At 66.2% G+C, this 56424-nt stretch carries 54 protein-coding genes and 1 pseudogene (2 of these 55 cut by a window edge); 32 read left to right on the plus strand and 23 right to left on the minus strand.

Annotated elements, in window-relative coordinates; genetic code table 11:
- From BAMB_RS28735 to BAMB_RS28755, 5 genes are all read left to right on the plus strand, one after another.
- Positions 1–1079: the 3' portion of a 3-oxoacyl-ACP synthase III family protein gene (locus BAMB_RS28735; RefSeq protein WP_011660663.1), read on the plus strand. 37 nt of this gene lie to the left of the window's left edge; 1079 of the gene's 1116 nt are visible here — the last part of the coding sequence; the start codon falls outside the window, past its left edge; the stop codon is at positions 1077–1079.
- Positions 1076–2074: a ketoacyl-ACP synthase III gene (locus BAMB_RS28740; protein WP_011660664.1), complete on the plus strand. Its 999-nt coding sequence runs from the start codon at positions 1076–1078 to the stop codon at positions 2072–2074. The genes BAMB_RS28735 and BAMB_RS28740 overlap by 4 nt, the downstream gene beginning before the upstream one ends.
- Positions 2075–2079: 5 nt before the next feature.
- Complete coding sequence (locus BAMB_RS28745) at positions 2080–2976, plus strand: MBL fold metallo-hydrolase (RefSeq protein ID WP_011660665.1); 897 nt, start codon at positions 2080–2082, stop codon at positions 2974–2976.
- Between the two features lie 89 nt (positions 2977–3065).
- The gene (locus BAMB_RS28750) at positions 3066–6884 is read left to right on the plus strand and encodes an AMP-binding protein (protein ID WP_041491757.1); all 3819 of its coding nucleotides are present in this window, start codon (positions 3066–3068) and stop codon (positions 6882–6884) included.
- 11 nt (positions 6885–6895) lie between these two features.
- Positions 6896–9034 (plus strand): class I SAM-dependent methyltransferase, encoded by a 2139-nt coding sequence (locus tag BAMB_RS28755; RefSeq protein ID WP_011660667.1) that lies wholly within the window; start codon positions 6896–6898, stop codon positions 9032–9034.
- Positions 9035–9213: 179 nt separating this feature from the next.
- Here BAMB_RS28755 and BAMB_RS28760 read toward each other — a convergent pair whose 3' ends face one another.
- The 5 genes from BAMB_RS28760 to BAMB_RS28780 all read right to left on the minus strand — a co-directional run bounded on the left by BAMB_RS28760 (position 9214) and on the right by BAMB_RS28780 (position 16250).
- Entirely contained in the window at positions 9214–10068 is an 855-nt protein-coding gene (locus BAMB_RS28760) for a 3-hydroxybutyryl-CoA dehydrogenase (protein WP_011660668.1), read from the minus strand.
- A gap of 38 nt (positions 10069–10106) precedes the next feature.
- Positions 10107–11300, minus strand: a complete 1194-nt coding sequence (gene bktB, locus BAMB_RS28765) for a beta-ketothiolase BktB (RefSeq protein WP_011660669.1) — start codon at positions 11298–11300, stop codon at positions 10107–10109.
- Between the two features lie 48 nt (positions 11301–11348).
- A complete protein-coding gene (locus tag BAMB_RS28770) occupies positions 11349–12977 on the minus strand; it encodes an electron transfer flavoprotein-ubiquinone oxidoreductase (protein ID WP_408580299.1) in 1629 nt (542 codons plus the stop codon).
- Positions 12978–13056: 79 nt separating this feature from the next.
- Positions 13057–14847 carry an acyl-CoA dehydrogenase gene (locus tag BAMB_RS28775; protein WP_011660671.1) on the minus strand — a complete coding sequence of 597 codons (1791 nt, stop codon included), beginning with the start codon at positions 14845–14847 and terminating at the stop codon, positions 13057–13059.
- Positions 14848–15332: 485 nt separating this feature from the next.
- The gene (locus tag BAMB_RS28780; protein WP_011660672.1) at positions 15333–16250 is read right to left on the minus strand and encodes a LysR family transcriptional regulator; all 918 of its coding nucleotides are present in this window, start codon (positions 16248–16250) and stop codon (positions 15333–15335) included.
- A gap of 138 nt (positions 16251–16388) precedes the next feature.
- Here BAMB_RS28780 and BAMB_RS28785 point away from each other — a divergent pair, with 138 nt between their 5' ends.
- From BAMB_RS28785 to BAMB_RS28810, 6 genes are all read left to right on the plus strand, one after another.
- The gene (locus BAMB_RS28785) at positions 16389–17153 is read left to right on the plus strand and encodes an SDR family NAD(P)-dependent oxidoreductase (RefSeq protein WP_011660673.1); all 765 of its coding nucleotides are present in this window, start codon (positions 16389–16391) and stop codon (positions 17151–17153) included.
- A 74-nt stretch (positions 17154–17227) separates the two neighbouring features.
- Entirely contained in the window at positions 17228–17935 is a 708-nt protein-coding gene (locus BAMB_RS28790) for a pirin family protein (protein ID WP_011660674.1), read from the plus strand.
- Between the two features lie 239 nt (positions 17936–18174).
- On the plus strand, positions 18175–18765 hold the full coding sequence (locus BAMB_RS28795) for a dimethylsulfoniopropionate lyase (protein ID WP_011660675.1): 591 nt from the start codon (positions 18175–18177) through the stop codon (positions 18763–18765).
- Positions 18766–19314: 549 nt separating this feature from the next.
- Positions 19315–20916 carry a Re/Si-specific NAD(P)(+) transhydrogenase subunit alpha gene (locus tag BAMB_RS28800; RefSeq protein ID WP_085963181.1) on the plus strand — a complete coding sequence of 534 codons (1602 nt, stop codon included), beginning with the start codon at positions 19315–19317 and terminating at the stop codon, positions 20914–20916.
- Positions 20917–20929: 13 nt separating this feature from the next.
- Positions 20930–22342, plus strand: coding sequence for a Re/Si-specific NAD(P)(+) transhydrogenase subunit beta (gene pntB, locus BAMB_RS28805; RefSeq protein WP_011660677.1), 1413 nt, complete (start codon positions 20930–20932; stop codon positions 22340–22342).
- 109 nt (positions 22343–22451) lie between these two features.
- Positions 22452–23525 (plus strand): NAD-dependent epimerase/dehydratase family protein, encoded by a 1074-nt coding sequence (locus BAMB_RS28810; protein ID WP_011660678.1) that lies wholly within the window; start codon positions 22452–22454, stop codon positions 23523–23525.
- Positions 23526–23682: 157 nt separating this feature from the next.
- Here the strand turns inward: BAMB_RS28810 and BAMB_RS28815 are convergent, their stop codons facing one another.
- From BAMB_RS28815 to BAMB_RS35635, 3 genes are all read right to left on the minus strand, one after another.
- Complete coding sequence (locus BAMB_RS28815; RefSeq protein WP_041491758.1) at positions 23683–24849, minus strand: AraC family transcriptional regulator; 1167 nt, start codon at positions 24847–24849, stop codon at positions 23683–23685.
- Positions 24849–26483: an AMP-binding protein gene (locus BAMB_RS28820; RefSeq protein ID WP_011660680.1), complete on the minus strand. Its 1635-nt coding sequence runs from the start codon at positions 26481–26483 to the stop codon at positions 24849–24851. The genes BAMB_RS28815 and BAMB_RS28820 overlap by 1 nt, the downstream gene beginning before the upstream one ends.
- Positions 26484–26547: 64 nt before the next feature.
- Positions 26548–26688, minus strand: a complete 141-nt coding sequence (locus BAMB_RS35635; RefSeq protein WP_158380560.1) for a hypothetical protein — start codon at positions 26686–26688, stop codon at positions 26548–26550.
- Positions 26689–26801: 113 nt separating this feature from the next.
- Here BAMB_RS35635 and BAMB_RS28825 point away from each other — a divergent pair, with 113 nt between their 5' ends.
- Positions 26802–27902, plus strand: coding sequence for an AraC family transcriptional regulator (locus BAMB_RS28825; RefSeq protein WP_011660681.1), 1101 nt, complete (start codon positions 26802–26804; stop codon positions 27900–27902).
- Between the two features lie 26 nt (positions 27903–27928).
- Here BAMB_RS28825 and BAMB_RS28830 read toward each other — a convergent pair whose 3' ends face one another.
- From BAMB_RS28830 to BAMB_RS28845, 4 genes are all read right to left on the minus strand, one after another.
- Positions 27929–29422: a sensor histidine kinase gene (locus tag BAMB_RS28830; protein WP_011660682.1), complete on the minus strand. Its 1494-nt coding sequence runs from the start codon at positions 29420–29422 to the stop codon at positions 27929–27931.
- Positions 29422–30141 (minus strand): response regulator transcription factor, encoded by a 720-nt coding sequence (locus BAMB_RS28835; protein WP_011660683.1) that lies wholly within the window; start codon positions 30139–30141, stop codon positions 29422–29424. The genes BAMB_RS28830 and BAMB_RS28835 overlap by 1 nt, the downstream gene beginning before the upstream one ends.
- A 296-nt stretch (positions 30142–30437) precedes the next feature.
- Positions 30438–31475: a LysR family transcriptional regulator gene (locus tag BAMB_RS28840; protein WP_011660684.1), complete on the minus strand. Its 1038-nt coding sequence runs from the start codon at positions 31473–31475 to the stop codon at positions 30438–30440.
- A gap of 84 nt (positions 31476–31559) precedes the next feature.
- Positions 31560–32303, minus strand: coding sequence for an SDR family oxidoreductase (locus tag BAMB_RS28845; RefSeq protein WP_011660685.1), 744 nt, complete (start codon positions 32301–32303; stop codon positions 31560–31562).
- 205 nt (positions 32304–32508) lie between these two features.
- Here BAMB_RS28845 and pdxR point away from each other — a divergent pair, with 205 nt between their 5' ends.
- From pdxR to BAMB_RS28860, 3 genes are all read left to right on the plus strand, one after another.
- The gene (gene pdxR, locus BAMB_RS28850; protein WP_011660686.1) at positions 32509–33999 is read left to right on the plus strand and encodes a MocR-like pyridoxine biosynthesis transcription factor PdxR; all 1491 of its coding nucleotides are present in this window, start codon (positions 32509–32511) and stop codon (positions 33997–33999) included.
- 289 nt (positions 34000–34288) lie between these two features.
- Positions 34289–34789 carry an Ohr family peroxiredoxin gene (locus tag BAMB_RS28855; RefSeq protein WP_011660687.1) on the plus strand — a complete coding sequence of 167 codons (501 nt, stop codon included), beginning with the start codon at positions 34289–34291 and terminating at the stop codon, positions 34787–34789.
- Positions 34790–34909: 120 nt separating this feature from the next.
- Positions 34910–35911 carry a bestrophin family protein gene (locus tag BAMB_RS28860; protein ID WP_011660688.1) on the plus strand — a complete coding sequence of 334 codons (1002 nt, stop codon included), beginning with the start codon at positions 34910–34912 and terminating at the stop codon, positions 35909–35911.
- A gap of 85 nt (positions 35912–35996) precedes the next feature.
- On the opposite strand, the gene BAMB_RS28865 is transcribed toward BAMB_RS28860, so the two are convergent.
- Positions 35997–37550, minus strand: coding sequence for a DHA2 family efflux MFS transporter permease subunit (locus BAMB_RS28865; RefSeq protein WP_011660689.1), 1554 nt, complete (start codon positions 37548–37550; stop codon positions 35997–35999).
- A gap of 102 nt (positions 37551–37652) precedes the next feature.
- Positions 37653–37967, minus strand: coding sequence for a hypothetical protein (locus BAMB_RS35640; protein WP_011660690.1), 315 nt, complete (start codon positions 37965–37967; stop codon positions 37653–37655).
- Between the two features lie 120 nt (positions 37968–38087).
- Here BAMB_RS35640 and BAMB_RS28870 point away from each other — a divergent pair, with 120 nt between their 5' ends.
- The 5 genes and pseudogenes from BAMB_RS28870 to gfa all read left to right on the plus strand — a co-directional run bounded on the left by BAMB_RS28870 (position 38088) and on the right by gfa (position 40814).
- Entirely contained in the window at positions 38088–38588 is a 501-nt protein-coding gene (locus BAMB_RS28870; protein WP_011660691.1) for an Ohr family peroxiredoxin, read from the plus strand.
- Positions 38589–38767: 179 nt separating this feature from the next.
- Positions 38768–39247 (plus strand): carboxymuconolactone decarboxylase family protein, encoded by a 480-nt coding sequence (locus BAMB_RS28875; RefSeq protein WP_011660692.1) that lies wholly within the window; start codon positions 38768–38770, stop codon positions 39245–39247.
- Positions 39248–39251: 4 nt separating this feature from the next.
- Entirely contained in the window at positions 39252–39659 is a 408-nt protein-coding gene (locus tag BAMB_RS28880; RefSeq protein WP_011660693.1) for a cupin domain-containing protein, read from the plus strand.
- A gap of 398 nt (positions 39660–40057) precedes the next feature.
- Positions 40058–40216 (plus strand): annotated as a pseudogene (locus tag BAMB_RS34955) (S-(hydroxymethyl)glutathione dehydrogenase); the annotation flags it as partial.
- A gap of 22 nt (positions 40217–40238) precedes the next feature.
- Positions 40239–40814: an S-(hydroxymethyl)glutathione synthase gene (gene gfa / locus BAMB_RS28885; protein ID WP_011660695.1), complete on the plus strand. Its 576-nt coding sequence runs from the start codon at positions 40239–40241 to the stop codon at positions 40812–40814.
- Positions 40815–41008: 194 nt separating this feature from the next.
- On the opposite strand, the gene BAMB_RS28890 is transcribed toward gfa, so the two are convergent.
- Positions 41009–41344: a hypothetical protein gene (locus BAMB_RS28890; RefSeq protein ID WP_041491759.1), complete on the minus strand. Its 336-nt coding sequence runs from the start codon at positions 41342–41344 to the stop codon at positions 41009–41011.
- Between the two features lie 374 nt (positions 41345–41718).
- Here BAMB_RS28890 and BAMB_RS28895 point away from each other — a divergent pair, with 374 nt between their 5' ends.
- The 8 genes from BAMB_RS28895 (at position 41719) to BAMB_RS28925 (ending at position 44736) form a co-directional block, all read left to right on the plus strand.
- The gene (locus tag BAMB_RS28895) at positions 41719–41922 is read left to right on the plus strand and encodes a cold-shock protein (RefSeq protein ID WP_011660696.1); all 204 of its coding nucleotides are present in this window, start codon (positions 41719–41721) and stop codon (positions 41920–41922) included.
- A gap of 239 nt (positions 41923–42161) precedes the next feature.
- The gene (locus BAMB_RS35645; protein ID WP_012371974.1) at positions 42162–42317 is read left to right on the plus strand and encodes a hypothetical protein; all 156 of its coding nucleotides are present in this window, start codon (positions 42162–42164) and stop codon (positions 42315–42317) included.
- Positions 42318–42654: 337 nt separating this feature from the next.
- Positions 42655–42939 carry a hypothetical protein gene (locus tag BAMB_RS28900; RefSeq protein ID WP_011660698.1) on the plus strand — a complete coding sequence of 95 codons (285 nt, stop codon included), beginning with the start codon at positions 42655–42657 and terminating at the stop codon, positions 42937–42939.
- Between the two features lie 46 nt (positions 42940–42985).
- Entirely contained in the window at positions 42986–43195 is a 210-nt protein-coding gene (locus BAMB_RS28905) for a hypothetical protein (protein ID WP_041491858.1), read from the plus strand.
- A 33-nt stretch (positions 43196–43228) separates the two neighbouring features.
- The gene (rpsU, locus tag BAMB_RS28910; protein ID WP_006754722.1) at positions 43229–43441 is read left to right on the plus strand and encodes a 30S ribosomal protein S21; all 213 of its coding nucleotides are present in this window, start codon (positions 43229–43231) and stop codon (positions 43439–43441) included.
- 9 nt (positions 43442–43450) lie between these two features.
- Positions 43451–43657, plus strand: coding sequence for a hypothetical protein (locus BAMB_RS28915; RefSeq protein WP_041491760.1), 207 nt, complete (start codon positions 43451–43453; stop codon positions 43655–43657).
- Between the two features lie 444 nt (positions 43658–44101).
- The gene (locus BAMB_RS34615) at positions 44102–44317 is read left to right on the plus strand and encodes a hypothetical protein (RefSeq protein ID WP_011660700.1); all 216 of its coding nucleotides are present in this window, start codon (positions 44102–44104) and stop codon (positions 44315–44317) included.
- 134 nt (positions 44318–44451) lie between these two features.
- Complete coding sequence (locus BAMB_RS28925; RefSeq protein WP_006759566.1) at positions 44452–44736, plus strand: hypothetical protein; 285 nt, start codon at positions 44452–44454, stop codon at positions 44734–44736.
- Positions 44737–45053: 317 nt separating this feature from the next.
- Here the strand turns inward: BAMB_RS28925 and BAMB_RS28930 are convergent, their stop codons facing one another.
- The 5 genes from BAMB_RS28930 to BAMB_RS28950 all read right to left on the minus strand — a co-directional run bounded on the left by BAMB_RS28930 (position 45054) and on the right by BAMB_RS28950 (position 49214).
- Positions 45054–45746 (minus strand): YoaK family protein, encoded by a 693-nt coding sequence (locus BAMB_RS28930; RefSeq protein WP_011660701.1) that lies wholly within the window; start codon positions 45744–45746, stop codon positions 45054–45056.
- Positions 45747–45835: 89 nt separating this feature from the next.
- Complete coding sequence (locus BAMB_RS28935; protein ID WP_011660702.1) at positions 45836–46282, minus strand: DoxX family protein; 447 nt, start codon at positions 46280–46282, stop codon at positions 45836–45838.
- A 1-nt stretch (position 46283) separates the two neighbouring features.
- Positions 46284–48176 carry an amidohydrolase gene (locus BAMB_RS28940; RefSeq protein ID WP_011660703.1) on the minus strand — a complete coding sequence of 631 codons (1893 nt, stop codon included), beginning with the start codon at positions 48174–48176 and terminating at the stop codon, positions 46284–46286.
- Between the two features lie 18 nt (positions 48177–48194).
- Positions 48195–48362: a DUF1427 family protein gene (locus BAMB_RS28945; RefSeq protein WP_011660704.1), complete on the minus strand. Its 168-nt coding sequence runs from the start codon at positions 48360–48362 to the stop codon at positions 48195–48197.
- 165 nt (positions 48363–48527) lie between these two features.
- Complete coding sequence (locus tag BAMB_RS28950) at positions 48528–49214, minus strand: hydrolase (RefSeq protein ID WP_011656592.1); 687 nt, start codon at positions 49212–49214, stop codon at positions 48528–48530.
- A gap of 306 nt (positions 49215–49520) precedes the next feature.
- On the opposite strand from BAMB_RS28950, the gene BAMB_RS28955 reads away from it, so the two are divergent.
- Together BAMB_RS28955 and BAMB_RS28960 are read left to right on the plus strand one after the other, a co-directional pair.
- A complete protein-coding gene (locus BAMB_RS28955) occupies positions 49521–49802 on the plus strand; it encodes a XapX domain-containing protein (protein WP_011660705.1) in 282 nt (93 codons plus the stop codon).
- Positions 49803–49877: 75 nt separating this feature from the next.
- Positions 49878–50786, plus strand: a complete 909-nt coding sequence (locus BAMB_RS28960; RefSeq protein WP_011660706.1) for a LysR family transcriptional regulator — start codon at positions 49878–49880, stop codon at positions 50784–50786.
- A gap of 94 nt (positions 50787–50880) precedes the next feature.
- Here the strand turns inward: BAMB_RS28960 and BAMB_RS28965 are convergent, their stop codons facing one another.
- The 3 genes from BAMB_RS28965 to BAMB_RS28975 form a co-directional block, all read right to left on the minus strand.
- Complete coding sequence (locus BAMB_RS28965; RefSeq protein ID WP_011660707.1) at positions 50881–52656, minus strand: ATP-binding protein; 1776 nt, start codon at positions 52654–52656, stop codon at positions 50881–50883.
- Between the two features lie 365 nt (positions 52657–53021).
- On the minus strand, positions 53022–53843 hold the full coding sequence (locus BAMB_RS28970) for an alpha/beta fold hydrolase (RefSeq protein ID WP_011660708.1): 822 nt from the start codon (positions 53841–53843) through the stop codon (positions 53022–53024).
- 68 nt (positions 53844–53911) lie between these two features.
- Positions 53912–54337, minus strand: coding sequence for a DUF3331 domain-containing protein (locus tag BAMB_RS28975; protein ID WP_041491761.1), 426 nt, complete (start codon positions 54335–54337; stop codon positions 53912–53914).
- Between the two features lie 556 nt (positions 54338–54893).
- On the opposite strand from BAMB_RS28975, the gene BAMB_RS28980 reads away from it, so the two are divergent.
- Positions 54894–55715: an alpha/beta fold hydrolase gene (locus tag BAMB_RS28980; protein WP_041491859.1), complete on the plus strand. Its 822-nt coding sequence runs from the start codon at positions 54894–54896 to the stop codon at positions 55713–55715.
- Positions 55716–56049: 334 nt separating this feature from the next.
- Positions 56050–56424: the 5' end (the start) of a cytochrome c gene (locus tag BAMB_RS28985; protein ID WP_011660712.1), read on the plus strand. Its footprint extends 906 nt past the window's final position; only the first 375 of its 1281 coding nucleotides appear in the window; it begins with the start codon at positions 56050–56052; its stop codon lies off the right edge, out of view.

Here is a 56424-nt window from a genome sequence, read left to right on the forward strand (position 1 = left end):
GCCTGCCGGCACGCCAGGTACCCAACGACGATCCCGTCTTCGCGGGCGTCGAGCCCATTCCGTCGGAATGGTGGCAATTCTGGGGCATCGAATCGCGCTACATGATCGATCCCGATGCCGGCGAATCCGAGCTTGCGCTGGCCGAGCGCACGGCCCGCGACGCACTCGCCCGTGCCGGCGTGGAAGCCGCCGAACTCGATCTGGTGCTGTTCAACATGACGTCGCCGTTCGTCTCGCTCGCCGACGGCCGGCGCCGTTTCGCGCCGCGGCTGGCGCGTGCGCTGCGCGACAGGCTCGGCGCCACGCGCGCGCTCGATGCCGATGTCGAGATGGAATGCGCGAGTTTCGTGCTGCAACTGCAGATCGCCACCAACCTCATCAAGCAGGGACGGGTGAAGCGGGCGCTGGTGTGCTCGTCGGAGCGCATGTCGGCCGTGGTCGACTACACCAGTAAATCGTCGACGAACTTCGGCGATGGCGCGGCCGCGGCCGTGCTCGTCGCCGAGCCGGCCAATCCCGATGGCGCCGATTGGCTGGATGCCGCGTATCACAGCGATGCAACCCGCTACGACCTCGTGACGATGCAGTGGCGCAATGCGCGGGCGGCGGCTGACGACGCGGCAACCGACGCCGACAACCCGTTCGGCGTGTATTTCACGCTCAAGCCCGAAGCGCAGGAGGCGATCTCGCGTTTCATGCCGGTGGCCATTCCCGATATCGTCGAGCGGCTGTTGCACCGAAGCGGAACGGGCATCGCCGACATCGATGCGATGGTGTTCCATCAGCCGTCGGCGCTGCTCGTGCGCGCATGGGCGCAGCGGCTCGGGCTCAAGCCCGACCAATACGTGATTCGCGTGGCCGATTGTGCGTGCCTCGTGTCGGCCGCCGTGCCGTTTGCGCTGTACGAGTCGATCCGGGAAGGCGTGATCCGGCCGGGATCGTTGGTCGTGATTGCCGGCGCAGGCGCCGGCTGGGGGTTCGGCGCGCAATTGTGGCGCTGGGGCGAAACCGTCGTGACCGATGCGGGCGATGCGGGCGATGCCGTCGCCGCCGTGACGGAACAGGAGGTGCGGACATGACCGCCAGACTCGTCATCGCCGGGATGGGCCACGCACTGCCGGACCGGATCGTCAGCAACGACGAAGTCGCCGGCATGATCGACACCAGCGACGCGTTCATTCGCGAACGAACCGGCGTCGTGGCGCGACGCTATCTCGCTCCCGATCAGCATCTGGCGGATCTCGCCTGCCCGGCCGCGGAACGGGCGATGGCCGATGCCGGCGTGACGGCGCGCGACGTCGATCTGCTGATCGTCAATACGCTGTCGCCGGATCACCACGATCCGTCGCAAGCGTGCTACATCCAGCCCCGGCTCGGATTGCGGGAGATTCCGTGCTTCGATATCCGCGCGCAATGCAGCGGCGGGCTCTACGGGATCGAGATCGCGCGTCACTTCCTCGCGAGCGGCCTGTATCGCAACGTGCTGCTGATCTGCGCCGAAGCCCTGTCGCGGCGGATCGACTCCAGCAATGCCGGCCGCAATCTGTCGATCCTGCTGAGCGACGGCGCCGCCGCGCTGCTGCTGCAAGCGACGGACCACCCGGCGCACGGGCTGATCGACCTGACGCTCGGCGCCGACGGCACCCAGTTCGACCTGCTCAGCACGGAAGCGCCCGGCGCGCGACGCCCACGCTTCATCGACGCAGACGACATCGCGGCCGGCCGGCACCATTTCCGGATGAAAGGCAAGCCGATGTTCGAAGACGCCACGCGGCGCATCGTCGACGCGTGCCGGCAAATGCTCGACAAGCACCGGCTGACGATGTCCGATATCGGTCTGGTCGTGCCGCACCAGCCGAACCTGCGCATCCTCGACGCGGTCATCGGGCAACTCGGGCTGCCCCGCGAGCGGTGCATGATTTCCGTCGATCAGCTGGGCAACATGGCGAGCGCGGCGTTTCCAGTCGCGCTCGCCATCGCACGCGAGCTAGGCCGCATGCCGGCCGGGCAGCTCAACCTCTTCGTGACCTACGGCGCGGGCGCGACATGGGCCTGTGCGCTCTATCGGAGCTGAACGACATGCTGAACGCTTCCCCGGGGTGGATCGATCAGCGGCTGGCCCTCGTCGGCACGGCCGACGTGCCGCTGTACGTGATCGTCAACGACGAGGCCGCGACGCTGATCGAGGGTGGCCTGAGCGGCATGACGGAGCTCGTGTGGCAGCAGCTTCACGACCTGCTGCGGGACTTTGGCGGCATCCGGCATTTGCGCTACTGGCTGATCACCCACTCGCACTATGACCATTGCAGCCTGCTGATGACGCTCAAGTCGCGCATGCCGTGGCTCCATGTATCCGGTTCTCCCGACGCGTTCGATGCGTTCCAGAGCCCGTCGGCCTGCCGAACCATCCGTCAGCTCGACGCGCAAGCGTCACGGTCGTGGGATCCCGCCGTCGGCGTCGATTTCACCGAGTTATCCGATCTGCCGTTCTACCCGGTCAATCCGGACACGCAGCTCGACATCGGCGACGGGATGCAGATTCGCACGATCGCGCTGCCGGGCCACAGCCGTTGCCAGTTCGGCTACTACTGCCCGCAGCTGGACATCGGTTTCGTGTCGGATGCGCTCGGCGAATTTCAAGGCGCCACCAGCTGGCTGCCGCTGGTCTTTCAGGACCTGTTTGCGTATCGGCACACGCTGGACGTCATCGAGCAACTGCAGGCGCCGCGGCTCGCATTGGGGCATCACGGCATCCTCACCGGCGAGCTTGCCCGATCGGCCGTGCGGCATGCACGTACGTGCCTCGATGCGCGCGAGGCCGACGCACGCGCGGTTCGCGGCAACGCCACCGCCACGCACGAACTGGCCCACCAGTGGACTGCGCGTTATGCGGCAAGGAGCGAACGGGTGGTGCCGCATTTCCTGCATCTCAAAAGCATGATGCACATGATCGATCTGTTCCATCGCGCCGAATAGCCTCCTACCGATTCCCGCCGCGGCAACGCATGGGCGCCGGCCGGCGTCAGGCCGCTGCTCGCTGTTTTCATTCCTCTTCCGACGACATCATGACCACTGCGACCTTGCCGACCACGCTTAGCGAATTGCTTCAGAACCGGGCCGCCACACTCGGCGACAAAACCGCCTACGTGTTCCTGAGCGGACCGCCCGAACAGGAACAGGCCGAATCGATGACCTTCGCGGAACTCGACGCACGCGCTCGCCGGGTCGCCGCGCTGCTGCAGCAGAACGCGATCGACATCGGCGACCGGGTCCTGCTGCTGTGCCGGCCGGGGCTCGACTATGTCAGCGCCTTCATGGGGTGCCTGTATGCGGGCGCGATCGCAGTTCCCGTCTACCCGCCGCGCAACAAGCAGCATATGGTGCGGATCGCCGGCATCGTCGAGAACGCAGGCGCGAACACGATTCTGTGTTCGGCCGAGGACCATGCGCGCTGCGCGACCTGGCTTGCCGATACCGACGCATCCGGCAGCACGCTGCTCGACGTCGGGGGCGCGCAGGTGCTGGATCCCGTGCCTTCGCCCGCCAGCGTGCAGCCATCCCGGATCGCCTTTCTGCAATACACGTCGGGAACCACCGGCAGCCCCAAGGGCGTGATGGTGTCGCACGGCAACCTGATGCATAACCTGGGGCTGATGCGCGAATGGCTCGCCTACGACGAGCAGAGCACGATCGTCAGCTGGCTGCCGCCATACCACGACATGGGCCTGATCGGCGTGATCCTGACGTCGCTCTACGGCGGCTTCCGGAGCGTGCTGATGGCCCCGGAACGCTTCATCCAGCATCCGTACCTGTGGTTGCGTGCGATCAGCCAGTACCGTGCGGATCTGACGGGCGCTCCGGATTTCGCATACCGGATGTGCTGCCGGCGGATCTCCGACGAACAGCTGGCGACGCTCGACCTGTCGTGCGTGCGGGTCGCCTATAACGGCGCCGAGTCGGTGCGCGCCAGCACCTTGACCGATTTTGCGCAGCGCTTCGCCGCCGCAGGCTTCGCTGCCGACGGTTTTCTGCCGTGCTACGGGCTGGCGGAGGGAACGCTGTACGTCGCCGGTCGCGCGAAGCAGCATCCGATCCGGACGCTATGCGTCGACCAGGCTGCGCTCCAGCGGCAATCCGTGGTGGTGCGCGGCGAATTCCTGGGCGTGTCGCCGCAGCCGCTGGATCGTCCGGGCGAACGGGTCCTGGTCAGCGTGGGTCGCACTGACGGCGAACAACACGTGATCGTGCGCGACCTGGAAACGAACGAGCGTTGCGCCGATCGGACCATCGGCGAAATCTGCGTGGCCGGCCCGAGCGTCGCCGCCGGCTACTGGCATCTGGACGAGCAGACGCATTCGACCTTCCAGCACAGTCTGGCGGGCCATCGGGATCAGGTGTTCATGCGCACCGGCGATCTCGGCTTCATTCTGGGCGACGAGCTTTACGTCACCGGCCGGCTCAAGGACATGGTGATCCTGGCCGGCCGCAACTACTACTCGGAGGACATCGAGTACGCGCTGATCGTCGGCGTGCCGGAACTCGTGCCGAACGGTTGCGCGGCCTTCATGGACGATCAGGTCGACGCGGAGCGCCTGATCGTCGTGGCGGAAGTCGAGCGCACGCAGCGCAAGGGCAATCTCGACAGCTTCATCGACGCGATTCGCCAGGCTATCTGGAACCGCCTCGACATCGGCCCGAGCGCGATCGTGCTGGTGTCGCCCGGTAGCGTGCCGAAAACGTCGAGCGGCAAGGTGCGCCGCAGCACGTGCCGCACGCAGCTGCACGACGGCGCGCTGACGATCCTCGCGCAGTGGGACGTCGAGGGCGGTGTACATACGCCCGCGCCCGATCGCCGGCAGCCCGCACGCCCGACAGCTGTTGCCGACCAGCCGGCGGCCAACGATCGCCGGCGTGATGAAAGCGCCACCGTCGACGAACTGAACGACTGGCTCAGGCACTACGCGCGCACGCGGATCGATTCGCGAACCATGGACGAGCGTCGCACCATTCCGCCGCACGTCGTGCTCGATTTCGGGAATCGGGGCCTGCTCGGCATGCCGATCGACCGTTCGCATGGCGGCCTCGGCCTCGGCCAGCGCGACATGTTGCGCGTGTTTGCGCAGCTGGCCGCGATCGATTCGACGCTGGCTTTCTTTGTCGCGCTGAACAACACGCTCGGGATCCTGCCGATCATGCAGCATGCGCAGCCACCATTGCGCGAGGAATTGCTGCCGAGCCTCGCGAGCGGTCGGATGCTCGCCGCATTCGCGATCACGGAGCCGGCCGCGGGCTCGCATGTGCGCGCGATTGCCTCCCGCGCACAGCGCACCGAGTCCGGCGACTGGCTGGTCACGGGGAACAAGCGCTGGAGCGGCTCATCCGCATGGGCGGGAATCATCAACGTGTTCGCGAGGCAGGCCGACGGCACCGGAATGGTCGGGTTGGCGGTGCGCCCCGGCACGCCAGGCGTGCGGATCGGTGCCGAGGAGCTGACGATGGGCGTGCGCGGCATGATCCAGAATTCGCTCCATCTGGATCGGGCACGAATCAGCGACGCATACCGGCTCGGCGACATCGGCCAGGGGATGCTCGTGGCGCAGCACGCGATGAACATCGCGCGCCTTGGCATCGCTGCCGTCTGCGTGGGCGGAATGAAGCGCTGTGCGCAGCTGATGCATCGCTACGGAGCGCGGCGCCAGGTCGGCACAGGCCTCCTGCTGGACAACCCGCTGAGCCGCCTGCGCCTGGGCGAGCTGCGTGACCGCATCGACGGGCTCGATGCGCTGGTCGAGCACCTGGCCGCCGAACTGGACCTCGGCGTCGCGGTGCCTGAAGACTGTCTCCTGATTTCGAAGATTCTCGGCTCCGAGCTGCTGTCGCAATCCGCTGACGAGATGATGCAGTTCCTGGGTGGCCGCGGTTATATCGAGACCAACCTGGCACCGCAGATCTTCCGGGACGCGCGCCTGACCCGCATCTTCGAGGGGCCGACCGAAACGCTGCTGGTTCACCTGGGCAGTCGTCTGCTCAACGGGAGCGACGATTTGCTGCGCTATCTGGAGCGTGCGCTGAGCGCCGGTGCGCTGGCCAGGGAGCTGCGCGAACTGGGCGCACAGCTGGCGCAAGACGGGCTCGCCAATGCGTCGAAACTCGACGGCACCGCGCACGCTGCCGTGTGGGTCAATTATTGGCTCGGCACGATCGCGCAATGGGGATTGCTGCTGGCGGTGACCGAACGCGCGGCTGCGCAGCAGCACATCGGCGACGGCACGCTGCGCTGGGCGCAGAGCCAGTACGAACTCGCGATCGAGGCGGCGCAACGGCAGGTCGGCCTGCGATCTGCGTTGTCCACGACAGGGGAACTGAACGACTGGGCAGCGCGCATCGGGTTCGAGATCGGCTCGATCGAGCAAACGATCCCGGGCGCAAGCCAACTCGTCGATCCGTTGCTGGACCCCAATGCCGACGCGCGTTCGGTCTCCCGCGCGCCCGACGCGCCAGCCGGCGAAGACGCCGGTTCGGCCGCAACCCCGATCGTGAGTGAGCCGGCAAGCCTGTTCGATCGCCAACAGATTCATGCCGTCGAACAATGGCTCATCGCGTGGCTGGGCGAGCGCCTCAAGCATCGCAAGCTTCGATTGACGCGCGAATCGACGTTCGCCGAAATCGGCTTCGACTCGATCCTCGCCGTCGAAATGACGATCGTTTTCAGCGAGACGTTCAGCGTGACGGTCGATCCGTCCGCGGTCTGGGACTACCCGTCCATTCGTGCGCTGGCCGCCCATCTTGCGCCCCGGACTCACGGCGCCGCGCCGGCCGTTGCCGTAGCGCACGCCGATTCGGATGCAGCTTCATCCATTGCAGCCCAACCTTCGACCCTGTGAGACCGTCCAACATGCACGCCCGATTCGACCTTGGTGATTCCACCACCGCACTGGCCCGGCAGCTCGAACACTATCTCGACGCCTATCCCGACGAAACACGCACATTGCTCGGCCTGTCGGCCGGCACCACGATCGGCGTCGAGGTGCTCGACATGGAGCTGCCGGTCAAGCTCGAGCAACACACGCATGCAGCCACGCTGCGCATCGGCCGACACGACGCTCAGCGCGTAATGGCCTATACGCGCAGTTGCAACTGGGCGAACGGTATCGTGCTGGTGCCGACGCTGGCGCGCCTGGTGTTTGCCGGCGCGTTCCGCGGCCTGCGGGCCGGAGCGCCCCGCGCGATGCGCGCATTCGCAAAGACCCGCCAGCCCGACCCGACTCGTAACCTGGGGGTTCTGTGGGGCGCCCTCAACCTGTTGAGCCTGGCCGGCTGGCTGACCCTCGATCGCGGCGACGAAGACGCCGAATATGCGCTCACCCCGGCCGGTGAATATGTCGTCGCGTGCGTCGAGCACACCCGTCCGCTGTTCGAGCAACTGGCGAGTGCCACGTCGGTGCTCCAGCATCTGCACGCCCTGTGTCACCGAACGCGCATCGCGGCCGACGACAGCGCGCTGTATGCACAGCTCGCGCGGCTCTGCGTAGCGGGTTGGCCGGAGCTTCCGATTCCGGCCAACGATCTGGAGCGCCAGGTGAATGGACAGCTGCGCACGGCGATGGACGGCCTGTTGCTCGGCCCGACCTGGGTCGCGCTCGATATGCCGGTGTTCGACAGGCAGCCGGATGGCCAGTACACGCAATCGGCACCCGGAATCCTCGGCAAGCTCGACCAGCAGCCCGACGGGGTCGCGGTCGGCGCCTGGACGCAGGCCGATCCTGTCGTGCTGCACGCGGCATGGGCGCTGATGTGCAAGTTCGGCATGGCGGAAATCGATCGGGAGAAGGTGCGCCTCACCGAGGCTGGGCGGATTCACCGTCCGATTGCCGCCCCTTACGCGGGGTTGCCCGCGTCCTATCTGCGTTCGTATGCGTTGCTCGACGAACTCCTGTTCCGCAACCCCGATCCGCTCGATATCGATAGCGACGGCCACATCGATCGCGTGATGAACGTGTATGCGTCGAGCGGCGCCGGGTCCGGGCCGGCGTCGCAGGAAATCACGACAAAAATCCTGCGCAAGTTGTTCGACGACACGCCGCTGGATCGCCAGCCGGCCGGCATCGCGGACATGGGCTGCGGCGACGGCAGCGCGCTGAAGCGCCTGGCGGAATACGTCATTACGTCGACGCGGCGCGGCCGGCACCTCGCGGCCTATCCGCTGCTCGTGATCGGCGCGGACTACAACGAATCCGCGCGCGGCCGCGCAGCCGCCACGCTGTCTGCACTGACGGACATCTCCGGCGTGCAGGTACGCGTGATCGCCGCCGACATTTCCCAGCCCGACCGCTACGACGAAGCCGTGGCCGAAAGCGGCCTGACCGTCAGGCAGCCGGACGGCAGCGTGCGCCCGGCGCGACTGAGCGACTTGTTGCATACCTTCATGTTCCTGGTCCACAACCGCCGGCTGAGCATCCGTCGCAAGGACGCCGCCGAAGCGATCCTCGAGCGCCACCTCCGCACCGTCGATCGAGCGCGCCTGCGCGCGGTCGTCGACCAGTACTATCCGGGCATGCTGACGGTATCGGAGCAGGCCGAATACCCGATCGAGCTCGATCGGATCAAAAGCGCGTTCAAGGTAGCATACAGCGATGCGGAAGGCCTTGTTCCCGGTTACGTGGCGGCGGCGGATCTCATCGATTTCCTGACCCGCTGGAAGCGCCACGCGAAGCATGGCTTTCTCATCGTGGAAGGGCATAGCCCGTGGGCGGAGAATCTTTGCGCGCGTGCGCCGGGTGGGCCGGACACGTGGTTGCGCACCGAGCAGCTTCCGTCGGTATTCAACTGGGGCATGCATTTCGTGTCGCGCCAATTCATGGCGCCGTTCAACGAATTCACACTCGCGTTGACCCTGGCTGGCCTGCGCCCCGACAGCCCGATTTATGGGCGGATTCATCCGGAGGGGTTCCCGGCACCGGATCTGCTGAGCGACTATCGATTCTTCAGTATCGCAAACTATGTGGCCGATACCGGCAACGCCGTTTCCGGCTAACGGTCCGTTCGGCGCCACGCAGCGTGCGGCTACGCCGCGAATGGCGTCAAGAAAACACCCCGGAGGCCGGATCGAGATCCGACCTCCGGGGTGCGGTGCCAAACCTGCCTTCACGCCGGTTTCATGCCGTCGCCGGATTCACGCGAAAGCGTACACGCCACCCGCGCCCGACGCTCGCATCATGCGCTGTAGTCGTACACCCCCCGCCCCGTCTTCCGCCCGAGCCTTCCTGCCGACACCATCTCGCGCAGCAGCGGGCACGCACGATACTTCGTGTCGCCGAAGTCCTTCAGGAACACGTCCATCACCGCGAGGCACACGTCGAGCCCGACGAGATCGGCCAGCGCGAGCGGCCCGATCGGATGGTTCGCACCGAGCTTCATCCCCGCGTCGATCTCCTCGGCCGACGCGATGCCTTCTGCCAGCACGAAGAACGCTTCGTTGATCATCGGCACGAGGATCCGGTTCACGACGAAGCCCGGCGCGTTGCGCACGCCGATCGGCGACTTGTCGAAACGCTCGGTGAGCGCGCGCACCGCCGACGCGGTCGCGTCACTCGTCTGCAGCCCGCGGATGATCTCGACGAGCGGCATCAGCGGCACCGGGTTGAAGAAGTGCATGCCGACGAAGCGCGACGGATCGGCAAGCAGCGCCGCGAGCGCGGTGATCGAGATCGACGACGTGTTGGTCGCGATGATCGCATCGGGCCGCGCGACCGCTTCGATCTGCTTCAGGATGCGGCTCTTCAGCTCGACGTTTTCGGTCGCGGCTTCGATCACGATGTCGACCGCGGCGAGCTTCGCGTAATCGGTCGACGTCGTGATGCGCGCGAGCGCGGCGTCGCGTGCGCCCGCGGTGAGCTTCTCCTTCGACACGAGCCGCTCGAGGCTGCCCTTCAGCGCGGCGACGCCCTTGTCGAGCGCCGCATCGGTAACGTCGATCATCACGACGTTGAGTCCTGCAACGGCGGCGGTTTGCGCAATGCCGTTGCCCATGGTTCCGGCGCCTACGACGCCGACGGTTTCAATGGCCATGACGATTCCTGTATGTTCGGGTGCTGAGCGTTCGATTATCAGATGTTCTCGAAGATCGCCGCAATGCCCTGGCCGCCGCCGATACACATCGTCACGAGCGCATAACGCCCGCCGATACGCTTCAGCTCGTACAGCGCCTTGACCGTGATCAACGCGCCCGTCGCGCCGATCGGGTGGCCGAGCGAAATGCCCGAGCCGTTCGGGTTGACCTTGGCCGGATCGAGACCGAGCTCCTGCGTGACCGCGCACGCCTGGGCCGCGAACGCCTCGTTCGCCTCGATCACGTCGAGATCGCCGATCTTCAGGCCCGCGCGCTCGAGCGCCTTCTGCGTGGCCGGCACGGGGCCGATGCCCATGTACGCCGGATCGACGCCCGCGTGTGCATACGCGACCAGACGCGCGAGCGGCTTCACGCCCTGCGCACGCGCGGCATCCGCGCTCATCATCAGCACCGCGGCGGCCGCATCGTTGATCCCCGACGCGTTGCCGGCCGTCACCGTGCCGTCTTCCTTCGCGAACACCGGCTTCAGCTTCGAGAAATCGTCCGGGCCCGCGTCGTGACGCACGTGCTCGTCGGTGTCGAACGCGACCTCGCCCTTCTTCGTGCGGATCGAGATCGGCAGGATCTGATCCTTGAAGCGGCCTTCGGCGATCGCGCGCGCCGCGCGACGATGCGATTCGAGCGCGAGCGCATCCTGCGCGTCACGCGAAATGCCGTACTTGCGTGCGACGTTCTCGGCCGTCACGCCCATGTGGATCGTCTGGAACGGGTCGTGCAGCGCGCCGAGCATCATGTCGACGAGCTTCGCGTCGCCCATGCGCTGGCCGAAGCGCGCGGCCGGCACGGTGTACGGTGCGCGGCTCATGCTCTCCGAGCCGCCGCCGATCGCGATGTCGGCATCGCCGAGCATGATCGTCTGCGCGGCCGACACGATCGCCTGCAGGCCCGAGCCGCACAGACGGTTCACGGTCAGCGCCGGCGTGTGCTGCGCGACGCCGCCGTTGATCGCCGCGACACGCGCGAGATACATGTCCTTCGGTTCGGTGTTCACGACGTGGCCGAACACGACATGCCCGACCGCATCGCCCGACACGTTCGCGCGCGACAGCACTTCGCTCACGACCTTCGCGCCGAGATCGGTCGGCGAGAAATCCTTCAGGCTTCCGCCGAAATCGCCGATCGCGGTACGGACACCGCTCACCACCACGACTTCCTTCGCTGCATTGCTCATCGTCTCACTCCGGTTCGTTCGCGCCCGCGGGCGCGGGGATGCGTTGCGTTACATGTTCGGGTAATTCGGCCCGCCACCGCCTTCCGGCGTGACCCACACGATGTTCTGCGTCGGGTCCTTGATGTCGCAGGTCTTGCAGTGCACGCAGTTCTGCGCGTTGATTACCAGCCGATCGCCGCCGTCGTCGTTCTTCACGAACTCGTACACGGCCGCCGGGCAAAAGCGGGCCTCCGGCCCCGCGTACGTGCGCAGGTTCACGTTCACCGGCACGCTCGCATCCTTCAGCGTCAGATGCGCCGGCTGGTTCTCCTCGTGGTTCGTGTTCGAGATGAACACCGACGACAGCCGGTCGAACGTCAGCTTGCCGTCCGGCTTCGGATACTCGATCGGCGTGTATTCCGATGCGGGCTTCAGCATCTCGTGATCCGCATGCTTGTGGTGCAGCGTCCACGGCACGTTGCCACCCATCACCTTCTGCTCGAGCCCGACCATCAGCGTGCCGAGATACAGCCCCTTGGCCATCCATTGCTTGAAGTTGCGCGCGCGGTACAGCTCCGTGTACAGCCACGATTGCTTGAAGGCGTCCGGATACGCATTGAGCTCATCGCTCTGGCGCCCGGCCTGCACTGCGTCGAATGCAGCATCGGCCGCCAGCATGCCGGTCTTGATCGCCGCGTGGCTGCCCTTGATCCGCGACGCGTTCAGGAAGCCCGCATCGTCGCCGATCAGCGCGCCGCCCGGGAACACCGTCTTCGGCAGCGACAGCAGGCCGCCCGCCGTGATCGCGCGCGCGCCGTACGACACGCGCTTGCCGCCTTCGAGGAACGCGCGGATCGACGGATGCGTCTTGTAGCGCTGGAATTCCTCGAACGGCGACAGGTACGGGTTCGTGTAGCCGAGGCCCACCACGAAGCCGACCACCACCTGGTTGTTGTCCATGTGATACAGGAACGAGCCGCCGTACGTATCGGACTTCAGCGGCCAGCCGGCCGTGTGGATCACGAGGCCCGGCTTGTGCTTGGCCGGATCGATCTCCCACAGCTCCTTGATGCCGATCCCGTACGCCTGCGGATCCGCGTTCGCGTCGAGCTTGAACTTCGAGATCAGCTGACGGCCGAGGTGGCCGCGGCAGCCTTCGGCGAACAGCGTGTACTTCGCGTGCAGCTCCATGCCGAGCTGGAAGTTCTCGGTCGGCTCGCCGTCCTTGCCCACACCCATGTTGCCGGTGGCGACGCCCTTCACCGAGCCGTCGTCGTTGTAGAGAATCTCGGCGGCCGGGAAGCCCGGGAAGATCTCGACGCCCAGCGCTTCGGCCTGTGCCCCCAGCCAGCGCGTGACGTTGCCCAGCGAGATCACGTAGTTGCCGTGGTTCTGGAAGTTGGCGGGCAGCGCCCAGTTGGGCGTGGTGACCGCGCTGTTCTCGGACAGGAACAGGAAGCGATCTTCCGTCACCGCGACATCGAGCGGCGCGCCGCGTTCCTTCCAGTCGGGGAACAGTTCGGTGATCGCGCGCGGGTCCATCACCGCGCCCGACAGGATGTGCGCGCCGATCTCGGAACCCTTCTCGAGCACGCACACGCCGATCTCGGTGCCTTTCTCGGCGGCCAGCTGCTTGAGCCGGATCGCCGCCGACAGCCCGGCGGGGCCGCCGCCGACGATCACGACGTCGTATTCCATCGATTCGCGCGGGCCGTATTGCGCGAGCAAGTCCTGTGTGGTCAAAATCCTGTCTCCTCCTGCGCCCCGACCGTTACGGTCAGAACTGGTCTTCCGTCAACGCGAGCACGCTCTCGTTGCCCTTCGCGCCGACGATCGATGCTTCGAGCGCGCCGGCCTGCACGAGGACGTGTTCCGCATAGCATTGTGCGATCGCGATCTTCGCATCGTAGAACGCCGTGTCGTGCGCGCGGTTCGCGTGCGCCGCCAGCAGCGCGCGCGCCATCTGCCATCCGCACAGCACCACGCCCGCCAGCTTCAGGTACGGCACGCTGCCGGCGAACACCGCGTTCGGGTCCTGCTTCGCGTTCGCGACCACGTAGTCCACCACCGACGACAACGCGCGCGCGCCCTTCTCAAGCTGCGCCTTCATCGACGCGGCCGCCGCGCCGTCGAGCTTGCCGAGCGCCGCGACAGTGTCGCCGATCTCCGCGATCAGCGCCTTCGCGACCGCGCCGCCGTCGCGCAGCGTCTTGCGGCCGACGAGGTCGTTCGCCTGGATCGCGGTCGTGCCTTCGTAGATCGCCAGGATCCGCGCATCGCGGTAGTACTGCGCCGCGCCGGTTTCCTCGATGAAGCCCATCCCGCCGTGCACCTGCACGCCCAGGCTCGCCACGTCGTTCACCATCTCGGTGCTCCAGCCCTTCACGACCGGCACCAGATATTCGTAGATTGCCTGATGACGCGTACGCGTCGCCTCGTCCGAATGGCGGTGGGCAATGTCGCTGTGCGCGGCAGCCACATAGGCGAGCGCGCGAGCGCCTTCGGTCAGCGCGCGCATCGTGCCGAGCATCCGGCGCACGTCCGGGTGATGGATGATCGTCACCGACTGCTTCGCCGAGCCGTCGACCGGGCGGCTCTGCACGCGCTCCTTCGCGAATTCGGCGGCCTTCTGGTATGCGCGGTCGGCCACGCCGATCCCCTGCATCCCGACGCCGAAGCGCGCGGCGTTCATCATGATGAACATGTATTCGAGGCCGCGGTTCTCCTCGCCGACCAGATAGCCGATCGCGCCGCCGTGGTCGCCGTATTGCAGCACCGCCGTCGGGCTCGCCTTGATCCCGAGCTTGTGCTCGATCGATACGCAGTGCACGTCGTTGCGTGCGCCCAGCGAACCGTCGTCGTTGACCATGAACTTCGGCACGATGAACAGCGAGATGCCCTTCACGCCTTCCGGCGCGTTGGGCGTGCGCGCGAGCACCAGGTGGACGATGTTGTCCGCCATGTCGTGCTCGCCCCACGTGATGAAGATCTTGGTGCCGAACACCTTGTACGTGCCGTCGCCCTGCGGCTCCGCGTGCGAGCGCACCAGCGCGAGGTCCGAACCGGCCTGCGGCTCGGTCAGGTTCATCGTGCCCGTCCATTCGCCCGAGATCAGCTTCGGCACGTAGCGCTGCTTCTGCTCGTCGGTGCCGGCCGTCAGCAGCGCCTCGATCGCGCCGTCGGTGAGCAGCGGACACAGCGCGAACGACAGGTTCGATGCATTCAGCATCTCGATGCACGGCGTCGCGATCAGCTTCGGCAGCCCCTGGCCGTCGTATTCGGTCGGATGCTGCAGGCCCTGCCAGCCGCCTTCGACGAACTGGCGGAACGCCGCGCCGAAGCCGGGCGTCGCCGTCACGACGCCGTCCTTCCAGCTGCTCGGGTTGCGGTCGCCCTCGACGTTCAGCGGCGCCAGCACCTCGCCGCAGAATTTCGCGGATTCTTCGAGCACGGCCTGCGCCGTGTCGTAGCCGGCTTCCTCGAAGCCCGGCAACTGCGCAACGGTGTCGATGCCCGCGAGTTCCTTCAGCACGAACAGCATGTCCTTGACAGGGGCGTTATAGCTCATGGTCGATGTTCCAATCAGGCGTTGAATGAGGCGCGCGGCCCGAGGCGGCTGCGGCAAAACCGGCCAGCGTCAGGCGACGTCGTGACCCCATCGTACTGCCGCGGCGGCGGTTTCTCATTGTCATATCCGGCCCACATGGTGACAAAATCGGCCACGGAATGTGCGGGGCGAGGCCGGGAACGGCCGGCCCGGGGCGGCTTGGCGGGTGTCGGGTTTCGGAGAAAGGGCGGGCAATTGGGGTGCCGCCGTGGCCCGCGCTGGTGGGGCCGGAGTGGTCGAACCGGCCGATTCCGGCTCCGTTCAGTACCGACTGCCCGGAGAAACGCGAACTCGCGCGGATGGACAGCCACTTCCCTGGTCGAGCTGATCGGCGAACCACAAGTCGGCTGCCGGCTGCCGACTATCGGCTACGCGATCGATTGTGTCGGCTTCGCGATCGTTGCATGAACGCAATGAAGCGCTTGACCAGACCACCTGCCGCAACATCACTTCGGCCATCGCCAGACCGGATCGCTCAGATGCTCGGCGAAGTAGTCGGACAGCGCCGTCACCTTCGCGGGGCGCGCCCGCGCCGACGGCGTAACGAAATAAAGACCGCCCTTCGTCAGCGACCAGTCGGTGAGGATCGCTTCCAGACGGCCGTCGGCCAGATATTCGCCCGCGATGAACTCGGGCAGCTCGGCGATCGCCAGGCCATCGAGCAGCGTGGACAACAGCGCATCGGCGTTCGTTACCCGCAGCGGCCCCGTCGGCATGACCGGCTCCTCGTCGCCCACGTCGTTCGTGAAGCGCCATACGGCGCTGCGCGCGCGATATGCGTACGAGAGGCAAGGACGATCCGCCAGCTCGCGCGGATGCGTGGGCCGCCCTTCGCGCCGCAAATAGTCCGGCGACGCCACCACGAATTGCGTGACGGCGCACAGCCGCCGCGCGACCAGCGACGAATCCGGCAGCGCGGCGATGCGCAACGCGGCGTCGAATCCCTCGGCGATCAGATCGACCGACGCATCCGATAAATGCAGGTCGATCGACACCTCCGGATAGGCGCGAAAGAAGCCCGGCAGCAACGGCGCGACCCAGCGCAGCCCGAACGACATCGGCACAGCCAGACGCACCAGCCCGCGCGGCTGCACCGACATCTCGCGTGCCGAGCTTTCCGCCTCCTCGGCCCGGCGATAGATCTCGCCGGCTTGCTCGCTGATCGTCCGACCGAACTCCGTGAGAGACAGCTGGCGCGACGTGCGATTGAAAAGCCGCGCGCCCAGCCGGCTCTCCAGACGGGCCACACCGCGCGAAACGGTGGCGACGGACACCCCGGTCGCGCGCGCCGCGGCCGCAAACGATCCGTGCTCGGCCACCTTCGCGAACATCGCGAGCCCCTCGAAGTCTGGCAGTTGCGCCATTGCTCCTCATCTTTGCATATCTGCAACGTTTGATTGCGATTAATTCTATTTCGAAATGATCGAGCCGTCGATATTCTCCTCACATCGCAGCACGCAACAGCGTCGCGAACCCACTGACCTCACGAAAGGAGCAATACCATGGCACGCAAACTCGACAACAAGATCGCACTCGTCACCGGCGCAACCAGCGGCATCGGCCTTGCCACGGCCCAACGTTTCGCGGCCGAAGGTGCGCACGTTTATCTCACGGGCCGGCGCCCGGCCGAACTCGATGCCGCCGTGACCGGCATTCTCGAAGCCGGCGGAAAGGCGACCGGCGTACGGTCGGATTCCACCCGGCTCGATGAGCTCGACGCGCTGTACGAGCAAATCAAGAAAGAGCACGGACGCCTGGACGTGCTGTTCGTGAACGCCGGCGGCGGTTCGATGCTGCCGCTGGGCAGCATTACCGAGGCGCACTACGACGAGACCTTCGACCGCAACGTGAAGGCCGTGCTGTTCACGGTGCAGAAGGCACTCCCGCTGCTCGCCGATGGCGCGTCGGTGATTCTGACCGGCTCGACCGCGGGCAGCGCGGGTACCGCTGCGTTCAGCGTGTATTCGGCTTCGAAGGCGGCAGTGCGCGCCTTTGCACGCAGCTGGATTCTCGACCTCAAGGAGCGCCATGTCCGCGTGAACACGATCAGCCCGGGCGCGACGCGCACGCCCGGCCTGCTCGATCTCGCCGGTGACGATGCGGCTCAGCGCCAGGGGCTCGCCGATTACCTGGCTGCCCAGATCCCGATGGGGCGCCTTGGCGAGCCGGGCGAGATCGCGAGCGCGGCGCTGTTCCTGGCCTCGGACGACGCGAGCTTCGTGAACGGCATCGAATTGTTTGTCGATGGCGGCCAGCAACAGATCTGAGCGTGGCTTGGGTGCGGTGGACGCGTCTTCGACGATCGCACGCCGCGCCCGGCATACGCGTACCGAGTCCCGTCATGATTGAACGACGCGCTTTTGTTGCGCTTGCCGCGATCCGGCACGAAGGTGTCGACGTGCGCCAGCATTTCCGCGTGAGCGAATCCGGGCGCGCCGGAGAAGCGCCGTTCGGTCCACTCCTCGTGTGGAACGACGTCGAGTTCGCGCCGCACTCGGGCTTCGGCCTGCGCGCTCACCGCGACGTCGAGATCGTCACGTGGGTACGTTCGGGCGCAATCACGCACGAAGACGACGCGGGCAATCGCGCGCGCCTGGTCGCCAATTCCGTCCATGTGATGAGTACCGGCGCGGCGCTCCATTGCGCAGAGCGCAACGACGAAAATGTACCGGCGCGGCAATTCCAGATACGGCTACGTCCGCGCGCACCGGCCAGTACGTCGCGCTGCGCGACGCGCGTCTGTTCGCTCGGATGTCGCGAGAGCCGATTCGTTACGCTCGCGAGTGGCGATCCGGAGGATGTCCGCGCCGGCGCATTGCCCATTCACGCGGACGCACGGATGCGTATCGCGACGCTGCGCGAAGGCACGGCGATGCAGCACGCTTTGCCGCTGTCCGGTTCTGCTTATCTGGTTGTGGAACATGGACGCGTGGACGTGGGGCATATCACGCTGGCGCGACGCGACGGCATCACCATACGCGGTGAAACGTGCGTTACGTTGACAGCGAAAGACGACACGGATGTCGTGATTGTCGAGCTCTTGCGCTAGGACAGGTGCTTCACAGATGATCGCGATCTGAGCAGTGGGCTGCTTGAATCCGAAATGCGGTCATCAACATGGTTCATCTGGCCGAAATGGATTGCCAAGCGACCTCCACGGAAATCCACGAAGAACCCACTGCATGGCGGTCGCTGCCAAATCGCCCGCCCTTTTTCGCTGCCCGGACGCACGCGTTTCTGCATAAACTTTCACCTGATCAGACAACATGACCGGGAGCAGCGACGAAGATGAATGAACGCCCGAAGCCCATCGCGGATTTCGTCCGGATCGCCGGCGATCTGTTTCGGTCGGACAAGCTTCCGCCGGCCGCGCGCGCGTTCGCACCGCAGGTATTCGCACGACTGCAGACTCCGTCGGATAACGGCAAACGGCTAGCGGTGCGATACCCCGCATGCGAATGGCTCGACCGGGCGCTCGAGTCGGTCGCGCGCGTCGACCCGACGTTCGCCACCGTCGCGCGGCTGATCAAGTCGCTCGAGCCCGACGTGGGATGGTCGCGTCGCACGTCGGGAAAGGACGGTAGTCCGAACTATATCGACGGGCACGTGAACGGAATGATCTGCGGGCCCGGCGGCGCGGAAAGCCGCGACGACATCCAGCTCGGCTTCTCGTTGATGATGCCCAATGTCAGATATCCGGATCATGGTCACGCGCCGGAGGAAGCGTACGTGCTGATGACCGCCGGTGAATTCCGGCAGCAAAACGGCGCGTGGTTCGATCCCGGGATCGGCGGCGGCATTCACAACCCGCCGGGAGCGCTGCATGCGATGCGTTCCGGCGACGCGCCGTTCCTCGCGATCTGGTGCCTGCTGAATTGATCCGGCAATCGACGCGACGTGCCGACGGCGCCGCCGGCGGTCAGCAGCCAGTCATTGACCTACCGACCGGTCGGCATCGCTTCAGGCCGCTATTGAAACGCGCATATGCGTTTCGGGATCAGCCCGATCGTGTCCGGCGAAGAAGTGAACGATTTCACGCGAAGGCAGCCGCAGAGGGGAGCCGGCCATGGGAACCCGCAAAGGAACCCGGTTATGGGAAAACTCGTCCGCGGCCTAAGCACGCAGCCCGGCTCGAGCCACAACACCGCACCCCAAAAACGCCAGCGAGCCCGCCCCCGTCAACATCCGTTCAGCCGACGCGATATCGCTCCCGCGTGGATAAAACACAACAGTAGAACGGAACACGCGCTCGACGCGCCCCACCTCGATAGCGCCGTCGTTATGAGGCATACTCTATTCGCGCACATCGAACGATCGTTCTTTTTTAAACGCAAGCCGTCGCGCGAACCACTAAACACACACATGATTCTGGTACCTTGACGCACCGGCCCGCGCGCAATGCAATGGCCATCACCCATCTTTCACACTATGACACTACAGATTGGGATTCCTCTGGAGACAGCCACCGGCGAACGGCGCGTTGCGACCGTACCCGAAGTGGTCGAGAAACTGATCAAGCTGGGGTTTTCGGTGGCCGTGCAAAGCGGCGCCGGCGCCGGCGCGAATTTTGACGACGATGCGTACCGCGCGGCCGGCGCGAGCATCGCCGCGTCGGCGGCCGAGCTCTGGTCCGGCAGCGACATCGTGCTCAAGGTGCGCCCGCCGAGTGCCGACGAAGTCGCGCTGATGCGCGAAGGCGGCACGCTGATCGGCTTCGTATGGCCCGCGCAGAACCCCGAACTGATGCAGCAGCTGGCCGCGAAACGCGCAACGGTGCTCGCGATCGATTCGCTGCCGCGCACGCTGTCGCGCGCGCAGAAGATGGACGCGCTCACGTCGATGGCCGGCATCAGCGGCTACCGCGCGGTGATCGAGGCCGCGCATGCGTTCGGCCGCTTCCTGAACGGTCAGGTCACGGCGGCCGGCAAGGTCCCGCCGGCCAAGGTCTTCATCGCCGGCGCCGGCGTCGCGGGCCTCGCCGCGATCGGCACGGCAGCGAGCCTCGGCGCGATCGTGCGCGCGAACGACACGCGCGCCGAGGTGGCCGATCAGGTCAAGTCGCTGGGCGGCGAGTTCGTCAAGGTCGACTACGAAGAGGAAGGCTCGGGCGGCGGCGGTTACGCGAAGGTGATGAGCGAAGGCTTCCAGCAGGCGCAGCGCGCGATGTATGCGCAGCAGGCCAAGGATGCCGACATCATCATCACGACCGCGCTGATCCCCGGCAAGCCGGCGCCGAAGCTGATCACCGCCGAGATGGTGCAGTCGATGAAGCCCGGCAGCGTGATCGTCGACATGGCCGCCGAACAGGGCGGCAACTGCGAACTCACGGTGCCCGGCGAGGCGGTCGTGCGTCACGGCGTGACCATCGTCGGCTATACCGATCTCGCGTCGCGCCTGTCGCGGCAGGCGTCCACGCTGTACGGCACCAACCTGCTGCGCGTGATCGAGGAGCTGTGCAAGGGCAAGGACGGCACGATCAACGTCGACTTCGACGACGACGCGATCCGCGGCCTCACCGTCACCAAGGAAGGCAACATCACGTGGCCGCCGCCGCCGATCAAGCAGGCGGTCGTCGCACCCAAGCCGCAGGCGGCCGCACCCGCCGCGGCCGCGCCGGCGAAATCCAAGGGCCATGGTCACAGCGGCGAGCCGATGTCGGCCAAGGCGCTCGCCATCGTGTTCGCGATCGGCGCACTGGCGTTCCTGCTGGTCGGCCAGTTCGCGCCGGCCAGCTTCCTGTCGCACTTCACGGTGTTCGTGCTCGCGTGCTTCGTCGGCTACATGGTGATCTGGAACGTCACGCCGTCGCTGCACACGCCGCTGATGAGCGTGACCAACGCGATCTCGTCGATCATCGCGATCGGCGCGCTCGTGCAGGTCGCGCCGCCGCTGGGCGAGCTGGCCAATGCCGGCGACCGTCCGTCCGGGCTGATCCTCGGTCTCGCGGTGGGCGCGCTGACGCTCACGGCCGTCAACATGTTCGGCGGCTTCGCGGTGACGCGTCGCATGCTGGCGATGTTCCGCAAATAAGGGGACGACAACAATGACTTCCAACCTGACTACCGTCTCCTATATCGGCGCCGCGATCCTGTTCATCCTCAGCCTCGGCGGGCTGGCCAATCCCGAGACCGCGCGCCGCGGCAACCTGCTCGGCATGATCGGCATGCTGATCGCCGTGCTGGCCACGGTACTCGGCCCGCGCGTGTCGGCCGAGGGCATTCCGTACATCGTCGCTGCGCTGGTCGTCGGCGGCGCCGTCGGCCTGTACGCCGCGAAGAAGGTGCAGATGACGCAGATGCCGGAACTGGTCGCGCTGATGCACAGCCTGGTCGGTCTCGCGGCCTGCCTGGTGGGTTTCGCGAGCTATATCGACACGTCGCTGCAGCTCACCGGCGCGGAGAAGGCGATCCACGAAGTGGAGATCTACGTCGGCATCCTGATCGGCGCGGTCACCTTCGCGGGCTCGATCATCGCGTTCGGCAAGCTGTCCGGCAAGATCGGCGGCAAGCCGCTGCTGCTGCCGGCACGGCACTGGCTGAACCTGGCCGCGCTGCTCATCGTGATCTACTACGGCCGCGCGTTCCTGCATGCGGAAACCATCCAGGACGGCATGATGCCGCTCCTCGTGATGACGGTGCTGTCGCTGCTGTTCGGCGTGCACATGGTGATGGCGATCGGCGGCGCTGACATGCCGGTCGTGGTGTCGATGCTCAACAGCTACTCGGGGTGGGCGGCGGCAGCCACCGGCTTCATGCTCGGCAACGACCTGCTGATCGTGATCGGCGCGCTGGTCGGCTCGTCCGGTGCGATCCTGTCGTACATCATGTGTCGCGCGATGAACCGCAACTTCATCAGCGTGATCGCGGGCGGCTTCGGCAGCGGCGCGGGGGTACCGGCGGCAGCCGGCGGCGCCGCGCAGCCGGCCGGCGAGGCGGTCGCGGTGAGCGCGATGGAAACGGCCGAGCTGCTGCGCGAAGCGAAGCGCGTGATCATCGTGCCGGGCTACGGGATGGCCGTCGCGCAAGCCCAGCACACGGTGTTCGAACTGACGAAGCTGCTGCGCGAAAAGGGTGTCGACGTGCGTTTCGCGATTCACCCGGTCGCGGGCCGCATGCCGGGCCACATGAACGTGCTGCTGGCCGAAGCGAAGGTGCCGTACGACATCGTGCTCGAAATGGACGAGATCAACGGCGACTTCCCCGAGGCCGACGTGTCGATGGTGATCGGCGCGAACGACATCGTGAACCCGGCCGCGCAGGACGACCCGTCGAGCCCGATCGCCGGCATGCCGGTGCTGGAAGTGTGGAAGGCGAAGACGTCGATCGTGATGAAGCGCAGCATGGCGTCCGGCTATGCGGGCGTCGACAATCCGCTGTTCTACAAGGACAACAACCGCATGTTGTTCGGGGACGCGAAGTCGATGCTCACTGAAATCTTCGGCGCACTGAAAGCCTGAGTGCGGCCTCGCGCGCGGAGCGGGCAGCCAGCCGCTTCCGCGCCGCGCCGCCTCCCCCGGCAGCAGCCAGGCGGCATCATGTTCGACATCGTCCGTCACGGAACCCAAGATGATGAATATCGATACCGACCTGCCGGTGATGGTGACCGGCGCAACCGGCTACGTCGCGGGCTGGATCGTGCAACGGTTGCTCGAAGCCGGCGTGACGGTGCATGCGGCCGTTCGTCATCCCGACGATCCCGACAAGCTCAAATATCTGCAGCGCATCGCGGCCGGCCAGCCCGGCACGATCCGCTATTTCCGCGCCGACCTGCTCGACCCGGGATCGTATGCGGACGCGATGGCCGGTTGCGGCACCGTGTTCCATACCGCGTCGCCGTTCACCATTACGGTTCGTGACCCTCAGAAAGAACTCGTCGACCCGGCGCTGCTCGGCACGCGCAACGTGCTCGATACGGTGAACCGCACGCCGTCGGTGCGGCGCGTCGTGCTGACCAGCAGCTGCGCCGCGATCTACGGCGACAACGCCGATCTCGACGCGGTGCCGAGCGGCGTATTCACCGAGGCGAACTGGAATACCAGTTCGTCGCTGACGCACCAGCCCTATTCGTATTCGAAGACGGTGGCCGAGCGCGAAGCGTGGCAGATCGCCGGCGCGCAGCAGCGCTGGCGTCTCGTGACCATCAATCCGTCGCTCGTCATCGGGCCGGGCATCAATCCGTACGCGACGTCGGAGAGCTTCGAAATCGTCCGGCAGATGGGCGACGGCACGATGAAAATGGGCGTGCCGGATCTCGGCATGGGCGCGGTCGACGTGCGCGATGTCGCCGACGCGCACCTGCGGGCCGCGTTCCTGCCGGACGCGAACGGCCGCTACATCGTGTCCGGTCACAACACGAGCCTGCCGGCGATGGCGGCGACGCTGCTCGAACGGTATGGCGCCGACTATCCGATCCCGCGGCGCATCCTGCCCAAATGGCTCGTGTGGTCGATCGGCCCGCTGGTGAACAAGAGCGTGACGCGCCGCGTCGTCGCCCGCAATGTCGGACTGCCGTGGCGCGCCGACAATGCCCGTAGCCGCAACGAGCTCGGGATCCACTACCGCCCGCTCGCCGAGTCGATGAACGACTTCTTTCAGCAGCTGATCGAAACCGGACAGTTGCGGCGAGGAAGCGCTTCGTGATTTCACCGGGCCGGCAGGTCATGCCGGTCGGCCGCGGTGCGTGCGCGTCGACGAATGGCTGCCGCGCCCCACGCACGATGATTCGCGCACCAACGGGAGCCGTCCATGGGATCGCACGAAGGATGCCGGTTATGGGAGCGAGGTTGAAAAAACCGCGCTACGCGCGCCGCCGGTAAGTGCCCGGCGTACTCCCCGTCCAGTGCCGGAACGCGCGATGAAACGCACTCGGATCGTCGAAGCCGATATCGGCGCCGATCGCCGCGATCGTGTCGAGCGTGTCGGTGAGCCGCTGGATCGCGATGTCGCGCCGCAGTTCGTCCTTGAGCGCCTGGAACGTCGTGCCTTCGGCGGCCAGATGGCGGCTCAGCGTGCGCACCGAGCAATGCAGATGCTCGGCCGCCTCGTCGATCACCGGCAGGTCGGGCAGCGCCGCCGACAGGTATTGCCGCACGCGATGGCACACGAGCTGTTCGCTGAACGATTCGAAAATCCAGTCGCCCGGCGCGCGCGCGAGGAACTTGCGCAGGTTGCGCTTGCTCTGCCGGATCGGCGCATCGAGGTAGTCGGCACTGAAGCGCATCAGCGTGCGTTCACAGTCGAACTGCACGGAGCCCGAGAAGAAGTACAGGTGTTCGACCGCATGGCGCGGCCGCGGACACGCGAGCTCGATCCGCAGCAGCGGGATCTTCTGCCCGATCAGCCACGAACACACGCCGTGCACGAGCTTGAGCATCAGCTCCTGGCCGAGCGCGCCGATCGGGCCGATGGCCGGGTTCGGCCGCAGCAGCACCTGCGCGACGAGGCCGTCGCGTTTCGATTCGACGAAGAAGTCGTCGAGCAGGATATGGAAGAACTGGCCGAAACGATGCAGCGCCGTTTCGAGGTTGCGCGCATCGAGCAGGCTCAGGCACAGGTACTTCAGCGTGCCGCCGCGCAACGGGCGCGAGAAGATGCCCGGCATCTCGTCGTCGAGGTCGATAGCGAGCGTGCGGTACAGCGTCGAGAACTGCTCTTCCGTCACGCGCGCATGCGGCTCGCCGAGCAGCTCGAGCGGGATGCCGGCCCCGCGCAGATAGCGCTCGACCACGTCGCGCTGCGCGCCCGCGCTCGCCAGAAAACCGTTGACGAGCGAGATCGGCACCGTCGCGCTCGGCGACGGCAGCGCACGCCCGGGCTGGGCGGAAGGTGAGTCTGAACCGGTCATCGCGTCCCCGTCGGTCGAACCGCCCGCATTGTACTTGAGCGGCCCGGCGCGGACTGTCGGGGCTTGCGCCGGCACGCCGGTACGCCGGCCCGCACGTCGGCCGCGGCGCGTCGGCGCCATCACTCCGCGCGACTGAGTTCCCGGCGCAGGATCTTGCCGACCGTCGACTTCGGCAGCCGGTCGATCAGGCGGATCAGCTTCGGCACCTTGTACGCGGCGAGGTTCGCGCGGCAATGCGCGACGATCTGCGCGTCGGTCAAGGCCGCGTCCGACGCGGGCACCACGAACAGCTTGACGGCCTCGCCGGTGCGCTCGTCCGGCACGCCGATGCACGCGCATTCGGCGACGCCCGGCAACGCGGTCGCCACCGCTTCCACCTCGTTCGGATACACGTTGAAGCCCGACACGATGATCATGTCCTTCTTGCGGTCAACGATCTTCAGGAAGCCGGCCGCATCGAACACGCCGATGTCGCCGGTACGGAAGTAGCCGTCCGCGGTAAACGCGGCCGCGTTCGCGTCCGGCTTGCGCCAATAGCCGCCCATCACCTGCGGTCCCTTCACGCAGATCTCGCCCGCTTCGCCGATCGCCACCTCGCGATCCTGGTCGTCCAGCAGCTTCACGTCGGTCGACGGCAGCGGCAGGCCCGTCGTGCCCGTGAACGCGTCGATCGACTGCGGGTTGAACGTGACCACCGGCGACGTTTCCGACAGCCCGTACCCTTCGCGGATGAAGTTGCCCGTCACCGCCTTCCAGCGCGCGGAGATCACGTCGATCACCGCCGCGCCGCCGCCGGCCGACAGCGTCAGCCGCGACCAGTCGACTTCGTTCAGCCGCGGCTGGGCCACGAGCCCCGCATACAGCGTGTTGACGCCGACGAACACCGACGGCCGCGCGGCCTTCAGCACGTCGATGAAGCCGTCCATGTCGCGCGGATTCGCGACGAGCCAGTTCTCCGCGCCGATCGCGAAGTAGGACAGGAAGTTCACCGTCAGCGCGAAGATGTGATACAGCGGGATCGCCGTGACGATGACCTCCTCGCCCGGCCGCCGCGAATCCGGCACGATCGCGCCGAACTGCGCGATGTTCGCGACCAGGTTGCGATGCGACAGCGCGGCGCCCTTCGACAGCCCGGTCGTGCCGCCCGTGTACTGCAGCAGCAGCAGATCGTCGCCGCCAAGCGCGACCGGCTCGACCACGAGCGACTCGCCCGCGGCAAGCGCGTGAGCGAGTGCGATCGAGCCCGGCGGCAGCGCGTCGCACGCGCCGGCCGGCGCATCGACGACGCCGAGATCGCCGCGGCCCACGCTCAGCACGGTTCGTATGCGCGTCCTGCCGACCACGTCGGCGAACGTGCCCATCGATCCGCCGCATACCACGGCCACTTCGACATCCGCGTCGTTGAGCTGATGTTCGAGCTCGTGCGCGGTGTAGAGCGGGTTCACGTTGACCTGGATCGCGCCGATTCGCGCGAGCGCGACGAACACCACCGGAAAGGCGAGCACGTTGGGCAGCATCACGGCCACGCGGTCGCCCTTGCGTACGCCCGCGACCTGCTGCAGGTACGCGGCCAGCGCGGTCGACAGGCGGTCGACGTCGGCATAGGTGACCGTGCGGCCGAACGCGCGGAATGCGGGGCGCGCCGCGAAGCGGCGCATCGCATCGTCCAGCAGCGCGGTTACGGAAGGATGGCGATCGGCATCGATCTCGGCGGGGATCGAGCCATACGAGCCGATCCAGTGTCTCTTCGTCATGTCCTGCTCCTCGGGGGACGGCGCCGGGCAGCGCCGTTCGCACGGCGACCCGCGCACCGTATGGTCAAAAGCCGCCGCCTGACCGGCGACTATCGCCTGCCATCGCGGCTTTGAAAATGATCCGGGCGGTCGAAAAGATGATCGAAACGGACACGCGGGCGCGCGGCGGCCCTCCTGTCGCCGCTTCCGCTCGTGCATCGGTCATGTCGTGTCCGTCCGTGCTACCGCTGCGCATCAGGGTGAACCCTATGGCGCCTCAACGCGTTCCGGCGCAGAATCGCGCACCGGAACGATATCGAATCGGACGCTGAACCCGCCATGCCGCGCAGTGCGCTCTTGAAACCGACGGCCTCCGGCCCCGCGTCGCTGCCCGACGCCCCGCCCGCCCACGTGTCGCGCGAGAAGCGCTTCTCGCCGGCCAAGCTGGCCGTGCTCGTCGGCGTCGCCCGGGAACTCGGCGTCGATCCGGCCGCGGTGCTGGACGGCACCGGCCTGTCGCCGGACGCCGTCACCGATCCGTTCACGCTCACGTCGTCGCGGCAGTTCCTGAGCGCCGCGCGCAATGCGCTCGGCCGCTACGACGGCACCGATCTCGGCGTGCGCGTCGGCCGCCGGCTGCATGCGTCGAGCTACGGGATGTACGGCTACGCGATGCTGTGCTCGGAATCGCTCGCGCATGCGTTCGATTCGGCCGTCAAATATCACCAGCTCGCGAACGGGATGCTCGCGATCCGCTGGGTCGAACAGGGCGACACCGCGTCGTGGCTGTTCCCGGATCCGCACGAAGCCGCGCTGCCCCAGCCGGACCTGCCGCTGTACCGCTTCCTGATCGACATGCAGTTCGCGCTGCACGTGACAGTCATCAAGGACGTGATGGGTGCGTGGTGCGTGCCGGCCCGCGCGCAGTTCGCGCAGCCGGAGCCGGCGCACGCGGCGCAGCTCGCCGACGCGCTCGAATGCCCGATCGCGTTCGACCAGCCGCACCATGTGTTGAGCTACCCGGCCGCGTGGCTCGCCCGCGCGCCGCAGCTCGCGAACCCGATCACCGCCGCGCAGGTGTCGTCGCACTGCGCGCGCCTGCTCGACGAACTGCGCAGCCAGGCCGGCGTCACGCGGCGCGTGTACCAGGAACTCACGCGCACGCCCGGGCAGTTCCCGGACATCGACGCGATCGCCGACACGCTGTGCATGACGTCGCGCACGCTGCGCCGCAAGCTCGACGCCGAAGGCACGTCGTACAGCGAGCTGCTGACGAGCGTGCGCAAGGCGCTCGCGATCGACTACCTGAGCACCACGACGCTCAGCACCGAGGACATCGCGCTGACGCTCGGCTTCAGCGATGCGGTCGGGTTCCGCCACGCGTTCAAGCGCTGGACCGGCACGACGCCGAGCGACGTGCGGCGCAAGCGCGGCCGGTAAGCGCGCGGGCAGATCGCCGCCGGGTTTCAACGCGTTTCGCCCGGCGCCGGATGCGCGACCGGCAGCGCGAACTCGAACACCGCGCCGCGTCCGTCCCGATCGACGAGCCGGATCCCGCTGCCGTTGAGCACCAGCATCCGGTGCACGATCAGCAGCCCGAGCCCGCCGCTCGTCGCCGCGCCGCCGCTCATCGGCCGCTGCGGCCGCTGAAACAATCCTTCGCGCCGCGCCTGCGGAATCCCTTCTCCGGTATCCGACACGGTCACCACCACGCGATCGTCCTGCGGCGTCAGCGCCACTTCGACTTCGCCGTGCTGCGGCGTGTGCCGCAATGCGTTGTCGAGCAGGTTGGTCAGCACGCGCTCGATCATCCCGAGATCGGCCGAGACGACCGGCACGCGCGGCGGGATCCGCGCATGCAGCGCGATGCCGCGCGACTGCGCGGCCAGCTCGAACTTCTGGAACACGTCCTGCACGAGATCGACGAGCGAGAACGGCTCGCGCTCGGCCTGCACGCCGCCCGATTCGAGCCGCGCGAGTTCGAACAGCGCCTGCGCGAGCCGGCCGACCTTCGTGCTCTGCGCGAGCGCGATCGACAGGTAGCGGCGGCGCTCGGTCTCGGCGAGCGTGTCGGACTTCAGCGACAGTGTCTCCAGATAGCCGTGCAGCGACGTCAGCGGCGTGCGCAGGTCGTGCGAGATGTTCGTGATCAGTTCGCGCCGCTGCTGGTCCTGGCGCGTCAGCGCGCGCCACTGTTCGCCGATCCGGTCGGCCATCTGCGCGAACGCGGATTCGAGCACCGCGATGTCGTCGCCGCGCGCCCCCGGCGGCGAGCGCGGCACCGGCGGCTGCGTGTCGGGCGCGCCGTTCGCGTCGAAGCGGCGCATCGCGTCGGTCAGCCGGCGCAGCGGGCGCGTGATGAAGCTGAACGCGGTCAGGCCCGCGAGCAGGCCGAGCAGCGCGACGACCGCCATCGACCACAGCGTCGTGCGCAGCACGTTGCCGGCGTCGACGCGCGCGACCAGCCGGTCGTGCGCTTCGCCGAGCAGCACCACGTAGATGTAGCCGGACGGCGGCTGTCCCGGGCGCTGCAGCGGCGCGGCGCTGAATACCTTGCGCCCGTCGGGGCTGCGCGGGTCGTCGCCGAGGATCGGCAGCGGATCGCCCGCGATGAAGCGCTGCACCGGCGCGAGATCGACGCGCTCGCGCTTCACGTGGCCCGGCGGCGCGTCGTCGCCCTCGATGCGCCCCGCGTTGTCGAGCAGGTACACCTCGACGCTCGGGTTCACGCCCATCAGCTGGCCGAACAGCGTGCGCACCGCGTCCGGGCGCAGCCCGTTCGCATCCATCAGCGGCGTGCTGCTCGCGATGTGCGCGGCGAGATCGCGCGACAGGCCCTGCACGACTTCCTTCTCGCGCATGTCGTTCGCACGGATCTGCAGCCATGCCGACGCGCCCGAGCACGCGAGCAGCAGCACCGCGAACACGCACGACAGCCGCTGGGTGAGGGTGAGTTTCATCAGGCGTCCCGCTGGTCCGGCGCGGCGAGCTTGTAGCCGCGTCCCCACACGGTGAGGATCCGCACGGGCTCGGCCGGATCGGCCTCGACCTTCGCGCGCAGCCGGTTGATGTGGGTGTTCACCGTGTGTTCGTAGCCTTCGTGCTGGTAGCCCCACACCGCGTTCAGCAGGTCCATCCGCGAGAACACCTTGCCCGGGTGCCGCGCGAAGAAATACAGCAGGTCGAATTCGCGCGGCGTGAGGTCGATGCGCGTGCCGTCGACGCTCGCTTCCCGCGCGATCGGGTCGATCGACAGGCCGGCTACGTCGAGCGTGCCCGCGTCGATCCGCGAATCGCGCGCGAGCGCGTCGACGCGCCGCAGCAGCGCCTTGACCCGCGCGACGAGTTCCAGCACCGAGAACGGTTTCGCCAGATAGTCGTCGGCGCCGAGCTCGAGGCCGAGGATCCGGTGCACCTCGCTCGAGCGCGCGCTGGTGATGATGATCGGCGTGTAACGCGCCATCGCGCGGGCGCGCCGGCAGATTTCCAGGCCGTCGACGCCGGGCAGCATCAGGTCGAGGATCAGCGCGTCCCAGTTGCCCTGTTCGAGCAGGCGCAGGCCTTCCGTGCCGTCCGCGCTGTGCACGACTTCGTAGCGCTCGTCGCGCAGGTGCAGGCTCAGCACGTCGGCGATGTCGGCGTCGTCTTCGACGATGAGGATGCGTTTGGGGTGGTCCATGGCGGTCGGCGGCGGCACGTCGGTCGGGGGCTCACGGTTGGTGCGAAGGTTCTTTCCGGCGCCCTCTCCGGGCCGGCAGGCCGGCCTGCCGGGGAAGGCGAATGGCGGCAACAACGCCGCGCTGTCGCCATTGTGCAAAATTTTGCCGGCGGCAGGGGTCACAATTCGTTTAAGTTTGAATCGCGCCCGCGACGTGAGCCCATGCCGGCAAGGCTATCCGATCCAGCCCCGGAGGATCCGAAACGAGAAACGCACGCCCGATGCGATTGGACGGCCGCCCGTCCGTCACGCACGCTTCAAGCCGCCAGCCCCGCCGACGGAACCGCCTGCATGTCAGGATTGAACCGGGTCATGCAATTGAGATCGAGCGCGCGAATCTGCTCGGTCATGAAGTCGACGAAGATCCGGATGCGCGTCGGAAGATGCTGCCGGCTCAGATAGCAGATGTAGTGGCCGCGATCCTCCGGCACATGCTTCGCCAGTGCGACGACGAGCTCCTTCGACGCGAGATGGTCGCGAATCTGATAGCCCGCCATCTGCGCGATGCCCGCTCCGTTCAGCACCGAGCGCAACACCAGATCCGCATCGTTGAACGTGAGGCGCGACGTCGGCAGGTACTTTTGCATACGGCCGTCGACATTGAACTCCCATTCGAACACGCGACCACTCGCGAAGCGGAAATTGATGCACTCGTGCCGGTCGAGATCTTCGATGCGCTGCGGGAGGCCATGCCGCGCGACGTACGACGGCGCCGCGCAGAGCGCCATCTGCATCGGAATCAGTTGCCGGGCGATGATGCTCGAATCCTCGATGCGCCCGTTGCGAAACGACACGTCGATCCGCTCCGACACCAGGTCGATCGGCCGGTCGTCGAGCAGCAGATCGATGATGATGTCCGGGTAGGCCTGCGCGAATTTTTCCAGCAGCGGCGCGACGATCTTCCGGCCGAACCCCACGGCCGAGCTGATACGGATGAGGCCGCGCGGCGGCCCCTGCCGCAACTCCAGCATGTCGTTCATGGCTTCCACGATCTGTGCCACGCCCTGATGGCAGTTCTCGTAGAATCGCCGGCCTTCGCAGGTCAGTTCGGTCGTGCGCGTGGTGCGCTGGAACAGCCGCGTGCTCAACTGCGCCTCCAGCTTCTGCACGTTGCGGCTCACGGCCGGCCGTCCGACGCCGAGCCGTTCGGCGGCCTTGGTGAAGCTCCCCTCGCTCGCCACGGCAACGAAGGCGAGGATGCCTGCATAGCTGGCACCAAAGCTCGCGGACAGCGCATCGGCGCGACCGGTCAGGTCGCGACGCACGCCGTGCTCCGATGGTTCCGAATGGTTCATTTCCGCTGCCCCCAAGAGATGCCGATCATTCCGGTTGCCCGCCGTCGGCGGGTGTCGGCGAACCGCCGCGTGTGCGAACGCGACTCAGCGTGCGGCGAGCCACGGCTCGAGACCGATGCGGCCGAGCCGCGCGGCCCCGAGCGGCACCAGCGATTTTTCCTCGACGCGGCCGCCGTAGTAGCGGGCGTCGCGATCGGTCACCACCGCGCGCGTGTCGCCGATCGACTTCAGATAGCGCGCGACGATCTCCGCGAACGGCGCGCGATCCGGGCCCGCGATCTCGATCGTGCCGTTCTGCGGCGCGGCGAGCGCGGTCTGTGCGACGAATGCCGACACGTCTTCCGCGGCGATCGGCTGAAACAGCCCGTCGCCGATGCGGACCGTGCCGTCTTCCGCGCCGGCATCCGCGATGCCGCCGATGAATTCCATGAATTGCGTCGCGCGAACGATGGTGTACGGAACGCCCGCCGCTTCGATCGCCTGTTCCTGCGCGACCTTCGCCGCGAAATAACCGTTCTCCGGCATGCGGTCGCAGCCGACGATCGACAGCGCGACGTGATGGCGCACGCCTGCAGCCACTTCCGCCTTGCCGACATTGCGTGCCGACGTGCGGAAGAAGTCCAGCACCGCCTGCGGCTCCCATGACGGCGCATTCGCCACGTCCACGACGACGTCCGCGCCCGTCAACGCGTCGGCCAGGCCTTCGCCCGTGATGATATTGACGCCGGTGCTCGGCGACGCGGCCAGCACCTGGTGGCCGGCTTCGCCGAGCAGCGTGACGACACGCGAGCCGATCAGGCCCGAACCACCGATGACAACGATCTTCATCGCAAAATCTCCTGACGAATGGATTGCATTGGACTGCTAGAGGTACGCGACGGCGCCGGATCCGCTGAAAGGCGGCCGTAACCTCGCATCACGTGCCGCAATTGTGGAAGAATCATGTCCTATCTCATAAGTGCCAAGAATCGTCGATCGGACTGGTCCATACCGCGTCTGTTCCTGTCCTGTTCACGCTACCCGAGAGACCGTGATGTCCGCGCCAACACCCCCGCTTGCCATCGAAATCGACCGGCACCACCAGTTGCCCGTCTATCTGCAGATTTGCGAGCGGTTCAAGGCTGCGATCGCCGCCGGTCATCTGCGCCCCGGCGATCGCGTGCCCGCGCTGCGCGGCCTGGCGACGCAACTGAACACCGCGCGCGGCACGGTTGAACAGGCCTACACGATCCTGGTCGACGAGGGCTATCTGCAAATGCGCGGCGCGGCGGGCACGTTCGTCGCGCCGTCCCTGCCGGCCTCGCTGACGCAGCCGCCGCCCGCGCGCGCCGACCTACAACATGCGTCGCTCGCACCGAACGTCGATCCGCCGCCACGGCGCCCACAGCCGATCGCCGTCGCGCTGAGCGGCGAGCCGCGCCCGCTGCAACCCGGGCTCCCCGCGCTCGACGCGTTTCCGCGCAAGGTCTGGCACCGGCTCGTGTCGCAGCGCGCGCGCAGCAGCGAACGCGCACTGCTGGCCTACCCGAATCCGGCCGGCTACCGGCCGCTGCGCGAACACATCGCCACCTATCTGACGCTGTCGCGCGGCGTCACCTGCGTGCCGGAACAGGTGTTCGTCACCGGCGGCTACCGCGCGACGCTGGAACTCGTGCTGCGCAGCCTCGCGCGCGCGGACGAGCGCGTGTGGTTCGAGGATCCCGGCTATCTGCTCGCGCGCGGGTTCCTGTCCGAGACCGGCATACAACTCGTCCCCGTACCGGTGGACGCCGACGGGATCGACGTCGAGCGCGGCATGCAGCTGGACGCGCAGGCCCGCTTCGCGCTGGTGACGCCGTCGCATCAGAGCCCGCTCGGGCATACGCTGTCGCTGTCCCGCCGCATTGCGCTGCTCGACTGGGCCGAAAAAATGTCCGGGTGGATCGTCGAGGACGACTACGACAGCGAGTTTCGCTACCTCGGCCGCCCGCTGCCCGCGTTGAAGAGTCTCGACCGGCGCGATCGCGTGATCTATTGCAGTACCTTCAGCAAGGCGATGTACCCCGGTTTGCGGCTTGCCTACGCGGTCGTGCCGGAGCGCGCCGTCGAGCGCGTCGAACGCGTGGCGTGCAGCATGAATGCCGGTTCGCCGCCGCTGCTGCAGGCGGCGCTGGCCGATTTCATCGAGCAGGGGCACTTTGCCCGGCATCTGAAGCGCATGCGCGCGCTGTACGGCGAGCGCCGCATGCTGATCGTGCACGCATTGCGTCAGGCGTTCGGCGAGCGGCTGATCGTCGAATTGCCGGTGGGCGGCATCCAGTTCGCGGTGCGATTCACCGACGGGCCCGATGGGCCGGTCGACGACGTCGCCGTCGCCGCACGCGCGCGCGAGGCCGGGCTCGCGGTCGTGCCGCTGTCGATCTGGTATACGAACAGCCACACGCCGCAAACGCCGCGCGGCCTCGTCATCGGGTTCGCGAACATCGTCGACGCGGACGAAGCGCAACGTCACGCAAACACGCTGCGGGCCTGTCTCGACCGCTGACGCGCGGCGGGGTCGCGCGTCACCGGCCCGATTGGTGTCCAACGGGAAACATTGAATCGCCCGCGACGGCCATACCGTCGCCCGGTACGCTCCGCTAGCATGGAGGCGTCCTTCTCCGTGGACGAACCCGGATTCGGGCTGCACCGGAAGATCGCCGCGCTCCGCATACGATCGTTCGCTCCACCTGTTCGTGAAGACGCCATCTGCCCGGGCAATGCAGCCCCCTTCGCAACACGCTTCGACACTTGAACGACGGGGATCGAAGCGTCGCTGAACTCGAGCACGCATCATGAATGACAACAAGCTGCAGGCCCCTCCGCTTTCCCTCCTCGACAGGTATCGGGGCCGGGAATTCCAGCCGCTCTATACGACGAGCGTGACAGTATCCGGTGGCGAGACGGGACACGGCCGCGCATCCGGCGTCGTGCGCTCGGACGACGGGAACCTCGCCGTCGATCTGCGCCTGCCCGCCGAGTTCGGCGGGCCCGGCAACGGCACCAACCCCGAGCAATTGTTCGCGGCGGGCTTCGCCGCGTGCTTTCACGGTGCGCTGAACCTGCTCACGCAACGCGCCGACATCGAACCCGCCGATACGGTCGTGGAGGTGCGGGTGTCGTTCGGCCGCGATCCGATGGACGGCGGCCATGCATTGCTCATCGACGTCCAGGTGCGGATGCCCGGCGTGGATCGAAGCATCGCGGAAGAACTGGTTCGAGCCGCGGAGCGCCTGTGCCCGTATGCCAAGATGGCCAGACAAGGCACCGTCAATATCGTGACCGTCGTCGACTGACGCGACGCCCGTCGGGCGGTAGCGGCACCTGTCCGCTGAAGACCTTCGTTGCCGCTCCCTCGCGCGTGGCCGCTGCGCTGTGCCTTCGGGGCACGCTGAGTCCTCGATGAGGCAAATGAAATGCATCTCGGAAAATCGTACAAGCTGTCGGAGTTCCTGATCTGGACTCGTTGGAACATCTACGAGCTTTTCGTGTTCGGGACTGTGCCGGTCATTCTGTACAAGTTCCTGTGCGTCACATGGTTGTCGATCCCGCTGACGATCGTGGTTCTGCTCGGCACCGCGACGTCGTTCATCGTCGGCTTCAAGAATGTGCAGACGTACAACCGGGCAACGGACGCGCTGGATATCTGGACCGAAATCGTGAGCAAGAGCCGTCGCTGGGGCCAGCTCGCGCGCGATTTTGCCGGCGACGAAGCGATTTCCCGCACGCTGATCGATCGGCACCTCGGATGGCTGACCGCGCTGCGATACGACCTGCGTCGCCCTCGGGTGTGGGAAAGCACGAGCAAACGCTACAACGCGGAATACCGCCGGTTCTATCGCGTGCCGGAGTGGGAACAGGACATCGCGGAAGTGTTGCCGAACTACCTGTCGCCGTCTGAAACGGCACAGGCGCTCTCTTCCGCGTCCATTTCGACATGCGTGCTGAATCTGCAATGCAGTGCGCTCAAAACGCTTCACGCGGCCGGTCAGCTGAATACGAGCTTCTACATGGAGCTTCACAAGACGATCGGGGATTTCATCGCGCTCCAGTCGAGATCCGAGCGTTTCAAGAACTTCCCGTATCCGCGCCAGTACGCGACCGTCAGCTCGCTGTTCGTCCGGTTCTTCTGCCTGTCGCTTCCGTTCGGTCTTCTGAACGAATTCAACCGGCTCAACGATGGCGTGACCGGCTTCATGCACGGCAACATGGTATGGCTGGTGGTGCCATGCAGCGTCGCGGTGTCGTGGATGTATACGTCGCTCGACCAGGTCGGCGAAGGCACCGAGAATCCGTTCGAAGGCGGTGCGAACGACGTTCCCATTTCGACGTTGTGCGGCACGATCGAGCGCGATCTGAAAGCGATGCTCGGAGAACCGGCCGGCCAGCCGTGCGGCCACTCGGTCATCGCGCTATAGGGAACCGGGCGGCTGCTCGCGCGCATCGGCGCCGAAGGCGGCGCAATGCCCGGTTCCCCTCCGCACGATTCCCGGCGAGCCTCGTTCAGTGTCCACCGCCCGCCATGCCGCCGCCGCCCTTGGCGGGTTTGGTGAGCCAGACCAGCGGCACGATCATGATGAAGATGATCGACGACAACCAGAAGATATCGTTCAGCGCGAGCATCGCGGCCTGGGCGTTCAGCGTGCGTTCGAAGAACGTCGTGGCCTGATCCGCGCCGCCGCCGAGCGTCGCCTGCAGCTGCGCGATGGCACTCGCATAGGCGGGGTTGTTCACGCTCGATTGCTCGGCGAGCCGCGCATGGTGCAGGATTGTCCGGTCGTTCCATCCGGTCGAGATCAACGACGTGCCGACGCCGCCCGCGAACACGCGCACGAAATTGGACAGGCCCGCGGCCGCCGGAATGCGCTCGGCGGGCAACCCCGACAGGATGATCGCGGTCAGCGGCGTGAAGAACAGCGCCATCGGAATACCCTGCAACAGCGTCGGCAGCACCAGCGTATAGGGGTCGACGCCCGTCGTGTAATGCGAGCGCATGAAGAACACGCCCGCAAAGCCCAGGAAGGCCAGCGTCGCGAGCACCCGCGCATCCGACTTCGGCATGATCTTCGCCATCAATGGCGCCAGCATCACGGCAAAGATCCCGAGCGGCGCCGTCACGAGGCCGGCGTCCACTGATCGATAGCCGAGATAGCCCTGAATCCATTGCGGCAGGATCACGAGGTTCGAGAAGAACACCGCGTACGCGACCGAGATCGCAATCGTGCCGCCGCGGAAATTGCGCAACGCGAAAAGGCGAATGTCGACGATCGGGTTTCCCTCCGTGAACTCCCAGATCAGGAAAAACAGGAAACTGATGGCGGCGATGACGGCAAGCGTGCAGATCACGGGCGAACTGAACCAGTCGAGGTCCTTGCCTTTGTCGAGCATGATCTGCAGCGTCGCGACCCACACGATCAGCGACATCAGCCCGACCTTGTCGATCGGGACCTTGCGCACCTGCGTCTCGCGGTCGCGATAGATCATCCACGTGACGCCGGCCGCGAACAGGCCGACGGGAATGTTGATATAGAAGATCCACGACCAGCTGTAGCTGTCGGTGATCCACCCGCCCAGCGCGGGACCGGCGATCGGGCCGACCGTCGCGGTCATCGACCATAGCGCGAGCGCGGTGGCGCTTTTCTCCTTCGGATACGAACCGAGCAGGATCGCTTGCGACAGCGGAATCAGCGGCCCCGCGACGACGCCCTGCAAGACGCGTGCGGCAAGCAGCACGAGCAGGTTCGGCGCGACACCGCACAACCACGACGAAAACACGAACAGCACGATCGCGGCCACGAACAGCCGGATCTGCCCGACGCGCTGCGTGAGCCAGCCCGTCAGCGGAATCGCGACGGCATTGGCCGCCGAGAACAGCGTGATCACCCACGTGCCTTCGTCGACGGAGACGCCGAGGTTGCCCGAGATGGTCGGAATCGCGACGTTGGCGATCGACGAATCGAGCACGTTCATGAACGTCGCGAGCGCGACGGCGAGGGTCGCAAGGATCAGCTTTCCGCCCGTCAGCGGCGGCGGTGAAGGTTTCGTTGAGGAATGCATCGGGCTTCACTCCGGAGTAACGACCGGGCCGGCGTATCGATCCGGCCGGTCAGACGATGGGATCGACCGGCGCGCGACCGTCACGCGCACGGGGTCGACGGTTCAGCTGGCGCGCGGGGGCGTGGCGGGTGGCGCCATCGAAAACCGGATGCCTCGACCGCCTTGCCGTGCCGGAATACTAGGAGCGGCATTCATGCGCAGATAGACCTGCGTCGGAACACTTTCCCGTTCCTCATCGGCACCAATCGGTCGCGCCACTGCAGTCGTGGAAAAGATCGATGCGCCCTCGCGCCCGTCGCGCTCACCGTATTGGTACGGAGTAGGCAACACCATGCATCCCAAGCTGATCTGGTTCGGCGGCGCGTCTTTGCCTAGCATGGCAAAGAGCGCGTCGGCCATCGTTGGAATGGCGGTCATCGGGATCGATTTGCCGGCAGGGCCCGCACCCTTGCGCTGATGCGCGTCGACGCACCACGCACCGTCCGGACACGCAAGGTTCGGAACGTTAGCGTTCGCCGATCACAGACCGGGAGAGATATGGAGAACGAGAGGTTGCAACCTCCGCCGCTGACACTGCTCGACAAATACCGGGGGCGGGAATTCGCCCCGCTCTACACGACGACGGTCACCGTGTCCGGCGGCGAAGCCGGGCACGGTCGTGCTTCCGGCGTCGCGCGCTCCGACGATGGCTGTCTCGTCCTCGATTTGCGGTTGCCGACCGAGCTCGGTGGCCCGGGCGGCGGGACCAATCCCGAACAGCTGCTGGCCGCGGGCTACGCCGCGTGCTTTCACGGCGCGCTGAGCCTGCTCGCGCAACGCGACCGGATCGATATTCGCGACGCCACCGTAGCCGTCGAAGTCACGTTCGGCCGTGATCCGATGGATGGCGGATATGCGCTGATCGCGAATGTCACCGTCCGCATGCCGGGTATCGACCGGCAGGTCGCGGAACGTCTGGTGCGCGACACGGAGCGCCTGTGCCCCTATACGAAGATGGCGCGGCAGGGCATCTGCAATATTCTCGCGGTGTCGGCGTGACCGACTCACGCCGACATACGTGGCGGACGATTGGTGCCGACGCGACAACAGAGTGCGCACGCGCCCGGTACTACTGGCACGCGAGACCCGCGATTACGATGGCTGCCAAGCGGGTCGTGCGATCGATCGCGATACGCAGGGCCGGCGGTACCCGCTTCCACAAATCAGGAGAACGGATCATGACGCAACGTATCAACTATTTTCAGCAATCGCCGGAATTCACCAAGAAACTCGTCGAGCTCGACGGGTTGTTTCAAAAGACGACGATCGAAGTGCCGGTCCGCGAGCTCGTCGAGATTCGCGCATCGCAACTGAACGGCTGCGCGTTCTGCGTCGACATGCACGTCAAGGCGGCCCGGATCCACGGCGAGCGCGAACTGCGCATGCATCACGTCGCGATCTGGCGCGAGTCGACGCTGTTCTCGCCGCGCGAGCGCGCCGCGCTCGCATGGACCGAAGCGCTGACGCATCTTCAGTCGGATGGCGTGCCGGATGAGCTCTACGAACGCGTGCGGACTCACTATTCCGAGAAGGAGCTGTCGGATCTGACCTTCCTCGTCGGTGCGATCAACTGCTGGAACCGGCTGAATGTCGCGTTCCGCATCGTGCCCGGATCGTTCGACAAGACGTTCGGGCTCGACAAGGCCAACCTGGAGTAACGACATGAAACGCATCATGCTCACTCTCGCGCCGCTTACGCTGTCGCTGTTGATGCCCGTCCAGCCGGCCGCCGCCGCCGCACCGCAAGCCAAGGTTACGACGCTGACCACGGAGCCGTTGCCCGAATATCCGGGCAAGGAGGCCGAGATGATCGTCGTCGATTATCCGCCCGGCAGCGTCGATCCCGTTCATCGTCACGACGCACACGCATTCGTCTATGTGCTCGACGGCAGCATCGTGATGGGCCTGAACGGCGGGAAGGAGGTCACGCTTCACGCCGGCGACACATACCACGAAGGCCCGAAGGACATCCACACGGTCGGACGCAATGCCAGCAACACGAAGCCGGCAAAATTCGTCGTGTTCATGATCAAGAACCAGGGTGCGCCGATCCTCACACCGGTGAAATAGCGGGATCCTCGTGGAGGCCCGGCGACGCCGGGCCCGTTCCGCTTGCTTAGCGTACCGGAAGCCTGCTCGCGATCAGTGCGCGAGCTGCGCGGTACAAGCGGCTCCATGCAGCCGCTTGCACCGCCGCATCACGGTGCGCCATCGGCGACGTCGACGTCTTTCGTCGGGCCACCGTCGTTCTGCCGGCACGATGATTCCGGGAATCGGGACATCGCCGGGTATACTCCCCACCAGTATCCGTCATATACTCCCCCCCAGTTTCTGACAAACTACGAGAGGCGACCTAAAAGGCGCAGAATCGTGGCGTGTTCTTGCGTGCGCGCACGTCGTGCAAAAAGGCAGATCGATGCGCTCGCGCGTGCCGGAGCAACGCGCCGAATACGGATCGATGTTCCGGCAAGCGCCGCTCGCAATTACCCGGCATGGTCGAGGACGCAACGAACGGCAAGGTTCAGCTTGCGCCGTTCGTGACACACGCGAAATCGCTCTCCGACATCAACGAAGCATTCGCTCCGATACGCAACGGGAAGTCGATCCGAGCCGTCGTTCACCAGTGAAGCATCGAAAAGGAGCACGAACATGTCCGTCGCCATTCATCCCGCCGTCGATAGCGGCATTCAAAAGGGCGCCGCCGATTTCGCGGGCGGTACGCTGCGCTGCCAGTGCACACAGGATCCGGTCGAGGTTCGGATCGATGCGCAGGTCGCATTCAATCATGCGTGCGGCTGTACGAAGTGCTGGAAGCCGGCCGGCGCGCTGTTTTCCGTCGTGGGCGTCGTGCCGCGCGACAAGGTCACCGTGACCGCACATGGCGAGAAACTGCGCGTCGTCGACGACAAGGCGTTGATTCAGCGCCATGCGTGCTCCGCCTGCGGCACGCACCTGTTCGGCCGCATCGAAAATGCCGACCATGCGTTTTACGGCCTGGATTTCATTCATACCGAACTGTCGCCGGATACCGGCTGGGACGGGCCCGGTTTCGCTGCATTCGTGTCGTCGATCATCGAGAGCGGCACGCCACCGTCACTGATGGCGGACGTGCGCGACACGCTGCGCGCCAAAGGGCTCGAGCCCTACGATTGCCTGAATCCGCCGCTGATGGATGCGCTGGCGACTCAAACGGCGAAAGCCAAGGGGACATACCGGGAGGCTTGAGTTCATCGCCACGGGGCGACGCGCTGCGGGAAGCTGCACGTCGCGCCCCATCGTGGCGCTCGCGAGCACCGCGGTGCCGCTTTCAACGGCACGGACCACCGCTGTCCAATTTACAGTGGCGTTTTCGATTCCGGCGCGTGCTCGACGAACAGCACGCACCGGACGGCGATTCTCTCCTTCGCACCGACCGGCACCTAATTCTCGGGCGCCGATGGAAGCGGAATCCAGTGCGTGTACCCGGACTGCGCGTTCGCCACGTCCTCGAATGAAGCGACCACCGCGAATCCTTCCGGAGTCCAGGCCAGCACGTTAAGCGCCTGATCGGCATCCAGACGCGTCGGACAGTGCTGACTCGTCCTGATCCAGCTCTGGCTTTTGCGTGCGCCCTGCCACCCATCCCATGCAGCGGCCACGCGCGTGCCCCGGACGTAGCCGTCCTGGTCACGAACCCGGTTGACGACGTCGGCGCGATATTCGCTAGGCGTATCGCGAAACCACCATTGCTCAAACAGCTCTCGTTCGGTTCTCACAGACGCCTCCCCACACAGTGTTGCGTCAAGCTCAATACGCAAGTGAGCCGGCGCTGATTTCATCAGACGTCGAGCATTCGCTGTTCCCGCACCGCGGCTACGGTCGTCGCAACGGCTTGTCCGTCTACTGGACCGGCGACGCTCAAACTGGCCCGAAATCCGTCAGAAACGCACCCGGGCCATCTTCCGCCCTCGACCGAAAAGGCTTGACACCTCTGCCGCCGCCGCGTACTGTCAGCCGTGAAGTATTCAAGAAGCGCGACTGCTGCTCATCATCGACCGCGAACTGCGGTATTCGTTGTCCTTTCCCTCCTTGATTATTTTCCCGCGTCCATTCGTGGCGCATCCGTTCGTCTATTCTCAGGAGATCTAATATGGATACCGGTACTGTCAAGTGGTTCAACGACGGCAAAGGCTTTGGCTTCATCACGCCCGATAAAGGCGGCGACGATCTGTTCGCGCACTTCTCCGAAATTCGCGGCGACGGTTTCAAGACGCTTGCCGAAGGTCAGAAGGTGAGCTACGAGACCAAGAACGGCCCCAAGGGCCTGCAGGCAGCGAACATCACCCCGCTGTAACCGTCTCAAGCCTCGACTTCGCGCAAGGAGCGGCGCATTGCCGCCGCTCCTTGTGTCATGCACGGCCTCGCGGCGCCACGCGCCTCGAGGCCGGCTCGACTGGTCCGTCCGCTTCGCAGGGAGACATTGAACCTGCGCGCAGGCAGATGCCCGTCATGGTGCGCGTGTTCGACCGCGCATCCGGGCCCGGACCAGCCATCCTCGCAGGATCGCGCACGCGACGCAGCAGGAGAATTTCCATGACCCAATATCAGTCCCGCGGCAACAAGGCGCCTCCGCGTACCAAGCAGCCCCCGATGCTGCCGAAGCTCGGCACGGCGTTGAACTGGGTGCCGCCGAAAGAGTCCTCGATCACGAAGACGCAGCAGAAAAAGCGCACGACGTCTGCGCAATAGCGTCGAGATCGCGGCTGCAGAGGCAGCGGCGACCATCGCGCAACCTGTGCGGCGCGGGGCGAAGGCGGTCACGATCCGTCACCACGCGCGTGCCGGTTGCTGCGCGTAATACCGAATAAGTTGAAGGCCCGGCGAACGATGCGCGTATGATGGGCTTATCCGAGCGATCACCCGCCCTCCGAACGCTCCCCCTTCACTACCGCGCGCTTTGTTGCATCCCCTCCGCCGCGCTGCAATTTTGTCCCTTTCACCCCGCCGGCCCGCCCGACAATGGACGGACCTTGGCCGGACGAGTTCGACCGTGCTTTTCGCCGCGGCCGAACGACAGGAGTTTGTCATGAGCATGCATTCCTACCGTGGATTCGAGATCTATCCACTGATTTACCCGCACGTACCGGCAGCGAATGGTGCTCCGCACAACTACGATGCCGGCTTCGACGCAGCAGTCAGGATTTGTCTTCGCGGTGCGACGGACACGCAGACGCAAAGCCAGACGTACCGGCTTCGCGACAACGCGCCGTTCGGCACGGCCGGTGACGCACGTCGCGCATCGGTGCGCTATGCCGAGAACATCATCGACGACAATCGCGAAACACACGCGTTCCTGTCGAACGCAGGCTGAGGCGGCTACCCAGCCGATGCGATGCATCGGCAATCTGGAGAGCAACATGGTCATTGACGAACTACTCGCATTGATCGGACGGCACGAGGTTACGTGGGCCGACACGATCTCGCTTGCCGGAATCTCTGATTCGGCTCTGTGTCACCAGCAAGAGTTGCAAATGTACGGCGCGATACGCGCGCTATCGATCGGTGCCGGACACTCGGAATTCGAGTCCGACGAGATAGCGAGCGCCGTCATGACGCGGCTCGGCTAACTTCATATTCGAACCTTCTAAAACAGGGCAACCATGACAACCGTCACACTGAAAGTCAACGAACCGATCGATGTCGCACTGCGCCGATTCCGCCGCGACATCGAGAAAACCGGGTTGATTCGCGAGCTGCGCAGTCGCACCGGCTACGAAAAGCCGACGACGGAACGCAAGCGCAAAAAGGCCAGTGCCGTTGCCAGGCAGCGCCTGCGCGCGAAGCGCATGTTGCCCCCGCGCAAAATGTACTAGGAGCGCATCGTGTCCAACCTGCCGGCCGATGCCCCACCGTTTTTCCCGTTGACGAAATGCCAGGTGGATTTCGATCGACAGAAAGACATGGTGACGCTACTGCCGAGCTTCTATGCGTTCGGCTGTGAGTACACCAGCCGCGGCCTCCTGATCGGCCGGGACGATGCCTTCAAATTGATTGCAGCCATCGAGAAAGCGCTCAGCGTTCAAGGCTGAGCCGCCGGCGCGGACGCTTCACAAGCATCAAAAGCAGAAGACCAACCATGCGCGTCGCGACCCGGTACGTGGACTTGCTCTGTTTCCTTGTTGCCCTTCAACTGGTCACCAAAAGGAAAACGCGCGAGTGGTTGTCGCCGTTTCAGCTCGTGGAATCACTGCAGGCATGGCTTGTCGTCCATCGCGCGAAATGCGAATGGCGCGATCGTGTCTGGATAGGGCACGCGTCTCTTCAGATCGCGAAGTCGGTCCACGCCGTGGACGATCCTCCGCTCCCGGAGCGGCTTCCCGGCGTGGAAGACGACTCGACGGCCCGCCCCCGAGGCGCGATCGCCAATCGGTCGGGTCTGCGGATAAAGTGCATTCGGTACCTTCGAGAGCATATCTGACAGTGGCGCGCGCACGGCCACGTAGCCCGCGACAACCCTAAATCTGGAGGAGCACATGCTCTTCAATTCGACACGGTTCCGAATCGATCCGACACCACGCCGGGCCGATGGACAGTACATCGCACATGCGAGGATTACCACGTTGCTCGTCGACGGAGATGAGCGGCAGGTACTCTGCAGCGGCGATCTGGCCGCTTTCGACCGCCGCGACGAGGCAGTTGCGCACGCAGCGAAATGGGGAGAAGGTTGGTTGACCGCGCAATTTGGCTGAAAATGGGAAAAGTCGGCGCACGCACGTGAAGCACGTCGCTGACGGCCTCTTCCTTCCATATCGATCGCCCCGCGCAGGGACCAGACTGGAAGGAGTCCGATTTGCCAACGCCATCGAGAAGAAGCCACGCCGCGATGATCACTGACCCAACATCCGTACCCCACTACCTCGTCCTGCTGAGCGGCTGGCAGCCCTATGTGCTGGATATGGAGCGCGTCGTGATCCGGCGGGAAGCAAGCCGGTTGCTGCTTGCGTTTGCGCGGACGCGCGGAAAACTCGAGCGTATCGACGGCGACGAATGGAACATGTTTTCCGACGCACAAAACCTGTCGACACTCGAGCGCGGGCAGGCGCGGTTCTACGCACTGGTAAAAGGGACCGAAACCGAGCATCAGCTGCGGTTGCTGACCGTTCTCTGAAACCGGATTTCCGAGTGGAACACGGCGCGGTGAGATTCGACCGCGCTACCTGAATACCGATCGTTCCGTCCACCGCACGCAAGGCGCCGCATGAAACTGGTTTTGGTAGGTGCTTTGTTGTGCTGTGTGATCGTCTTCCTGTTCTGGGGCAACCCAAGAGACGGCGACCGGTAGCGCATCCGTCGCCATCGTATGACCTCGAGTCGGTGGCGTAAGAAGAGCGCCGCCGCGTACGCTCCAGCAGCGCCCTCGCCCATTTCAACGAAGACCGCTTTGCGCCGACGGCCTGCCGGCCGCCGCGCGGCGTGCCGGCTATCTCAGGTCCGCACGGCAGGCGCCGCGTCATGCGCGCCGGACGTCAATGCCAGTGCCGCAAGCGCGCCGGCCGGCGCGAGCAGCGCCCAGAATCCGATGTAGCGAAAGCCGAGCGCGCCCGCCATTGCGCCCAGCGCGAACGCGACGATCGCCGGCAGCATCTTGCCGAAGCGTGCGCGTGCGGCCACGCGCGCGCTGTCGGCCGTGCCGGCCGACAACAGGTCGACGACATCGAGAATCGCCTGCGTGACGTTGCCCGTCATCACCGTGTTCGGCACGCTTGCGCGCGCGATCACGCGCGGATGCGCGTTCTGCACGCCCATCGCGAACGTGCCGACGATGCCGGCCAACAGCACCGGCAGGCTGTCGGACTGCGTGACGGGCGTCGCCCATACGCCGGCCGCACAGAAGCCGAGCAGCATCACGGCCTGCACCGCATACAGCGCACGCGCGCCTTGCCATGCCGGCCGCGCGGACAACGACCGCGCGATCAGGCTCGCCGCGATGACGCCGCATATGAAGGCGGGAAACACGCTCAGTTTCAGCACGAGGCCCTGCCCGAATCCGGCAACGCCGGCGCCGATCAGCACGAAGTTGCCCGTCACGTGTGCGGTGAACAACCCGAACAGCGAGACGAAGCTCAGCGTATCGACGAACCCGGCGACCGCGGAAAGAAGGGTGTCTTCAGATTTCAATTCGTGATGTTTGCGTAAAGGTTGGGCGACGCGGCGACCGTGGATGGCACGGTTGCCGCGTCGCGTTCGCGGGAGGACCGACCCGGCGGTCAGATATCGCGGTCGCCCTCCCCCCGTTGAATATCGCCGACGATGGTGACAAGGACGAGCGCCGCAATCAAGCCCAGGTGTTCAAAAAAGCTGTTCAGCGCCATGAAATGTTCGGCGCCCGAGCGATTCCAGAAATCGTTCGCCACGAGCATCGCGACCAGCGTCAGCATGCCGAGGCTGCCCGCGCCGAGCCACGTGAAGCGGCGAAACACCACGCACAGCGAGCCGCCGATCTCGACCGCAATCGCCAGCGCCGCCCACAGCGCCGGCGGGTGCAGGCCGAAATGCGCCTGCTCCGCGATCGCATCGCCGAAGTGCATCGCCTTGTTCACCCCGCCGATCAGGAACGCGGAAACGAGCGCGAGCCGGACCAGCGAACCGACCCACGCCTGCGACAGGAGCGCGCGAATCCACCCGGGGCTGCATCGGCCGGTCACGGTCGTCATGTCAGACCGCCCAGCACGAACAGCCGAACGCGCCCCAGAAACCCTTCGCGTCCGAGGTCGGCAACGTGCGGCCCCACGCGCTCGCATGCGCATGGCCGTGCATCCCGCACGCGGTCGAACAAGCGCACGCGGCAGCGGCCGCTGCTGCTCGCTGCAGCGGCGCGCCCTCGCGCTGCGTCGCGCCCCAGCCGCCATAGCCGCCGTAGGTGCGCACCGGCGACCAGTCCGGCATCGCCGGCGGAATCGGCAAATCGTGCGACGCGAACGGCCCGGCACCCCACACGATCCGGCCGCCGACCACCGTCAGCAACGCGGTCGTGTCGGCGATATCGTCCTCCGCGCACGTGAAGAAATCACGATCGGGGACCATCAGGTCCGCGAGCTGACCGACCGCGATGCGGCCCTTCTTGCCCACTTCGTTCGAGAACCACGTCACGTACTCGGTCCACATGCGCAGTGCGGTTTCGCGATCGAGCAGGTTGCGCTGCGGATACAGGCGCGTGCCGCCGACCGTCTTGCCCGTCACGAGCCATGCGAGCGACACCCACGGGTTGTACGACGCCACCCGCGTCGCATCCGTGCCGGCCGACACCTTGATGCCCTTGGACAGCATCTTCGCGACCGGCGGCGTCGCCTCGGCCGCCTGCGCGCCATAACGCTCGACGAAGTACTCGCCCTGATACGCCATCCGGTGCTGCACCGCGATGCCGCCGCCGAGCGCCGCGATCCGGTCCATCGATCGCTCGGAGATCGTTTCCGCGTGATCGAAGAACCAGTTCAGCCCTTCGAGCGGGATGTCCTCGTTGACCTTCTCGAACACGTCGAGCGCGCGGCTGATCGTTTCGTCATAGGTCGCATGCATGCGCCACGGCCAGCGGTTCTGCGCGAGCACGCGCACGACGCCTTCGAGATCGTCTTCCATCTGCGCGGGCAGGTCCGGACGCGCGACGCGGAAATCCTCGAAGTCAGCCGCGGAAAACACCAGCATCTCGCCCGCGCCGTTATGACGGAAGTAGTCGGTGCCGTCGTGATACTTGACGCTCTTGGTCCAGTTCACGAAGTCTTCCTTCTCCGCGTTCGGCTTCTGCGTGAACAGGTTGTACGCGATGCGGATCGTCATCTCGCCTGCGTCGTGCAGTTGGCGGATCACTTCGTAATCGTCGGGGTAGTTCTGCGAGCCGCCGCCCGCGTCGATCACACCCGTCACGCCGAGCCGGTTCAGCTCGCGCATGAAGTGGCGCGTCGAGTTGTACTGGTACTCGAACGGCAGCTTCGGACCCTTCGCGAGCGTCGCGTAGAGGATCGTCGCGTTCGGGTTCGCGAGCAGCAGGCCCGTCGGGTTGCCCGCGGCGTCGCGCAGGATCGTGCCGCCCGGCGGCTCCGGCGTGTCCTTTGTATAACCGACGACGCGCAGCGCGGCCGCGTTCAGCAGCGCGCGATCGTACAGGTGCAGGATGAACACCGGCGTATCGGGCGCGGCCGCGTTGAGCTCGTCGATCGTCGGCAGGCGCTTCTCGGCAAACTGATGTTCGGTGAAGCCGCCGACCACGCGCACCCATTGCGGCGCCGGCGTGATCGCGACCTGCTGCCGCAGCATCTCCATCGCGACGGCGAGCGAGCGCACGCCGTCCCAGCGCAGCTCCATGTTGTAGTTCAGGCCGCCGCGAATCACGTGCGTATGGTTGTCGGTCAGGCCCGGCAGCACGGCGCGGCCGTCGAGGTCGACGACTTTCGTCGCGCGGCCCGCGAGCGGCATGACATCCGCGTTGCTGCCGACCGCGACGAAGCGGCCGTCCTTGATCGCCACCGCGGTGGCGACGGGGTTCGCACGATCGAGCGTCGTGATGCGCCCGTTGTGCAGGATCAGATCCGGTTGGGTATCGGTTGCGGTCATTGCGTCACCTCACTTCGATCAAAGGCCGATGAGCTGCTTGAGGGCGGGGACCGCCTGCACGCCAATCAACATGCCGAGCAACCCGACCAGGGCGATCAGCGGCGGTGCGGGAGAGCGAACCTTGATAGCGCTGTAGATCACGCCTATCAGCAGGCCCGCACCAAGGGAAACCAGATAAGGTTCCATACGATCAATCTCTCGAACAAATTGGAATGCAGGCGGATGCCCTGCAAACGCTCCGCGGGCGGCCTGCGCGGATGAACCGCGTCACGCAGCCCGCATTGACGTATCACCGCCGCGGCGCGCTCATCGAGCACGACGCGGCGGCATAGACAGTCCCGAGTGGGCTCGTTACTTCGCCGGCACCGGCGGAATCGACTCGTGCGGCGTCGCGGTGCGTTGCGGTGCCTTGTGGACCATCGTGTACGCGTAGTCGACGCCCATCCCGTATGCGCCCGAATGCTCCTTCGCGATCGCCATCACCGCGTCGTAGCTGTCGCGGCGCGCCCAGTCGCGTTGCCATTCGAGCAGCACCTGCTGCCACGTGACCGGCACCACGCCGGCCTGCACCATGCGCTGCATCGCGATGTCGTGCGCGGCTTGCGACGTGCCGCCCGATGCGTCGGCGACCATGTAGATCTCGTAGTCGCCTTCGAGCATCGCGCACAGTGCGAACGTCGTGTTGCAGACTTCGGTCCACAGGCCCGACACGACCACCTTCTTGCGGCCGTTCGCGGCCAGTGCGTCACGCACCTTCTGGTCGTCCCACGAGTTCATCGACGTGCGTTCGAGCGTCTTCTGGTTCGGGAACACGTCGAGCAGTTCGGGGTACGTATGCCCCGAGAAGCTGTCGCTTTCGACCGTCGTGATCGTGGTCGGGATGTTGAAGACCTTCGCAGCCTTCGCCAGGCCCACGACGTTGTTCTTCAGCACCTGGCGATCGATCGACTGCACGCCGAACGCCATCTGCGGCTGCTGGTCGATGAAGATCAGCTGGCTGTTCTGGGGGGTGAGTACTTCAAGCTTCGGATTGCTCATGGCGATCATGTCCTTTGACGTGGAGAAAAATAAAGCCTGGCTCGCCGGCAAGCCGGGGGCCCGATGTGCTGTGCTGGGAGGTTTTTCCTGCCAACGTCTTCCATTCAACATGGAAACTCGAAGCAATGCCAATTAATCGTTCTGTTTAAAAACCGCCTGAAAACCTATCCTTAAAAGATCTTAAATCGGGGGAATTTTCGCGCCGCGCCAGCGATGACCTGATAGGCTGTTTTTCGACTTCACCGGTTCATCGGCGGGGATTTATTCGCACCTTCCACACGGTTGTCACCTACTTCAATTTATATTATGAAACCGTACGTTTCGTCGCTATTGGCCGGCATTCTCGCCGGCGCCGTCTACGCGTTGATCGGCGTGCAAGCGCCCGCGCCGCCCACCATTGCGCTGGCCGGGCTGTTGGGCATCCTGGCCGGCGAACAGATCCTGCCGGTCGCTCGCCGGATGCTCGCGGGCATCCACCTGAAGGCCGCATGGAGCGAAGCGAAGTGCACGCAGCACATGTTCGGCTCGCTGCCCGGCGCGCAGCCGTCCAGCGCCGCGGCGAAGCACCACGAGTCGACGCCGACCTGACGGATCGCCATTGACTGGACAAAGGGGCTCGGCGCGTTAACATGACGGCCCGACGCCCTGCCTGTGAAATCCATCATGAAGCTGTCATTCGAAGCGCTCGAAGCGCTGGACGCGATCGACCGTACCGGCACGTTCGCCGAAGCTGCGGAACTGCTGCATCGCGTCCCATCGGCCCTGACTTACCTCGTGCACAAGCTCGAGGGCGACCTCGGCGTCGCGCTGTTCGACCGCAGCGGACGCCGTGCGAAGCTCACGCATGCGGGTCGCGTCGTCGTCGAAGAAGGCCGGCGGCTGCTGCATGCGGCCGAGCAGCTCGAACTCAAGGCGCAGCGCGCGCAGCAAGGCTGGGAAACCGAGCTGCGCATCTGTATCGACGAGATCCTGCCGTTCGACGCGCTATGGCCCCACGTGCATGCGTTCTACGGGCTCGAAATGGACACGCGGCTGCGGCTCTCGACCGAAGTCCTCGGTGGTACGTGGGACGCGCTGGTAGCGCGCCGCGCGGATCTCGTCGTCGGCGCGACGGGCGAGCCGCCGGAGCTGCCGGGCATCGTCACGCGGCCGATCGGCACGCTCAGGCACGTGTTCGCAATCGCGCCCACCCATCCGCTCGCGGCCCTGCCCGAACCGCTGTCGATGGCGTCGATCGTCGAGTATCGCGGCGCCGTGATCAGCGACACGTCCCGCGAACTGCAGCCGCGCTCGATCGCTGTCGATGCCGGGCAGCCGACGCTCGCGGTCCCTACCCTCGCGGCCAAACTGGCCGCGCAGTGCGAAGGGCTCGCCGTGGGCACGCTGCCGGACTGCATCGCGGCGCGCGCGATCGCACAGGGCAAGCTCGTCGCACGCCAGGTGACCGGCATGCGCGACACGACGCATTGCTACATGGCGTGGCGCGCCGACGAAGCCGGCCGCGCGTTGCGCTGGTGGGTCGAGCAGCTCGATCGCCCCGATCTCGTCGACCGGTTTCTCGCGCTTGCGTGATCCTGCCGCGGACGCGCTTCATTTCCTTCTCGGGTCGCGCGTGCGAATCTCCGCATCGCGCCGAACGTCATGATGGCACCGGCCGCGCGCGTCGTTACGGTTCGTCGCCTGTCTCGCAAGCGAGCGCATCCGCTTCGGGCCACGCGTCGTGAACGCCGCGGCTCGATCCGCCGCCCTGCGCAAGCGCCGCGGTATACGCGGCCAGCAAGCGCTTGCGCGCATCGTCTCGGGCCGGCGTCGCATCCAGATCCCGCATCGCGTCGAGCGCCACGCGCGCGCGTTCGCGACACTCGTCCACGAGCGACAGGTCCAGCAGGCACGGCACCGCCACGGCCGCCAGCGCGATGCCGGTCTCCGCGTGGCCGTCCGGCGAAAACGCCCAGTCGAGCGCCGCGCGCAGATTGCCGAGTTCGCGGCGCACCAGATCGCGCCGCGATTCGGCCGGCGACCCATCGCCGCCGTCGGGCGCCAGCGTGAACAACGCAAGAAAGTAGTTCGCGTGCGCGAGCGCGGCGGCCGCGCTTTCGCCGTTGTTCTCGAGCTGCTGCAGCGCATACGCGCGCGTCGTGGTCAACAGCCGGTAGCGCGGCACGCCGTGCGCATTCTCGACATTCACGAGCGACTTCGACACCAGGCCGGCGATCGTGTCGAGCAGGTCGGCATCGGCCAGCCCCGTCGTGCCGACGATGTCGCGCACCGCCTCGATCGAAAAACCGTCGCGGAACACGCCGAGCCAGCGCAACAGCACGCGCTCCGTGCCCCCCAGCAGGCGGTAGCTCCAGTCGTACATCGCCTGCAGCGTCCGGTGGCGTGGCAACGCCGTGCGAAAGCCGCCGGTCAGCAACCGGAAATGGTCGTCGAGATGATCGGCCAGCACGTCGATGCCGAGCACGGCCGCACGGGCGGCGGCCAGTTCGATCGCCAGCGGCAGGCCGTCGAGATGCCGGCACACCGACGCCATCAGCGACACGCTGCGTTCGTCGAGCGGAAAGCGCGGATCGGCGGCGCACGCGCGTGCCGCGAACAATTGCACCGCGCTTGCGCCCAGCGTGTCGGCCGCGCCGGCCCCTTCGTCGCCGACCTCGAGCGGCGGCACCGGACACTGTCGCTCGCCGTGGATGCGAAGCGCCTCGCGGCTGGTCGCCAGCACGCGCAGCCCGGTGTCGGACTCGGTCAGCACGGCGGCGATTCGCGCGGCTGCGTCCAGCAGATGCTCGCAGTTGTCGAGCACGAGCAACATCCTGCGATGCGCGACGCTCGCGAGCACCGCTTCGAGCGTCAGCGGGCGGGCCGGCAGCGCGAGGCCCAGCGCGTCGGCCAGCGCGGCGGGGACGAATTGCGGGCACGCGACCGTCGCCAGCGACACGAACGCCGCGCCATCCGGAAAGCGCGCCTCGGCCCGGAGCGCGGCTTCGACCGCGACGCGCGTCTTGCCGATGCCGCCCGCGCCGACCAGCGTCACGACGCGCGACGCGTCGAGCGCCGCGAGGACATCGGCGACCATCTGCTCGCGCCCGACGAGCGCGGTCGGTGCGGGCGCGAGCCGGGACGTCGCGGGGCGCACGGCAGCCGCGCCTTCGGCGGGTTCGCTGACGAGCCGATAGCCGCGCCCCGGCACCGTGACGATCAGATGCCGGTCCTGGCCCAGCGCCTTGCGCAACGACGCGATATGCACCTGCAGGTTGTTTTCTTCCACGAACGTGTGCGGCCACACGCGCTGCATGATCTCGTCTTTCGAGACCAGCGCGCCATTTGCCTGAATCAGGAGTTCGAGAATTTCGAATGCACGGCTGCCGATGCGCAACAATTCGCCGTTCGCGCGAATTTCACGTCTGTCGAGAAAAACGTGAAGCGTTCCAATGCGGATCATGGGAGGGTCTAATCGATGGCATTTATCGATGTCAGTCGAAATGACACCGATTTGACACCCAATGCTACGGCATTTACTGCGTATGATGATTCAAATTATCAGAATGGAATGAGCAAATTTTTTGAATCGTTGAAATCCGCGGGCCTCGCATCTTCTGCGCATGACACCGCATGGCGCCGCTCATTCCCCACCGGCGAAGCCGGGATTCACCGATGAATTGGATTTCGTACGATTAAACCGCGATTCGATTGACGCGGAATTCGGGCGAGCCGCAGTTTCGGCCCGTATTTGAACGCGCGGTTCGAGATGAGCCGCAGCAAGGACGCCGGACGGCTGTGTGGCCGCCCGGCTATGTCACGCCAACGTCACGCGCTGACGAACGCCAGCAGTTCGTCGTTCAATCGTTGGGCATGCGTCAGATACAGCGCATGCGGGCCGCCTTCGTAAACACTCAGCGTCGCATCCGGCACGCGCGCGGCGGTGGCCGCGGCCGTCAGCGCGAGCGGTGCCGTCTGGTCGTCGTCGCCATGAATCACGCGCGTCGGCACGTCGAACTTGTCGAGATCCGCCCGGAAATCGGTTTCGGAAAATGCGCGGACGCAATCGAGCGTGCCCTTCAATCCGGCCTGCAGCGCCATGAACGACGTCCAGTCGAGCGTGGCGCGCGAGATCGTCGAATCCGCCCGGTTCGAGCCGGTGAACAACGGCCAGAATTGCTCGAAGAACGCGGCGCGGTCCGCCACGATCGCCGAGCGAATGCCGTCGAACATCGCGACGTCGACGCCGTCCGGATGATCGTCGCGCCGCGCGATGAGCGGCGTCACCGAGCCGATCAGCACGGCCTTCGCGATGTGGCGCGTGCCGTGCCGGCCGATGTATCGGGCCACCTCGCCGCCGCCCATCGAAAAGCCGACGAGCGTCACGTCGCGCAATCCGAGCGTCTCGATCAGCGTCGCGAGATCGTCCGCGAGCGTATCGTAGTCGTAGCCTGTCCACGGTTGGCCGGACCGGCCGAAACCGCGCCGGTCGTACGCGATGCCGCGAAAACCGTTCGATGCCAGATGATGCATCTGGACGTCCCACATGTCCGCGTTCAGCGGCCAGCCGTGAATGAACACGACGGGGCGCCCCGCGCCCCAGTCCTTGTAGTGAATCGAGACGCCGTCGCGTGTCGTGAACGTACTCATGAAGCTTCCTTGGCGAAGATGAGGCAGCGGCGCCAGCCGCCGCCGGTGAATGGGGCGCACCGCTCCCCTCAGGAACGGGACAGCCTGACGATGAACCGGTCCAGCTCGGACGCGAGGATCGCCTCCCAGCAATTCGCGGGACGCTTCGCGCCGCGCCACTGCGGCTTGTAGATCGCATCGCCGGGGCGAATCGGCAGGCCGGTCAGGGCGCAGCGCCCCGGCGAGCGGCACTTTGCGCTGATCCAGCGCTGCTCGTCATACCGGCAGTGGGTCGGATCGCTCCACGACACCAGCAGCGAGGAATCGGTCTGCCGCTCGACCGCGACGATCGCGCACCCGCGACGTGCGCCACCGCCGGACGCGCCGCGCGCGTCGTCGCGATGACGGCGGCGCGCGGCGTCCCGGTCGCGAAGATTCAGCGACGCGCAGCGGCTTGCGCCGGACGACGGATCGAGCAGCGTCATCACGTGCTCCCAGCGATCGAATGTGTCCATGACGGCGTATCCAGGCAAGTGGCGAGAGATTCGGACGTTTCGCATCCGCGCGCATCACGATCGTCATGCGCTCGCGCGAACCGGCAGCGACCCGCGACGGGACGGCTTGATGCTGACGATAGCGAGTGACTGCTGAAGAGTCTTGATTCCGATGCTTAATTGTTCTGGCGGCCTGGCTCGCGCGCCACACCGACCGGCCGGTTCATGAAAATTCAGCCGAATTTCAGTACACGCCGCAGGGCCCCGCGCTAGGCTCCGGTCGACGTTCGTTCGCTCGCCTCGGGCGCCTGCCGGCCCGCGACCGCGAACGCACGCCGGCTGCCGGCGCAGCGTGCCGCATGCGGGCAGATCCGGACCATCGATTCCAAACGACATCATTCCACCGCACGTACAAGGAGCCTCCATGCGTCCCGCAGACCTCGACGCCGTCCCCTCGGCACGCCGCCGCGACATGCTGCTGGCCGGCGCGACCGCCGTTGCAGCCGCCGCGCTGCCGGCCGCCGCCGCCGCTGCCGCCCCCAAACACGCGTCTTCCGGCCATCAAGGAACCCATCCGATGAACACGATCACCACGCAAGACGGTACGCAGATTTATTTCAAGGACTGGGGCACCGGCCGTCCGGTCGTGTTCTCGCACGGCTGGCCGCTGTGCGCCGACGCATGGGATCCGCAGATGCTGTTCCTCGTGCAGCACGGCTACCGCGTGATCGCGCACGATCGCCGCGGTCACGGCCGCTCGAGCCAGCCGTCGAAGGGCAACGACATGGATACCTACGCGGACGATCTCGCCGCGGTGATGAACGCACTCGACCTGCGCGAAGCGATGCTCGTCGGCCACTCCACCGGCGGCGGCGAAGTCGCCCACTACATCGGCCGTCACGGCACGAAGCGCGTGTCGAAGGCCGTGCTGATCGGCGCCGTGCCGCCGCAGATGGTGAAATCGCCGACCAATCCGGGCGGCCTGCCGATGGACGTATTCGACGGCATCCGCAAGAACGTCGCCGAGAACCGTTCGCAGTTCTACAAGGATCTCGCCGTGCCGTTCTTCGGCTTCAATCGTCCGAATGCGAAGGTGCAGCAGGGCACGATCGACGCATTCTGGGCACAGGGGATGATGGGCGGCGCCTATGGCCAGTATCTGTGCGTCAAGGAATTCTCCGAGGTCGACTACACCGAGGACCTGAAGAAGATCGATGTCCCGACGCTGATCCTGCACGGCGACGACGACCAGATCGTGCCGATCGACGATTCCGCGCGCCTCTCGGCGAAGATCGTGAAGCACGCGCAGCTCAAGATCATCCCGGGCGGCGCGCACGGCATGTGCGTCGTCGATGCGGCGCGCATCAATGCCGAGCTGCTCGCGTTCCTGAAGGCGTAAACATTGCCGCACGGCGCGCCGCGCGTCGACCTGCGTTGCGCCGCCATCCGCGTGATGGCCGATCGCACGCAGGGTCGGCAGCGGAACCTGAATCCGGTCACCCACGCGCTCGACGCGCTGGACGGACTGGCCGCGTCGCGCGAACTCGAACCTTCAGAACGTTTCAGCGCGGCTTCAGGAATTGGCGAGCGCGCACACGTAGACTGGTTTCACGAGCCGACGTGCGGGCGCTTGCCCGCGCGTCGGCGCCCTTCCAGGAGTGACGAATGATTTTCGGCGCCTATTGTCCCGCGCATCGAATCGGGTACGACCGGCCGATTCGCGTGGAGCACGCATGAAGCACAAACGACTCTGGCTCGGTGCGACCGGCGTCGCGATCGCGGGCCTCGCGATCGCCGTCGGCATCATGGTCCGGCCGTCGATCGCGCCGATCGAGCCGCCCGCCCGCGCGTCGTTCGATCCGCAACTCGTCCGGGCCGGCGCACGGGTGGTCGCGCTCGGCGATTGCGTCGTCTGCCATACCGCGAAGGACGGCAAGCCGTTCGCCGGCGGGCTGCCGCTCGCGACGCCGTTCGGCACGATCTACGCAACCAACATCACGCCGGATGCCGATACGGGCATCGGCCGCTGGTCGCGCGACGCGTTCTCGCGCGCGCTGCGCAGCGGCATCGCCCGGGACGGGCATCCGCTCTACCCCGCGTTTCCGTAC

It is taken from the genome of Burkholderia ambifaria AMMD (genome assembly GCF_000203915.1).
Classification (GTDB): Bacteria; Pseudomonadota; Gammaproteobacteria; order Burkholderiales; family Burkholderiaceae; genus Burkholderia; species Burkholderia ambifaria.

Coding starts and splice junctions, on each gene's coding strand:
- BAMB_RS28760 (WP_011660668.1), bottom strand. CDS start 10,068: ATGGCCATTGAAACCGTCGGCGTCGTAGGCGCCGGAACCATGGGCAAC.
- BAMB_RS28905 (WP_041491858.1), top strand. CDS start 42,986: ATGGTCATTGACGAACTACTCGCATTGATCGGACGGCACGAGGTTACG.
- BAMB_RS28895 (WP_011660696.1), top strand. CDS start 41,719: ATGGATACCGGTACTGTCAAGTGGTTCAACGACGGCAAAGGCTTTGGC.
- gfa (WP_011660695.1), top strand. CDS start 40,239: ATGTCCGTCGCCATTCATCCCGCCGTCGATAGCGGCATTCAAAAGGGC.
- BAMB_RS28795 (WP_011660675.1), top strand. CDS start 18,175: ATGAATGAACGCCCGAAGCCCATCGCGGATTTCGTCCGGATCGCCGGC.
- BAMB_RS28935 (WP_011660702.1), bottom strand. CDS start 46,282: ATGACGACCGTGACCGGCCGATGCAGCCCCGGGTGGATTCGCGCGCTC.
- BAMB_RS28775 (WP_011660671.1), bottom strand. CDS start 14,847: ATGAGCTATAACGCCCCTGTCAAGGACATGCTGTTCGTGCTGAAGGAA.
- BAMB_RS28870 (WP_011660691.1), top strand. CDS start 38,088: ATGGAGAACGAGAGGTTGCAACCTCCGCCGCTGACACTGCTCGACAAA.
- rpsU (WP_006754722.1), top strand. CDS start 43,229: ATGACAACCGTCACACTGAAAGTCAACGAACCGATCGATGTCGCACTG.
- BAMB_RS28945 (WP_011660704.1), bottom strand. CDS start 48,362: ATGGAACCTTATCTGGTTTCCCTTGGTGCGGGCCTGCTGATAGGCGTG.
- BAMB_RS35640 (WP_011660690.1), bottom strand. CDS start 37,967: ATGACCGCCATTCCAACGATGGCCGACGCGCTCTTTGCCATGCTAGGC.
- BAMB_RS35635 (WP_158380560.1), bottom strand. CDS start 26,688: ATGACCGATGCACGAGCGGAAGCGGCGACAGGAGGGCCGCCGCGCGCC.
- BAMB_RS28750 (WP_041491757.1), top strand. CDS start 3,066: ATGACCACTGCGACCTTGCCGACCACGCTTAGCGAATTGCTTCAGAAC.
- BAMB_RS28980 (WP_041491859.1), top strand. CDS start 54,894: ATGAACACGATCACCACGCAAGACGGTACGCAGATTTATTTCAAGGAC.
- BAMB_RS28810 (WP_011660678.1), top strand. CDS start 22,452: ATGATGAATATCGATACCGACCTGCCGGTGATGGTGACCGGCGCAACC.
- BAMB_RS28835 (WP_011660683.1), bottom strand. CDS start 30,141: ATGGACCACCCCAAACGCATCCTCATCGTCGAAGACGACGCCGACATC.
- BAMB_RS28770 (WP_408580299.1), bottom strand. CDS start 12,977: ATGGAATACGACGTCGTGATCGTCGGCGGCGGCCCCGCCGGGCTGTCG.
- BAMB_RS28855 (WP_011660687.1), top strand. CDS start 34,289: ATGAATGACAACAAGCTGCAGGCCCCTCCGCTTTCCCTCCTCGACAGG.
- BAMB_RS28825 (WP_011660681.1), top strand. CDS start 26,802: ATGCCGCGCAGTGCGCTCTTGAAACCGACGGCCTCCGGCCCCGCGTCG.
- BAMB_RS28800 (WP_085963181.1), top strand. CDS start 19,315: ATGACACTACAGATTGGGATTCCTCTGGAGACAGCCACCGGCGAACGG.
- BAMB_RS28940 (WP_011660703.1), bottom strand. CDS start 48,176: ATGACCGCAACCGATACCCAACCGGATCTGATCCTGCACAACGGGCGC.
- BAMB_RS28965 (WP_011660707.1), bottom strand. CDS start 52,656: ATGATCCGCATTGGAACGCTTCACGTTTTTCTCGACAGACGTGAAATT.
- BAMB_RS28815 (WP_041491758.1), bottom strand. CDS start 24,849: ATGGCGCCGACGCGCCGCGGCCGACGTGCGGGCCGGCGTACCGGCGTG.
- BAMB_RS28875 (WP_011660692.1), top strand. CDS start 38,768: ATGACGCAACGTATCAACTATTTTCAGCAATCGCCGGAATTCACCAAG.
- BAMB_RS28975 (WP_041491761.1), bottom strand. CDS start 54,337: ATGGACACATTCGATCGCTGGGAGCACGTGATGACGCTGCTCGATCCG.
- bktB (WP_011660669.1), bottom strand. CDS start 11,300: ATGAGCAATGCAGCGAAGGAAGTCGTGGTGGTGAGCGGTGTCCGTACC.
- BAMB_RS28860 (WP_011660688.1), top strand. CDS start 34,910: ATGCATCTCGGAAAATCGTACAAGCTGTCGGAGTTCCTGATCTGGACT.
- BAMB_RS28840 (WP_011660684.1), bottom strand. CDS start 31,475: ATGAACCATTCGGAACCATCGGAGCACGGCGTGCGTCGCGACCTGACC.
- BAMB_RS28900 (WP_011660698.1), top strand. CDS start 42,655: ATGAGCATGCATTCCTACCGTGGATTCGAGATCTATCCACTGATTTAC.
- BAMB_RS28830 (WP_011660682.1), bottom strand. CDS start 29,422: ATGAAACTCACCCTCACCCAGCGGCTGTCGTGCGTGTTCGCGGTGCTG.
- BAMB_RS28740 (WP_011660664.1), top strand. CDS start 1,076: ATGACCGCCAGACTCGTCATCGCCGGGATGGGCCACGCACTGCCGGAC.
- BAMB_RS28955 (WP_011660705.1), top strand. CDS start 49,521: ATGAAACCGTACGTTTCGTCGCTATTGGCCGGCATTCTCGCCGGCGCC.
- BAMB_RS28820 (WP_011660680.1), bottom strand. CDS start 26,483: ATGACGAAGAGACACTGGATCGGCTCGTATGGCTCGATCCCCGCCGAG.
- BAMB_RS28745 (WP_011660665.1), top strand. CDS start 2,080: ATGCTGAACGCTTCCCCGGGGTGGATCGATCAGCGGCTGGCCCTCGTC.
- BAMB_RS28785 (WP_011660673.1), top strand. CDS start 16,389: ATGGCACGCAAACTCGACAACAAGATCGCACTCGTCACCGGCGCAACC.
- BAMB_RS28865 (WP_011660689.1), bottom strand. CDS start 37,550: ATGCATTCCTCAACGAAACCTTCACCGCCGCCGCTGACGGGCGGAAAG.
- pntB (WP_011660677.1), top strand. CDS start 20,930: ATGACTTCCAACCTGACTACCGTCTCCTATATCGGCGCCGCGATCCTG.
- BAMB_RS35645 (WP_012371974.1), top strand. CDS start 42,162: ATGACCCAATATCAGTCCCGCGGCAACAAGGCGCCTCCGCGTACCAAG.
- BAMB_RS34615 (WP_011660700.1), top strand. CDS start 44,102: ATGCTCTTCAATTCGACACGGTTCCGAATCGATCCGACACCACGCCGG.
- BAMB_RS28970 (WP_011660708.1), bottom strand. CDS start 53,843: ATGAGTACGTTCACGACACGCGACGGCGTCTCGATTCACTACAAGGAC.
- pdxR (WP_011660686.1), top strand. CDS start 32,509: ATGTCCGCGCCAACACCCCCGCTTGCCATCGAAATCGACCGGCACCAC.
- BAMB_RS28755 (WP_011660667.1), top strand. CDS start 6,896: ATGCACGCCCGATTCGACCTTGGTGATTCCACCACCGCACTGGCCCGG.
- BAMB_RS28960 (WP_011660706.1), top strand. CDS start 49,878: ATGAAGCTGTCATTCGAAGCGCTCGAAGCGCTGGACGCGATCGACCGT.
- BAMB_RS28780 (WP_011660672.1), bottom strand. CDS start 16,250: ATGGCGCAACTGCCAGACTTCGAGGGGCTCGCGATGTTCGCGAAGGTG.
- BAMB_RS28845 (WP_011660685.1), bottom strand. CDS start 32,303: ATGAAGATCGTTGTCATCGGTGGTTCGGGCCTGATCGGCTCGCGTGTC.
- BAMB_RS28790 (WP_011660674.1), top strand. CDS start 17,228: ATGATTGAACGACGCGCTTTTGTTGCGCTTGCCGCGATCCGGCACGAA.
- BAMB_RS28950 (WP_011656592.1), bottom strand. CDS start 49,214: ATGAGCAATCCGAAGCTTGAAGTACTCACCCCCCAGAACAGCCAGCTG.
- BAMB_RS28925 (WP_006759566.1), top strand. CDS start 44,452: ATGATCACTGACCCAACATCCGTACCCCACTACCTCGTCCTGCTGAGC.
- BAMB_RS28880 (WP_011660693.1), top strand. CDS start 39,252: ATGAAACGCATCATGCTCACTCTCGCGCCGCTTACGCTGTCGCTGTTG.